Origin of the sequence: Streptococcus sp. 27098_8_113 (genome assembly GCF_041432545.1) — a bacterium.
Taxonomy (GTDB): Bacteria; Bacillota; Bacilli; order Lactobacillales; family Streptococcaceae; genus Streptococcus.
Genome location: NZ_JAPVZU010000003.1, coordinates 115,343 through 167,164, shown reverse-complemented (window position 1 = coordinate 167,164; position 51,822 = coordinate 115,343). Strand labels below are relative to the sequence as shown.

65 protein-coding genes (1 of these 65 running past the window's edge) are annotated in these 51,822 nt (G+C 39.6%); 8 read left to right on the top strand and 57 right to left on the bottom strand.

Going from position 1 to position 51,822, the window contains the following annotated elements; all coding sequences use genetic code 11:
• Positions 1 to 7: 7 nt before the first annotated feature.
• From O3644_RS03480 to O3644_RS03445, 8 genes are all read right to left on the bottom strand, one after another.
• On the bottom strand, positions 8 to 964 hold the full coding sequence (locus O3644_RS03480) for an ABC transporter permease (RefSeq protein WP_061911259.1): 957 nt from the start codon (positions 962 to 964) through the stop codon (positions 8 to 10).
• A 1-nt stretch (position 965) separates the two neighbouring features.
• Positions 966 to 2,060, bottom strand: a complete 1,095-nt coding sequence (locus O3644_RS03475) for an ABC transporter permease (RefSeq protein WP_148886616.1) — start codon at positions 2,058 to 2,060, stop codon at positions 966 to 968.
• Between the two features lie 13 nt (positions 2,061 to 2,073).
• Positions 2,074 to 3,588: an ABC transporter ATP-binding protein gene (locus O3644_RS03470; RefSeq protein WP_045497051.1), complete on the bottom strand. Its 1,515-nt coding sequence runs from the start codon at positions 3,586 to 3,588 to the stop codon at positions 2,074 to 2,076.
• A 136-nt stretch (positions 3,589 to 3,724) separates the two neighbouring features.
• On the bottom strand, positions 3,725 to 4,780 hold the full coding sequence (locus tag O3644_RS03465; RefSeq protein ID WP_371595065.1) for a BMP family protein: 1,056 nt from the start codon (positions 4,778 to 4,780) through the stop codon (positions 3,725 to 3,727).
• A 71-nt stretch (positions 4,781 to 4,851) separates the two neighbouring features.
• Positions 4,852 to 5,241 (bottom strand): cytidine deaminase, encoded by a 390-nt coding sequence (locus O3644_RS03460; protein WP_015604783.1) that lies wholly within the window; start codon positions 5,239 to 5,241, stop codon positions 4,852 to 4,854.
• The gene (deoC, locus tag O3644_RS03455; protein ID WP_371595064.1) at positions 5,228 to 5,890 is read right to left on the bottom strand and encodes a deoxyribose-phosphate aldolase; all 663 of its coding nucleotides are present in this window, start codon (positions 5,888 to 5,890) and stop codon (positions 5,228 to 5,230) included. The genes O3644_RS03460 and deoC overlap by 14 nt, the downstream gene beginning before the upstream one ends.
• Before the next feature lie 17 nt (positions 5,891 to 5,907).
• Complete coding sequence (locus O3644_RS03450; protein ID WP_371595063.1) at positions 5,908 to 7,185, bottom strand: pyrimidine-nucleoside phosphorylase; 1,278 nt, start codon at positions 7,183 to 7,185, stop codon at positions 5,908 to 5,910.
• A 2-nt stretch (positions 7,186 to 7,187) separates the two neighbouring features.
• Positions 7,188 to 7,775, bottom strand: coding sequence for a class I SAM-dependent methyltransferase (locus O3644_RS03445; protein ID WP_371595062.1), 588 nt, complete (start codon positions 7,773 to 7,775; stop codon positions 7,188 to 7,190).
• Positions 7,776 to 7,868: 93 nt separating this feature from the next.
• Between O3644_RS03445 and coaA the strand changes: the two genes are divergently transcribed.
• The 4 genes from coaA (at position 7,869) to O3644_RS03425 (ending at position 10,712) form a co-directional block, all read left to right on the top strand.
• Positions 7,869 to 8,789, top strand: a complete 921-nt coding sequence (gene coaA / locus O3644_RS03440; RefSeq protein ID WP_371595061.1) for a type I pantothenate kinase — start codon at positions 7,869 to 7,871, stop codon at positions 8,787 to 8,789.
• A 70-nt stretch (positions 8,790 to 8,859) separates the two neighbouring features.
• Entirely contained in the window at positions 8,860 to 9,096 is a 237-nt protein-coding gene (gene rpsT, locus O3644_RS03435; RefSeq protein WP_001274000.1) for a 30S ribosomal protein S20, read from the top strand.
• A 67-nt stretch (positions 9,097 to 9,163) separates the two neighbouring features.
• Positions 9,164 to 9,682: a DNA topology modulation protein gene (locus O3644_RS03430; protein WP_371595060.1), complete on the top strand. Its 519-nt coding sequence runs from the start codon at positions 9,164 to 9,166 to the stop codon at positions 9,680 to 9,682.
• A 301-nt stretch (positions 9,683 to 9,983) separates the two neighbouring features.
• The gene (locus tag O3644_RS03425) at positions 9,984 to 10,712 is read left to right on the top strand and encodes a TraX family protein (protein WP_371595059.1); all 729 of its coding nucleotides are present in this window, start codon (positions 9,984 to 9,986) and stop codon (positions 10,710 to 10,712) included.
• A gap of 279 nt (positions 10,713 to 10,991) precedes the next feature.
• Here O3644_RS03425 and yaaA read toward each other — a convergent pair whose 3' ends face one another.
• Complete coding sequence (yaaA, locus tag O3644_RS03420) at positions 10,992 to 11,720, bottom strand: peroxide stress protein YaaA (RefSeq protein ID WP_371595058.1); 729 nt, start codon at positions 11,718 to 11,720, stop codon at positions 10,992 to 10,994.
• Between the two features lie 155 nt (positions 11,721 to 11,875).
• On the opposite strand from yaaA, the gene O3644_RS03415 reads away from it, so the two are divergent.
• The 3 genes from O3644_RS03415 (at position 11,876) to O3644_RS03405 (ending at position 13,928) form a co-directional block, all read left to right on the top strand.
• On the top strand, positions 11,876 to 12,337 hold the full coding sequence (locus tag O3644_RS03415; RefSeq protein ID WP_371595057.1) for a DUF1836 domain-containing protein: 462 nt from the start codon (positions 11,876 to 11,878) through the stop codon (positions 12,335 to 12,337).
• A complete protein-coding gene (locus O3644_RS03410) occupies positions 12,321 to 12,968 on the top strand; it encodes a hemolysin III family protein (protein ID WP_371595056.1) in 648 nt (215 codons plus the stop codon). The genes O3644_RS03415 and O3644_RS03410 overlap by 17 nt, the downstream gene beginning before the upstream one ends.
• A 192-nt stretch (positions 12,969 to 13,160) precedes the next feature.
• Positions 13,161 to 13,928, top strand: a complete 768-nt coding sequence (locus O3644_RS03405; RefSeq protein ID WP_371595055.1) for a CPBP family intramembrane glutamic endopeptidase — start codon at positions 13,161 to 13,163, stop codon at positions 13,926 to 13,928.
• A gap of 119 nt (positions 13,929 to 14,047) precedes the next feature.
• Here O3644_RS03405 and O3644_RS03400 read toward each other — a convergent pair whose 3' ends face one another.
• The 4 genes from O3644_RS03400 to O3644_RS03385 all read right to left on the bottom strand — a co-directional run bounded on the left by O3644_RS03400 (position 14,048) and on the right by O3644_RS03385 (position 21,314).
• Positions 14,048 to 15,688 (bottom strand): hypothetical protein, encoded by a 1,641-nt coding sequence (locus O3644_RS03400; protein ID WP_371595054.1) that lies wholly within the window; start codon positions 15,686 to 15,688, stop codon positions 14,048 to 14,050.
• Positions 15,678 to 16,421, bottom strand: coding sequence for an ABC transporter ATP-binding protein (locus O3644_RS03395; RefSeq protein ID WP_045497015.1), 744 nt, complete (start codon positions 16,419 to 16,421; stop codon positions 15,678 to 15,680). The genes O3644_RS03400 and O3644_RS03395 overlap by 11 nt, the downstream gene beginning before the upstream one ends.
• A gap of 110 nt (positions 16,422 to 16,531) precedes the next feature.
• Positions 16,532 to 18,145 carry a M20/M25/M40 family metallo-hydrolase gene (locus tag O3644_RS03390; RefSeq protein WP_371595053.1) on the bottom strand — a complete coding sequence of 538 codons (1,614 nt, stop codon included), beginning with the start codon at positions 18,143 to 18,145 and terminating at the stop codon, positions 16,532 to 16,534.
• 124 nt (positions 18,146 to 18,269) lie between these two features.
• Positions 18,270 to 21,314, bottom strand: coding sequence for a CocE/NonD family hydrolase (locus O3644_RS03385; protein ID WP_371595052.1), 3,045 nt, complete (start codon positions 21,312 to 21,314; stop codon positions 18,270 to 18,272).
• Positions 21,315 to 21,493: 179 nt separating this feature from the next.
• On the opposite strand from O3644_RS03385, the gene O3644_RS03380 reads away from it, so the two are divergent.
• Positions 21,494 to 22,942, top strand: a complete 1,449-nt coding sequence (locus O3644_RS03380) for an alpha-amylase (RefSeq protein ID WP_371595051.1) — start codon at positions 21,494 to 21,496, stop codon at positions 22,940 to 22,942.
• Between the two features lie 72 nt (positions 22,943 to 23,014).
• Here the strand turns inward: O3644_RS03380 and O3644_RS03375 are convergent, their stop codons facing one another.
• The 44 genes from O3644_RS03375 to O3644_RS03160 form a co-directional block, all read right to left on the bottom strand.
• A complete protein-coding gene (locus O3644_RS03375) occupies positions 23,015 to 23,962 on the bottom strand; it encodes an alpha/beta fold hydrolase (RefSeq protein WP_371595074.1) in 948 nt (315 codons plus the stop codon).
• 122 nt (positions 23,963 to 24,084) lie between these two features.
• Positions 24,085 to 25,122: a M42 family metallopeptidase gene (locus tag O3644_RS03370; protein WP_371595073.1), complete on the bottom strand. Its 1,038-nt coding sequence runs from the start codon at positions 25,120 to 25,122 to the stop codon at positions 24,085 to 24,087.
• A 191-nt stretch (positions 25,123 to 25,313) separates the two neighbouring features.
• Positions 25,314 to 26,018 carry an MIP/aquaporin family protein gene (locus O3644_RS03365; protein WP_048763426.1) on the bottom strand — a complete coding sequence of 235 codons (705 nt, stop codon included), beginning with the start codon at positions 26,016 to 26,018 and terminating at the stop codon, positions 25,314 to 25,316.
• 70 nt (positions 26,019 to 26,088) lie between these two features.
• Positions 26,089 to 27,915, bottom strand: a complete 1,827-nt coding sequence (glpO, locus tag O3644_RS03360) for a type 1 glycerol-3-phosphate oxidase (RefSeq protein WP_048763428.1) — start codon at positions 27,913 to 27,915, stop codon at positions 26,089 to 26,091.
• A gap of 68 nt (positions 27,916 to 27,983) precedes the next feature.
• On the bottom strand, positions 27,984 to 29,492 hold the full coding sequence (glpK, locus tag O3644_RS03355; RefSeq protein WP_371595050.1) for a glycerol kinase GlpK: 1,509 nt from the start codon (positions 29,490 to 29,492) through the stop codon (positions 27,984 to 27,986).
• Positions 29,493 to 29,650: 158 nt separating this feature from the next.
• Positions 29,651 to 31,078: a helix-turn-helix domain-containing protein gene (locus O3644_RS03350; RefSeq protein ID WP_062005214.1), complete on the bottom strand. Its 1,428-nt coding sequence runs from the start codon at positions 31,076 to 31,078 to the stop codon at positions 29,651 to 29,653.
• A gap of 290 nt (positions 31,079 to 31,368) precedes the next feature.
• A complete protein-coding gene (locus O3644_RS03345; RefSeq protein ID WP_048763433.1) occupies positions 31,369 to 31,560 on the bottom strand; it encodes a hypothetical protein in 192 nt (63 codons plus the stop codon).
• 54 nt (positions 31,561 to 31,614) lie between these two features.
• Positions 31,615 to 32,502: a DUF4300 family protein gene (locus O3644_RS03340; RefSeq protein ID WP_371595049.1), complete on the bottom strand. Its 888-nt coding sequence runs from the start codon at positions 32,500 to 32,502 to the stop codon at positions 31,615 to 31,617.
• 313 nt (positions 32,503 to 32,815) lie between these two features.
• On the bottom strand, positions 32,816 to 33,127 hold the full coding sequence (locus O3644_RS03335) for a hypothetical protein (protein ID WP_005590110.1): 312 nt from the start codon (positions 33,125 to 33,127) through the stop codon (positions 32,816 to 32,818).
• Between the two features lie 113 nt (positions 33,128 to 33,240).
• Positions 33,241 to 35,007 (bottom strand): glycoside hydrolase family 13 protein, encoded by a 1,767-nt coding sequence (locus tag O3644_RS03330; protein WP_371595048.1) that lies wholly within the window; start codon positions 35,005 to 35,007, stop codon positions 33,241 to 33,243.
• Between the two features lie 295 nt (positions 35,008 to 35,302).
• A complete protein-coding gene (locus O3644_RS03325; RefSeq protein ID WP_371595047.1) occupies positions 35,303 to 35,974 on the bottom strand; it encodes a lysostaphin resistance A-like protein in 672 nt (223 codons plus the stop codon).
• A 1,210-nt stretch (positions 35,975 to 37,184) separates the two neighbouring features.
• Positions 37,185 to 37,367, bottom strand: coding sequence for a hypothetical protein (locus O3644_RS03320; RefSeq protein WP_371595046.1), 183 nt, complete (start codon positions 37,365 to 37,367; stop codon positions 37,185 to 37,187).
• A gap of 219 nt (positions 37,368 to 37,586) precedes the next feature.
• Entirely contained in the window at positions 37,587 to 37,922 is a 336-nt protein-coding gene (locus O3644_RS03315) for a DUF2185 domain-containing protein (RefSeq protein WP_000868444.1), read from the bottom strand.
• 99 nt (positions 37,923 to 38,021) lie between these two features.
• A complete protein-coding gene (locus O3644_RS03310) occupies positions 38,022 to 38,288 on the bottom strand; it encodes a disulfide bond formation protein (protein ID WP_084946697.1) in 267 nt (88 codons plus the stop codon).
• 32 nt (positions 38,289 to 38,320) lie between these two features.
• A complete protein-coding gene (locus O3644_RS03305; protein WP_371595044.1) occupies positions 38,321 to 38,557 on the bottom strand; it encodes a hypothetical protein in 237 nt (78 codons plus the stop codon).
• 11 nt (positions 38,558 to 38,568) lie between these two features.
• Positions 38,569 to 39,174, bottom strand: a complete 606-nt coding sequence (locus tag O3644_RS03300) for a DUF4176 domain-containing protein (RefSeq protein WP_371595043.1) — start codon at positions 39,172 to 39,174, stop codon at positions 38,569 to 38,571.
• A gap of 68 nt (positions 39,175 to 39,242) precedes the next feature.
• Entirely contained in the window at positions 39,243 to 39,695 is a 453-nt protein-coding gene (locus O3644_RS03295) for an SMI1/KNR4 family protein (RefSeq protein ID WP_371595042.1), read from the bottom strand.
• A gap of 38 nt (positions 39,696 to 39,733) precedes the next feature.
• Positions 39,734 to 40,084: an Imm48 family immunity protein gene (gene imm48, locus O3644_RS03290; RefSeq protein WP_371595072.1), complete on the bottom strand. Its 351-nt coding sequence runs from the start codon at positions 40,082 to 40,084 to the stop codon at positions 39,734 to 39,736.
• 214 nt (positions 40,085 to 40,298) lie between these two features.
• Entirely contained in the window at positions 40,299 to 40,607 is a 309-nt protein-coding gene (locus O3644_RS03285; protein ID WP_371595041.1) for a hypothetical protein, read from the bottom strand.
• Positions 40,608 to 40,628: 21 nt separating this feature from the next.
• On the bottom strand, positions 40,629 to 40,805 hold the full coding sequence (locus O3644_RS03280) for a hypothetical protein (RefSeq protein WP_371595040.1): 177 nt from the start codon (positions 40,803 to 40,805) through the stop codon (positions 40,629 to 40,631).
• Positions 40,789 to 41,055 (bottom strand): MerR family transcriptional regulator, encoded by a 267-nt coding sequence (locus O3644_RS03275; protein ID WP_139689784.1) that lies wholly within the window; start codon positions 41,053 to 41,055, stop codon positions 40,789 to 40,791. Before O3644_RS03275 ends, O3644_RS03280 begins: the two co-directional genes overlap by 17 nt.
• A gap of 155 nt (positions 41,056 to 41,210) precedes the next feature.
• Positions 41,211 to 41,693: a hypothetical protein gene (locus O3644_RS03270; RefSeq protein ID WP_371595039.1), complete on the bottom strand. Its 483-nt coding sequence runs from the start codon at positions 41,691 to 41,693 to the stop codon at positions 41,211 to 41,213.
• A gap of 15 nt (positions 41,694 to 41,708) precedes the next feature.
• Positions 41,709 to 41,981 (bottom strand): HNH endonuclease, encoded by a 273-nt coding sequence (locus tag O3644_RS03265; protein WP_371595038.1) that lies wholly within the window; start codon positions 41,979 to 41,981, stop codon positions 41,709 to 41,711.
• A 163-nt stretch (positions 41,982 to 42,144) separates the two neighbouring features.
• Entirely contained in the window at positions 42,145 to 42,516 is a 372-nt protein-coding gene (locus tag O3644_RS03260) for an immunity 22 family protein (protein ID WP_371595037.1), read from the bottom strand.
• 94 nt (positions 42,517 to 42,610) lie between these two features.
• Entirely contained in the window at positions 42,611 to 43,009 is a 399-nt protein-coding gene (locus O3644_RS03255) for a hypothetical protein (protein WP_371595036.1), read from the bottom strand.
• Positions 43,010 to 43,166: 157 nt separating this feature from the next.
• Positions 43,167 to 43,730: a suppressor of fused domain protein gene (locus O3644_RS03250; RefSeq protein WP_371595035.1), complete on the bottom strand. Its 564-nt coding sequence runs from the start codon at positions 43,728 to 43,730 to the stop codon at positions 43,167 to 43,169.
• Between the two features lie 21 nt (positions 43,731 to 43,751).
• Entirely contained in the window at positions 43,752 to 44,060 is a 309-nt protein-coding gene (locus O3644_RS03245; protein ID WP_371595071.1) for an HNH/ENDO VII family nuclease, read from the bottom strand.
• A gap of 269 nt (positions 44,061 to 44,329) precedes the next feature.
• Positions 44,330 to 44,830, bottom strand: a complete 501-nt coding sequence (locus O3644_RS03240; RefSeq protein WP_371595034.1) for an SMI1/KNR4 family protein — start codon at positions 44,828 to 44,830, stop codon at positions 44,330 to 44,332.
• 76 nt (positions 44,831 to 44,906) lie between these two features.
• Positions 44,907 to 45,401: an SMI1/KNR4 family protein gene (locus O3644_RS03235; protein ID WP_371595033.1), complete on the bottom strand. Its 495-nt coding sequence runs from the start codon at positions 45,399 to 45,401 to the stop codon at positions 44,907 to 44,909.
• Between the two features lie 129 nt (positions 45,402 to 45,530).
• Positions 45,531 to 45,866, bottom strand: a complete 336-nt coding sequence (locus tag O3644_RS03230; protein WP_371595070.1) for a DUF2185 domain-containing protein — start codon at positions 45,864 to 45,866, stop codon at positions 45,531 to 45,533.
• Positions 45,853 to 46,395 (bottom strand): ankyrin repeat domain-containing protein, encoded by a 543-nt coding sequence (locus tag O3644_RS03225; protein ID WP_371595032.1) that lies wholly within the window; start codon positions 46,393 to 46,395, stop codon positions 45,853 to 45,855. The genes O3644_RS03230 and O3644_RS03225 overlap by 14 nt, the downstream gene beginning before the upstream one ends.
• 185 nt (positions 46,396 to 46,580) lie before the next feature.
• Positions 46,581 to 46,958, bottom strand: a complete 378-nt coding sequence (locus O3644_RS03220) for an immunity 22 family protein (RefSeq protein ID WP_000447048.1) — start codon at positions 46,956 to 46,958, stop codon at positions 46,581 to 46,583.
• 150 nt (positions 46,959 to 47,108) lie between these two features.
• Positions 47,109 to 47,375: a disulfide bond formation protein gene (locus O3644_RS03215; RefSeq protein WP_371595031.1), complete on the bottom strand. Its 267-nt coding sequence runs from the start codon at positions 47,373 to 47,375 to the stop codon at positions 47,109 to 47,111.
• A 348-nt stretch (positions 47,376 to 47,723) separates the two neighbouring features.
• Entirely contained in the window at positions 47,724 to 48,167 is a 444-nt protein-coding gene (locus tag O3644_RS03210; protein WP_371595030.1) for a hypothetical protein, read from the bottom strand.
• Positions 48,168 to 48,327: 160 nt separating this feature from the next.
• Positions 48,328 to 48,630 carry an Imm59 family immunity protein gene (locus O3644_RS03205; protein ID WP_277871364.1) on the bottom strand — a complete coding sequence of 101 codons (303 nt, stop codon included), beginning with the start codon at positions 48,628 to 48,630 and terminating at the stop codon, positions 48,328 to 48,330.
• 122 nt (positions 48,631 to 48,752) lie between these two features.
• Positions 48,753 to 49,142: a hypothetical protein gene (locus O3644_RS03200; RefSeq protein ID WP_371595029.1), complete on the bottom strand. Its 390-nt coding sequence runs from the start codon at positions 49,140 to 49,142 to the stop codon at positions 48,753 to 48,755.
• Complete coding sequence (locus O3644_RS03195) at positions 49,139 to 49,312, bottom strand: filamentous hemagglutinin (protein WP_371595028.1); 174 nt, start codon at positions 49,310 to 49,312, stop codon at positions 49,139 to 49,141. Before O3644_RS03195 ends, O3644_RS03200 begins: the two co-directional genes overlap by 4 nt.
• Positions 49,313 to 49,375: 63 nt before the next feature.
• Positions 49,376 to 49,672 (bottom strand): hypothetical protein, encoded by a 297-nt coding sequence (locus tag O3644_RS03190; protein ID WP_371595027.1) that lies wholly within the window; start codon positions 49,670 to 49,672, stop codon positions 49,376 to 49,378.
• A 46-nt stretch (positions 49,673 to 49,718) separates the two neighbouring features.
• Positions 49,719 to 49,877, bottom strand: coding sequence for a diguanylate cyclase (locus O3644_RS03185; RefSeq protein WP_371595026.1), 159 nt, complete (start codon positions 49,875 to 49,877; stop codon positions 49,719 to 49,721).
• Positions 49,878 to 49,928: 51 nt separating this feature from the next.
• On the bottom strand, positions 49,929 to 50,384 hold the full coding sequence (locus tag O3644_RS03180; RefSeq protein ID WP_371595025.1) for an SMI1/KNR4 family protein: 456 nt from the start codon (positions 50,382 to 50,384) through the stop codon (positions 49,929 to 49,931).
• A 182-nt stretch (positions 50,385 to 50,566) separates the two neighbouring features.
• Positions 50,567 to 51,010 carry an SMI1/KNR4 family protein gene (locus O3644_RS03175; RefSeq protein ID WP_371595024.1) on the bottom strand — a complete coding sequence of 148 codons (444 nt, stop codon included), beginning with the start codon at positions 51,008 to 51,010 and terminating at the stop codon, positions 50,567 to 50,569.
• 1 nt (position 51,011) lies between these two features.
• A complete protein-coding gene (locus O3644_RS03170; protein ID WP_371595023.1) occupies positions 51,012 to 51,137 on the bottom strand; it encodes an HNH endonuclease in 126 nt (41 codons plus the stop codon).
• Between the two features lie 144 nt (positions 51,138 to 51,281).
• Positions 51,282 to 51,668, bottom strand: a complete 387-nt coding sequence (locus tag O3644_RS03165) for a hypothetical protein (protein WP_371595022.1) — start codon at positions 51,666 to 51,668, stop codon at positions 51,282 to 51,284.
• A gap of 5 nt (positions 51,669 to 51,673) precedes the next feature.
• On the bottom strand, positions 51,674 to 51,822 hold the 3' portion of the coding sequence (locus O3644_RS03160; RefSeq protein ID WP_371595069.1) for a DNA/RNA non-specific endonuclease. Its footprint extends 145 nt past the window's final position; only the last 149 of its 294 coding nucleotides appear in the window; its start codon lies beyond the right edge, outside the window; the stop codon is at positions 51,674 to 51,676.

Genomic DNA, 51,822 nt, shown 5'->3' with positions numbered 1-51,822 from the left:
TAAAGGGTTATTTAGACTTGATATAGTTGATACCGTCTGCTTTCGGAGCAACAGCTTTACCAAAGAAGGCTGCAAGAACCACAATCGTCAAGACATATGGCGCAATCTGCAGGTAAACTGTTGGTACTTTTGAAAGAAGAGGCAATTGGTTTCCGATAACGGCCAAACTTTGAGAAGCTCCAAAGAAGAGACTTGCCAACATAGCACCGATAGGACTCCATTTACCAAAAATCATAGCTGCCAAGGCGATAAATCCTGGACCTATGATAGTTGTCACAGCAAAGTTAACGGAGATTGACTGAGCATAGATAGCTCCACCAATACCACCAAGCAGACCAGAAATCATAACACCGCAATAGCGCATGAGGTAAACATTGATTCCCAGTGTATCTGCTGCCTGCGGATGTTCTCCAACTGAGCGAAGGCGCAATCCAAATTTTGTCTTAAACATGATAAACCAAGCAAGGAAAGAGAAGGCGATGGCCAAATATCCCATCAGACTTGTATGTTTGAAGAATATATCTCCTATAACTGGGATATCAGACAAAATAGGAAAATTAAATTTACCAAATGAACGCTGAATGTTGTCTGTTTGCCCCTTGTTGTAGATAGCTTTTACAAGAAAGACTGCCAAGGCTGGTGCTAGCAAGTTTAGAACCGTACCACTGACAACGTGGTCTGCGCGGAAGTTAATGGTTGCTACAGCATGGATAAGGGAGAAGAGCACTCCGACCAAACCAGCAGCAATCAAGGAAAGCCACGGAGTCAAGCTGCCAAAACTACTTTCGAAAGTCAGGTTAAAGAGAACGCCTGTAAATGCTCCCATTACCATGATCCCTTCCAAGCCGACATTGACGACTCCGGCATGCTCCGAATAAGCTCCACCGATACTTGTAAAAATCAGGGGAGCCGCATAAATCAGCATAGATGATACTAATAAACCTAATATCGTTACAATACTCATCCTAGTTTCCCCCTTTCACTTTACTGGCTTCTTGCTTACGGTTTTTAAATAATTCAAAGACTGTCTTACCAGTCAGACGCTCAATCAAGTAATGGGCGCTGACAAAGAAGATAATCGAAGCTGTCACGATATTGACTAATTCTGTCGGAATCTGAGCCACGTTCATACCTGGAGCACCAACACTTAGAACTGCAAAGAGGAAAGCCGCAAAAAGGATACCAACTGGAGAGTTTGCTGCTAAAAGACTAACTGCCATACCATTGAAACCAACGCTCAATGAACTTCCTTGTACAAAGACATTCTGATAAGTACCTAGTCCTTCTACTACTCCTCCAAGTCCTGCAAGGGCTCCAGAAATAATCATAGACAAAATAATGGTCCGTTTAGAAGACATCCCTGCGTATTCAGATGCATTCGGATTCAGCCCTACAGCGCGGATTTCAAAACCAAGCGTTGTTTTCTTCAACATATACCAGATCAGCACAACTGCAATCAAGGCAAAGAAAATACCAATATTCATCCGAGAGTTAGCTGTCAAACTTCTCAGCCATTCTGTTTGATAAATCGCATTGGCACCAACACGCTTACTAGAGTCAACACTCTGCATCACAGATTTTGGAAAGCTGCGGATGAAAGCATTTCCAACGAAGAGGACGATATAGTTCATCATAATCGTAACGATGACCTCACTCGTTCCTAAATAGGCACGCAGAACCCCTGGTATAGCACCAATGATCCCACCAGCCACTGCAGCAATGACTACAGTTGCTAGCAACATCAGTGGGCGAGGTAGGTCAGGGAAGGAAAGGGCAAACCAACCAGCTAGAATCCAACCAGCCAAGGCTTGGCCCGGAAGTCCGACATTGAAAAATCCAGCCCGACTAGCAACGGCAAAACCCAGACCAATGAGAACTAGAGGTCCCATCGCCCGAGAAATTTCACCCAAACTTCTCAAAGAACCGAATGCCGTTTTAAAGAGGGACTCATATCCCCAGATGGCGTCATAGCCAAAGATAGCCATGACAATCGCTCCTAATAAAATCCCTAAAAGAACTGAGATTAAGGGAACTGCGATCTGCTGTGTTTTTTTAGACATTTGAATCTCCCTTCTAAATCTTACCACCAGCCATGAGAATACCAAGTTCTTGCTTATTAGTCTTCTCTGGAGTCACAATTCCTTGAATCTTGCCATCATGGATAACGGCGATTCTGTCAGAAAGGTTGAGTATTTCATCTAGCTCAAAGCTGACAACAAGAACTGCCTTACCTTGAGTACGCTCCTCAATCAAGCGTTTATGGATATATTCAATCGCTCCGACATCAAGTCCACGAGTAGGCTGACTGACAATCAGCAAGTCTGGATCACGATCCACTTCCCGAGCAATGATAGCCTTCTGTTGATTTCCTCCTGAGAGGGCTGAAGCAGGTACATACTCGCTAGCTGCCCGCACGTCAAACTCTTTCATCAGATTGCATGCGTAAGAGTAAATATTATTGTAATTCAAGATGCCGTTTTTGCTGAGCGGCTCCTTGTAGTAAGTCTGCAAAGCAATATTTTCAGAAATGGACATCTGCAGCACCAAACCATCGCGATGGCGGTCTTCAGGTACGTGGCTGACCTTCATCTCTGTAATCTGACGTGGTTTCTTACCAATCACGGACTGGTTCTTGATCAAAATTTCACCCGAGCTCGCTTTTCTAAGTCCTGTGATAGCTTGAATCAACTCTGTCTGACCATTTCCGTCAATCCCTGCAATCCCAACAATCTCACCAGCACGAACATCCAGTGAAAGTCCCTTAACAGCTGGAACGCCGCGATTTTCTTCAACGACAAGATTCTTGATGGAAAGAACCGTTTCTTGAGGATTAGAAGGTTTCTTCTCCGTCTTAAAGGAAACGGCACGTCCCACCATCATTTCTGCCAAATCTTGGTTGGTTGCACCAGCAATTTCAACGGTTTCAATCGATTTTCCTCGACGAATAACAGTCACTCGGTCAGAAACTGCACGAATTTCATCCAACTTATGAGTAATAAGAATGATAGACTTACCTTCCTTGACCAGATTTTTCATGATTTTCATCAATTCATCAATCTCAGATGGTGTCAAAACAGCTGTTGGTTCGTCAAAGATGAGGATATCTGCACCACGGTAAAGGGTCTTCAGAATTTCAACACGTTGTTGGGCTCCAACAGAAATATCCTCAATCTTGGCAGATGGATCGACCGACAAACCATATTTCTTAGACAAACGCTTAATTTCTTGCGTAGCGCGTTTCAAGTCTAAGATACCATTTTTTGTAATCTCACTTCCAAGAATAATATTTTCAGCAACAGTGAAGGCTTCCACAAGCATAAAGTGCTGATGCACCATCCCGATACCAAGTGAAGCCGCCTTTGATGGAGAGTCCAGCTTAACTGGCTTTCCGTTTACTACAATCTCACCACTAGTCGGCTCAAGTAGGCCGGCCAACATATTCATCAAGGTTGACTTCCCGGCACCATTTTCTCCTAAAAGAGCGTGAATCTCACCTTTTCGGAGTTCCAAATTGATTTTATCATTGGCCACAAATTCACCAAAAATCTTGGTAATTTCTCGCATTTCAATGACATTTTCATGTGTCATGGCTCTTTCCTTTCCAGAATTTCATTTTATGTCGATATAACCTCCTCGGACTCCTATTCTAGTAGGCTTAACCGATGCAAAGGCGTCAGAATTTAAAAATGAGCGACCCTAGTAGGTCGGATCGCTCAACATTCAATTATTTATCAGGAACTGTGATACTACCGTCAAGGATTTTTGCTTTTGCTTCTTCAACAGCTTTTTTAGCATCTTCAGAAAGGTTGGTTGTTGTCAAATCAACACCACCGTCTTTCAAACCAAAGGTTGTAGTTTTACCACCTGGGAATTTACCTTTAGCTGTTTGGTTAGCGATGTCTTGGACAGTCTTACCAACTTGTTTCAAGCTTGATGCCAAAACAAAGTTAGATTCTTTACCATCTTTAGATTTGTATTTACCTTCTTCAGTTTGGTCACGGTCAACACCAAGTACCCAAACTTTTTCATTTTCATTTCTTGTTTCGTTGATTGACTTAGCTTCGTTAAATACTCCAGCACCAGTACCACCAGCTACTTGGTAAACAACATCCGCACCACCAGCATAGTGAGCAGCAGCAATTGTTTTACCTTTAGCTGCATCGCCGAATGAGCCAGCATAGTCCACTTTAATCTTGATAGATGGATCAACTGATTTCACACCAGCTTCGAAACCTTTTTCAAAACGTGTGATAACTGTTCCTTCTATACCACCAATGAAACCAACTTGTTTTGTCTTAGTAGTTTTTGCAGCTGCAACACCAGCAAGGTAAGCTGCTTCATTATCTGCAAAGACTGCTGAAGCAACATTCTTTTGACCATCAATTACATCGTCAATAATAACGTAGTTAATACTTGAATTATCTTTTGCAGCAGATTCAACGGCATCACGAAGGGCAAAACCGATACCAAATACTAAGTTGTAACCATCCGTAGCAGCTTGGTTTAGGTTGTTCGCGTATTGTGACTCGTCAGTTGACTGGAAGTAAGTATAGCCGTTATCTTTTGAAAGGCCATTTTCTTTACCCCAAGCTTGCAAACCTTCCCATGCAGATTGGTTAAATGATTTATCATCAACACCACCTGTATCGGTTACGATAGCAGCTTTTAAATCAGTTTTAGCGTTAGAGCTATCTGATTTAGACGCACGATTCCCACATGCAGCAAGTCCGATTGCTGCGACAGACACTAGACCAAGACCTAGCCATTGTTTCTTGTTCATTTCTGAACCTCCTATATAAGATGTGCAACTTAGTTGCAAGTTTAATTTTGGTCAGTTGACCAGCAACAGACTCAAGTTAAGTCTGTAAAAGAGTATGGAAGTAACTCCTTGACCGTCATCACGACCGTCGATTTATCTTTAGCGACCAAGGTCACTGGTAAATCCTGATTAAAAAACTCTGCCATTACTTGGCGGCAGGCACCACACGGAGAGATCGGTTTTTCCGTTTCTCCGTAAACAATTAATTCCTCAAAGTCTAAAAAGCCTTCAGAAACAGCTTTAAAAATGGCTGTTCGCTCTGCACAATTGGTCAAGCCGAAACTAGCATTTTCGACATTGACACCTGTGAAAACTTGTCCATTTTTAGCTACTAAAACAGCTCCGACAGGGAAATGAGAGTATGGAACATAGGCATTCTTCGTGGTTTCTACAACTAAATCAATCAAATCAGTAGTCGCCATTAGCCACGTCTCCCTCCATAATCGCTACACCAGAGGAAGCTCCAATGCGAGTCGCACCAGCTTTGATAAAGGCAAGTGCATCTTCGTAAGAACGGGCACCGCCAGAAGCCTTGACTCCCATATCTGGCCCAACTGTCTTACGCATCAAAGCTACATCCGCAACGGTTGCACCACCAGTTGAGAAACCAGTGGATGTCTTGACAAAATCCGCACCAGCTTTCTGAGCAATTTGACAAGCTTTCACTTTCTCATCATCTGTCAAGAGGCAGGTCTCAATAATGACCTTGACCAAGGTTCCTTTAGCAGCTTCCACAACAGCTCGAATGTCTCTTTCAACTAAGTCAAAGTTTCGAGACTTTAGAGCACCGATATTCATAACCATGTCGATTTCATTCGCTCCGTTTTGGATGGCATCACTCGTTTCAAAAGCCTTGAGCTCCGGAGTATTTGCTCCCAGTGGAAAACCAATGACTGTACAGACCTTAACATCCGTAGCTTTTAGTGCTTGCGCAGCAAAACTCACCCAAGTCGGATTGACACAGACGCTCGCAAAGTCGTATTTCTTTGCTTCCTCAATTAAGGTTTCAATCTGCTCCTGACTTGCATCAGGTTTCAAAAGCGTATGGTCAATGTATTTGTTTAATTTCATGTTGGATTCTCCTAAAATTAAGCGATCACTTCGACAATCTCGCTTACTGCAACGCTTTCACTACCTATTCTAACATTTTTTTGGAATTCTGTAACTAGTTCTTGAGAAATTTTTTCATTTGCGTAAATTTTTGCGACAATTTCCCCAATTTCGGCTGTTTCTCCAACCTTCTTTTCGAACACAATTCCAGTTTCATAATCTAGTTTATCAGATTTGACTGCTCGGCCTGCTCCCAACCTCATCGCAAACAAACCAAATTCCATAGCTGGAAGCTCTGTGATAAAGCCAGATTTCTCTGCTCTCACTTCAGCCACATAAGCCGCTTGGGATGGTCGATACAAGTCCTCTAGATCTCCACCTTGAGCCGCAATCATCTCTTCAAATTTTTTTAAAGCCGCTCCATTTGTTAAATGCTCTCTAATTTCAGAAACTGACTTCTCAACATTCGCCAAATCAAGCATGATTTGAGCGAGCTCGCAGATAAACTCCGTAATATCTTCGCGTCCTTTTCCTTGAAGGATTTCCAGTGCTTCCAGGATTTCCAAACGATTACCAATGCTAGTACCTAAAGGCTGACTCATATCCGTAATGACTGCAACTGTTCTACGTCCGACAGCCTTACCCAAGTCTACCATGGTACGGGCTAGGACAAGGGCATCCTCTAGATTTTTCATAAAGGCACCTTCACCGACGGTTACATCCAGTAAGATGCTGTCTGCACCAGCGGCGATTTTCTTGCTCATAACCGAACTGGCAATCAAAGGAATGGTATCAACTGTAGCGGTCACATCACGCAGGGCATAGAGAAGCTTGTCTGCCTTAACTAGCTGGTCTGACTGACCGATAACGGATACACCAATCTCCTGAACCTGCTTGATGAAATCTTCCTGACTGCGCTCTACCTGGTAGCCCTTGACAGACTCGAGCTTGTCTATGGTACCACCCGTATGCCCCAAGCCTCGTCCGCTCATCTTGGCAACGGGCACGCCAAAGCTAGCAACGAGAGGAGCCAAGATTAAGGTAACCTTATCTCCCACTCCACCAGTCGAATGCTTGTCGACCTTAATCCCTGAAATAGCTGACAGATCAAACTGCTGGCCTGTCCCCACCATAGCCATGGTCAAATCAGAAATTTCCCGAGTGGTCATCCCTTTAAAGTAAACAGCCATAGCAAAGGCTGACATCTGGTAATCTGGCACTGTTCCAGCTACATACCCCTCAATCAGCCATTCAATCTCTTGACTGGACAACTCTAGTCCATCTCGTTTCTTTTGAATAATATCAACTGCCCGCATCTTTATTTCACACTCCTTAGGATATAATAGCCTTTGTCCTTCTTGAGAGTCTCGCAGTTGCCAAACACTTCTTCCATCTTGGCTTTAGCACTAGGAGCTCCTTGTTTCTTTTGGATGACAATCGTCAAATCTCCATCCGCTAGCAAGTGATCATAGCTACCTGAAATAACTTCATGCACCACCTGCTTACCGGCCCGAATCGGTGGATTGCTTATAATATGATGAAATTGTCCGGTCACCTTTTCGTAAACATTGGACTGGAAAATATCTGCAGACACTTGGTTCGCATCCGCATTCTTTCTAGCCAAGTCTAGCGCTCGCTGATTGATATCCACGAGAGTGACTTCCAGCTCTTGCGCTTTAGCCAGAGTCAAGCCCAACGTTCCATAGCCGCAACCCACATCCAGCAGCGTTTCTTTTTTGCTAAATTCCAAGGCAGACAACAAAACTCGACTGCCATAGTCGATCATTTTTTTACTAAAGACACCAGCATCCGTTAAAAAGGTCATCTGTTGTCCTAATAATTCCACTTTTAATTCATGAATGTCATGTTTGGCATCCGGATTTTCTGCAAAATACATTTTAGTCATAAAACCATTTTATCATAAATTTTCTAGATTTGTAAATCGTTTTCATTTCTCCAAAAGTATGTTATACTAAAATCCATCATATAGGAGTAACTTATGACTAACGAATTTCTTCACTTTGAAAAAATCAACCGCCAAACTTGGCAAAATCTGCATCGAAAGAAAAATCCACCGCTCACTGAGTCCGAGCTCAATTCTATTAAGAGTTTCAATGACAAAATCAGTCTACAGGATGTAACAGATGTTTATCTTCCTCTGACAAATCTCATTCAGATTTATAAACGTTCCAAAGAAGATCTTGCCTTTTCAAAAGGTATTTTTCTACAAAAGGAAAGCAAAAGGCAACCCTTTATCATCGGAGTATCTGGCAGTGTTGCCGTTGGAAAATCAACGATTAGCCGCCTATTGCAAATTCTCCTATCACGGACTTTTACAAATGCCACCGTTGAATTAGTGACGACAGATGGCTTTCTCTATCCTAATCAAACTCTGATTGAAACAGGGATTTTAAATCGCAAAGGCTTCCCTGAAAGCTATAATATGGAACTCTTGCTGGACTTTTTAGACCGCATTAAAAATGGTCAAAACTATGAAATTCCCGTCTACTCGCACGAAATTTATGATATTGTCCCAAATGATAAGCAGGAGATTAAGGCAGCTGACTTTGTCATCGTGGAAGGTATCAATGTTTTCCAAAATCCGCAAAATGAACGCCTTTATATGACTGACTTTTTCGACTTCTCTATCTACGTAGATGCCGAAATCGAAAATATTGAGTCTTGGTATCTAGATCGTTTTAAAAAATTACTGGCACTAGCCAAGCACGACACGAATAACTACTACCATCGCTTTACGACCCAGCCTGAAGAAGAAGTCATGGCGCTGGCCCATAATATCTGGGAAACAATCAATCTGGTGAACTTATTAGACTATATTGAGCCAACTCGTAATAGGGCCGAAGTGATTTTGCACAAGGCTAAAAATCATGAAATTGACGAAATCTATCTAAAAAAATAATTTAGACTTGTCAAATCACAACTTTTCATATATAATTAGATAGTTAGTATTTTCAATGGAGGTGAATAACTTGGCAAACATTAAGTCAGCTATCAAACGCGCTGAATTGAACGTTAAACAAAACGAAAAAAACTCAGCTCAAAAATCAGCTATGCGTACTGCAATCAAAGCATTTGAAGCAAACCCGTCTGAAGAACTTTTCCGTGCTGCTAGCTCAGCTATCGATAAAGCAGAAACAAAAGGTTTGATCCACAAAAACAAAGCAAGCCGCGATAAAGCACGTCTTTCAGCTAAACTTGCTAAATAATGCATCGCGCATACAAAGGAGCTCCACGGAGCTTTTTTTGTTGCTCACTGTAATTAGGAGAATGTATATGAAGATTGCTATCATCGGCTACTCAGGCTCTGGCAAGTCAACCTTAGCCCAGCAGTTAGGCCACTTTCACCATATTCCTGTGCTTCATCTGGACACGATTCAGTTTGAAGAAAACTGGCAGACTCGTAGTCAAGACCAAGTCAAGGCTGATTTAGCGGATTTCCTCCATCAAGAACAATCCTGGGTCATTGATGGTAATTACTCCTTTGCCTGCTTTGAGGAAAGGATGGCTCAGGCTGATCAGATTATCTTTATGAACTTTTCTCGCTGGAACTGCCTCTATCGCGCCTTCAAACGCTACCTCAAATACCGAAATCAAGTGCGAGATAGTATGGCTTCTGGCTGTACTGAAAGACTGGATTGGGAATTCATCCGCTGGATCCTTTGGGATGGTCGGACAAGAGAGACTAAAAATCTCTATCAAAAAGTTCGTCAGACCTATCCTGAAAAATTTATCGAATTGCAGAATCAAAAGCAATTATCAGACTATGTAAAAGAATCTGGGACAAAAGTCTAACCTTAAATATAAAAAGCGAACAAAACGGAGTTATCTGACACTCAGAATTCTGTCTTGTTCACTTTTTTGTCTAATCTATCAATTTTAAAAATTTATAATAAAGAATCCCTAAAATCAAAATCTTTTTGTCCCAGCCTCGTTCAGTATTATTTGTCAAGAAAAATCAGAAGTATTCATTGATGAGGTAAAAAGGTGAAATTCCAACTTACAAAATTGTAAGAAAAATGAGAGAAATGTAAGCTAAAGAAATGGAAAGAAGGAACTCTTTCTTGTATCATAGGAAAGGAAAAAGGAGTATCCTATGAAAAAAATGATTGACAATAGCAGTTTGAAACTGCTTGCTATGCTTGCAATGCTGATTGACCATATCGCCTGGGTATCTTTTCCACTGGCTACCAATATGAATATTCTCTCTCCTAACTGGCTGGCCAATAGTATGCACATAATAGGCCGCCTGGCTTTTCCAGTCTTTGCCTTTTGTATTGCGGAAGGCTATCGGCACAGTCATGATGTGAGCAAGTATATGAGACGATTGGGGCTGCTGGCTCTTATCAGTATCATCCCTTTCTCTCTGATGGGCTGGGTTACTGGTCTTGGCTTTATCATGCAAAATACGGTTGTTACTCTATTTTTGGGGCTCTGTGCTCTTTATTACAGTGATCAGCAAACAGCAACCTGGAGAAAAGTTCTAATTATTCTACTCTGTTTTACTCTGTCCATTATCGCTGACGGCGGACTGACGGGAGGAGTTTTTGGTATCTATTCCTTTGCAAAGATTAAAGACCCAATCTTCCGAAAAATTGGCGGTGTCTTGGCATTGAACAGTGTGCAAATCCTAATTTTGGCCTTCAATTTCTCCTATGATGGTCTGGCTGATCTGGCTGCCACCTGTCTTCTGTTTCTCCTCGTGACCTCTTTCTACAACGGTCAAAAAGGGCCCAATATTGGAAAAGTATTTTACTGGTTTTATCCCCTTCATTTGCTCGCCCTGTCTCTGTTTCGAATTGCCTTTCTCTTATTTCTAATGTAGTTAATGAATGTATTAAAAGTTGCAGCAGAATACCTGTTAAGTTAATTCTTCTTTTGGTAAATCTAAATAATAGAGTAAAAGAGTCTGGGACAATAGTCTCTTTACTACAAAAAAGAGTTTGGGACAAAAATATTTCAATTTTTAAAATTCTTAATTATTAAGCCCTTCAAATCTATAATTAAATGCGAAAAGCGAACAAAGTAGAATTCTGATTACCAGAAAACTAGTTTTGTTCGCTTTCTATATTTGAGGTCGGACTTTTGTCCCAGCCTCCTTTTCTTATTCTTCTTTTACAAAAACCAATTCTTTATCATCTGAAAGATTTGCTCGATAGGTAAAACCTGCAAAAGAGAGCTGTTTTATTTGCTCAAGATGATCGACCTGGGCTTCCATCAAAGCAGTCAAAAACTGCCCACGCGCCTTTTTAGAAATAGTAGAATGACTTTTGAGTTTGCCAGCCTTTTCCTCTAAGAATTTAAAACGAAGCATCTTCTCTCTGACCGCTTTGTCAAAAACATCCTCAAACTCACTAGACAAGAGCGAAAGCAGCATATCTTCATCCGCTACTGTTTTTGTATACTCTTCCCGCCAAAATTTTTTCAGCGTTTGACCATTGGGCTTTAGTCCCACCAAAAAGTCCAGGCGGTGAGGGGCAATCGGGCTCAAGGCAGGAATGACTCCATATAGACTAGACGTTAACAGCAAATGCTCTTGAATGTAGGATTTCTCCTCTGATGTCCAATCTTTTCGCTTGATATTGCGATACATGAGCCCATCAAATAAGTGCAAGGCCGGATAAGTCTCTGCTTCATTCTTGCTCAGATTTTGAATTCGCTGGTATTCTATTTCAGCCATTTGCGGACTGATTTTGTATAATTTTTCCAGCTCTTTGGCTGAGAATTGCAACAACTCTTCTATTATGATTTTGCTTTTAGGCGTCAACTGGGAGCGCCCCAGCGAGCTCTGATTTTCATTCATTTCTTTGGCGGTCGGAATTAAAATCTTCATATTTTCCCTTTCTCATCTTGGATTCAGAGTCCATTTTCCTGTTTTCCTTACTCATGATTATAGCAAATTTTGGACTAATTGGATTTATTCTTGACTTTAATTTTCAAAAATGATAATATCTAGTTATCAAAACTAGATATTAGAAAGTTTGAAATTTGGAAACGAAAAATCTGTTCCCGAGATGGGATGAATTACCTGTTCTTGACCTGTATCTGGACCAAGTCCTGCTCTACGTCAACAAGGTCTGCAAGCCAGCTTTTACTGCATCCGACAAAGGCTTGACGGCATCCATGATCAATAATTATGTCAAGCATGCCTACCTTGAAAAACCTCTAAAGAAAAAATACAATCGCCAGCAAGTTGCTCGTTTGATTGCTATTACAAGCTTGAAAACTGTTTTTTCTATTCAAGATATTGCTGCTACTTTAGATATGCTCAACGCTGAGACCCAGTCTGAAGAGCTCTACAATGATTTTGTGGATTATATGAACGGACGGAAGCTTGAAGTGACTCCCATCATTGCCAGTGCCTGTCAGACCTTAAAACTCTACCAGCAAACCCTTGCTTTTATCCAAGTACCCGAAAAGGAGTCCGATAACGATGAACTACGCGCTTAAACTCAGTAAACAACTCTCTTTTGGAGAGGAAATTGCCAATGCTGTTACCCATGCCGTCGGAGCTGTTTTGATGCTGATTCTCCTTCCGATTTCTGCTGTTTACAGCTATGAAGAGCATGGCCTCGTTTCTGCTGTTGGCACTTCTATCTTTGTCATAAGCCTTTTCCTCATGTTTCTCTCTTCTACCATTTACCACTCCATGTCCTATGGCTCTACCCACAAATACATTCTAAGGATTATTGACCACTCCATGATTTATATCGCTATCGCGGGCAGCTATACGCCAGTCGTCCTTTCACTCATGAATAACTGGCGGGGTTATCTGATTATCGTGATTCAGTGGGGCACGACCATCTTTGGTATTCTCTACAAAATCTTTGCCAAAAAGGTCAATGAGAAATTTAGCCTGGCTCTCTATCTAATTATGGGTTGGCTGGTTATCTTTATCATCCCGCAAATTATCGGACAAACTGGACCAGTGTTTTGGGGACTCATGCTAGCAGGCGGTCTTTGCTACACAGTCGGTGCTGCTTTTTATGCCAAAAAGAAGCCCTACTTCCACATGATTTGGCACCTCTTCATCCTAGCTGCCTCTGCCCTCCAGTACTTAGCTATTGTTTATTTCATGTAAAACTGCTTGCCAAAGCAGTTTTTTTCTATAGCATAATGCAGCTCTTCAGCCAAACCTACAACTGGTCTGCAAAAATCTCCTCTCAAAATCAGCGACTTTGAAAATAATATAAATTTAAGCTTTCTCTGCTAAGATAAAGATAGAAAAGATGATCTCTGGCAATTAAATCTGCCAATTATGGAAGGGAAATGAATGACTATTTTATCAAAAATCCGCCCATCGCAGCCCCTGAAAGAGCTGAAATGGTTCGATATTCTTGTGATTACTCTGCTCATGTTTGGTCAGTTCATCTACACATCAACCGAGCTTTATCTAGCTAGCTTTGCAACAACAGCAACAACAGCGACGACAGCGGCAACTGAAACTGTCAGCAATACAGCTAGCGAAGGCGCAGCATTCTCAAGCAATTTCAATCTTCAGCTACTGATGCTGGTCTTGACTATTCTTTATCTATTGCTTCGACGCTTTGATTTTAAGCAGCTTCCCATCCGCCTGACTTGGTCGGTTCTGCTCTGGACACCTCTTATTTTTGCCGCAGTAGGGTTCTTTGGCGACATTGTGACGACACTGAGTGGCGAGTATAATTACTTTGATTCAACCCTCTGGTCCTATATAGATTTACTGGAAATCTTCCGGAAATTTGCTGAACTGACACCTATGACCATCCTCTATGGACTGCTCAATGGCTTCTATGAAGAATTCTTCTTCCTTGGCCTCATGACCTCAGTCAAGGGTAAGTATAAGTGGTGGGCACTGGCCTACTCTACTATCATTCGGATTTCTTTCCATACTTACCAAGGAATGCTCTGGGCCTTGGTTATCGGAGTGGTCTATGGTCTCTTCTACTATTTTCTTTACAAGTACAAGGTCAAGAACCTCCTGCCTTTCTTTCTCATGCACGCCTTGGCGGATATGTTTGGCTCCAGCTTGATGTATGTCTTGATTAACTGGCGTTCTTAAAAGGATAAAAATCAGCTGACATACAGTTTATATCGGAAAACTATAAAATAAATCGCAACTAAAAAGCTTAGAAACAAGGTATCAAGTAACCTCGCTGCTAAGCTTTTTATTATGGTCAATTAGCAATTAAAACTAGCAATCTCACTATCAAGTTTTTTCATATAGTAGCGATAGATCAGATAAGAAACAAGTCCACAAATCAAAATCAGCAGAACAGAAAGGAGATAGAGAACCGTGAGAGATAGGGAGTATGAAATCACATAGAGAACACCAATCACGATCATTACTCCAATAGTAAAGGCTAGTGCCAATAGGGTCTTACCCATACTGTTATCTCGAGTCATCAGCTCGTTGACATTAGACCAATTGGTCACCAAATGCTTATAATCCCGATGATAGCCCCAAGCGCTCCAAGCCAGACTGGCCATAAACCAAACCAGCAGCATAACGAGAAACGTCACCAAATGAACATGGAAGATAAAACTAGTCACCAAAAGAAGAATCACTGGTAGAATGGACTGAATAGCAAAGAGATACCAAAATTTGAGACGAACGTATTTTCTTAGCTCAAAAGGTAAGACCTTCAGATAATCAAAATTTTCCCGCTCCAAGGATAAACCTATAGAGGTCAGATTATTCCCACCCGAATTGAGGGTAGCGATAAACATAGATAGGAAGCTAAGCGGAAGTAAAAATCGCGGAATCAAGAACGGGCTAACATCTAGATCTGCTTTGACTGCCCCCATGGCCATACTAAAAATGATAATGTAAGGAATCAGTGCCGACATAAAGAGAGCCTGCAAGATGACCGAACCTTCACTCAGCAGCCGAATGTGATAGCGCCAGACGAACTTCTTGAAATTCTTGGCCTCGTCCATATTGATATCGTGCACCCGCTCACGTTTGCCACTTGCTGCACCCGTCATCAAGGCTGCTTCATAAAATTCTGGTATGACCTTGAACTTAACCACCAAGAAGAGCAGAGCCGCCACGGCAAGCCAAGCTAGAATTCCTAAAATTGCAGACAAGCTAAAAGGATTGATGATAAAGTCGTAAAAGGCTACAACTGGCGGGAAATAAGGTGTGGATATTGTATTGCTGGCGATACTACGACTGTTCATTTGATTGATAAAGATATAGAGTCCTACCGAACCAAGGGAGACTAGCCCCAGAATCACATTGGATAGAATGGTCTTATACTTTCTAAAGAAAGCTGTCTTGGTGATAAAATGCACCAAAATCAAAATGATAAAGGTTATAACAGAGCTTAAAATGACAATCGAAATCAAGGCCATAGGCAAGCCGACTAAGGGATTTCCGCCTTGAAGAGCTAGCACGATGAAATAGCTATACATGGGCAGAATCGCAATCAAGAGAGTCAGGACAACAGAGATGCTCTTTCCGACAATGATTTCTGATTCACTAAAGGCATAGGGCCGATAGGATTGCAAGTCCTTACTTTCATAAAAGACATTATAGAAAACCAGGAAGCCCTGCGACATGGAGAATACAGCAAATATGGAGACCATATTGGCAAAATGTCCCGGATTGCCCACTATGTGATTGAAGGCACTCATGATACCAAAGAAGAACAGGTAGACCAACCCCAAAATCAAGTACATTCGAATAGCCTGCAGGGAGACATTGACTTTTACCTCTGGATTTTTTTCCTGCTTCTTGCGGTATTGCTGCAACTGCGAAGCTTGGATAGCATAGAGAATATTGATATCAACTAATTTTTTAATCGCTTTAAGGCGCATCTGAACTCACCTCTTCTCTGCGGCCAGCCAGACCTAGATAGATGGTTTCGAGGGATTGGTCTGGATGCTGGGCTTTTAGGTCTTCAACCGTTCCGTAGAATATCAGCTCTCCTTTTTTGAGAATGGCAATCTTGTCGCATAGCTGCTCAGCCACTTCTAACACGTGGGTTGAAAACAGAACTGTATTTCCCTTGTTAGCATGCTCGCGCATCATCTGCTTGAGATCAAAAGCTGCCTGAGGATCCAAGCCTGTCAAAGGCTCATCCAAGACCCAGATATCTGGATCGGACAAAAGGGCACCAATGACAAAGACCTTCTGCCGCATACCGTGTGAAAACGACTCAATTACTTCATAACGATGGCTAGCAAAGTCAAAGATAGCCAGCAACTCACCCAAACGAGCCTCTACTTCTGCCGTGGTCATATCGTAGGAAGTCGCTACTAGCTCCCAAAATTCATTGGCTGTCAGACGCAAGAAAAGGTCAGGAGAATCAGCTACATAGCCGATTTTTTTCTTGATTTCTAGACGATTACTGGATAGCTCCTTGCCGTCCACAAAAATTTGTCCCTGTGTCGGATTAATGACGCTGACCAGGGATTTAATGGTCGTTGACTTACCCGCTCCATTGTGACCGATCAGACCAACAATCTCACCGCTTTCCAAGGTCAGATTCAGATGGTTAAGCGCCAGCTTGCCATCATAGTCTTTTGTAACATCTCTAAATTCAATCATGGGAATCTCCTTTGCTATGTTTTAAAGTTATTATACTATCCTAAAAATCATTTGTCTAGAAACTAGCAAAAAAGTTCGGATTTTGCTTTAAAACAAGGCAGAACCATCCTTTAAACTTTGAAAGATTGAGCATTCTCCAGCAGATAGAGCAAGAAATTAGGAATGGTTTCCAGCATATCCTGCTCATAGACACGCTCAGTAAGCTGATGCAAGTCCTTGCCCCATGGACCGAGATTGATACCGGGGATATGATTAGCCACAATTTCTGGGAAATCCAGATGATAGAGATTCTCAGGCACAGGCATACTGGCAATTAAGTCTTGGTATTCAGCGGCAGGCTTCTCTAGGGCACAGTAGCTAAGGTCACAGATTCCCATGAAAAATTCGTCCACTTGGAGTTGACAGCCAGCTTCCTTGTTCAGATAATCTTGATAGAGTTGAATGACCTTGTCAATCCTAATCGGACTGTCTGATAGACGGCGACAATTCATGGATGGATAGTAAGGTGGCGCAATCGCTAGGATCACCAAAGCTTCCTTACGATCGTAGAAATCTAGAACCTTCTGGATATTTTGAATGCTTATCTCCTGATAGGATGCACCGTCTCTCAAGGCTTGCTGCGCCTCTTCATAAATCTGCTGCAAAGTTTCTTCAAAACCGATTTTTTTTTGGCATTCTTGCAGTAATTCCTGATAGGTCAGCACGCGCGGTTTCGCTACAAGCTTGCTTTCTTGATAGACTTTCTGAAGCTGGCAATAGTTTTGATAAAAGCCATCCACTGCTTCCTGACTGAGATTCTTTATGATCGCCAGCAGCTCTGTTGGACTCTTTTCTAGATAAAGGACGCTGAAATAACCTGCAGCACGCAGCACGGTAGACACATCGTAATTTTCCTTCAAATCACGCAGATAGGACCAAGATGGCAGGGGCGAGCGTTCTCCGTAGGCCATGTCAGATAGAGCCGGATTAAGGTCAATTTTTTCAGCAACCTTGGCCAGCAAGGACAGGGCATTGATCCCCTTGAGCGGCTCTTTCATATGCGATAGGATCCCCTGAGTCACGACAACTGGCATCAACTTGCCGACTGTTCCTATATGAAGCACCTTTTCCTCCGCTGACTGACTCTCAAAAGGCTCAGAATCCACAGCCAGAAGGTAATGAAGTTGGAAGCGCTCCTTCAATTCAGCAAGCAGGGCTGTTGCTGCCCGCATGCCTTGGGAATAGGATTCCTCATCTCCGACCGAAAGATAAAGCAAATTAACCTGACCAGACTGTCTCTGACTATATGCTTCCACCACTCCCAGCTGCAAGGCCAGAGCCGCTTTCATGTCGCAAGACCCCCGACCGAACTGCCACTTGTCCGACGCAATATCCGCTAAAAGATCTGAATCTGAAGAAATGGAGGGCAATTTTTCTTTGAGGGACTGATTATCAAAAGCCCAGTCTTTGAGACTGCCAAAGTCCTCAATGTCTACTGTATCATGATGATGAAAAAGAATCACGGTATCAGCCGTATCTCGCTTGACCAGAGCCCAGTTGACACTGCGGTTATAAAAATCATTCGGAATCTGATAGCAGCCAAACTGTTCTGGATGCTCCTGAAAATAAGGAATCTCCCCTATCCGCTCCTGAAGAAAGGCTTCAATCTTCCGCTCAGAACTAGTATGGGTAAAACTTTCAATCGCCATACTTTGGTCAAAAATATCTTGAATATACTGTTTCATTCTTTCTACCTCTATATTGCTGACATTGCTGACTTGTAAGCCAAGGCCAGCTGAAAGACGATAAGGCAAAAGCAGCCAATCTTTACCTAGTCAGGAATGTTTGGCTGCTTTTTTCTTGTAATGACTAACGACGAGAATATTTCTTAACGAGGCCAGACATGCCGAATGTGCTGACAAGAAGCACCAAGCCTAGATAGAACATTCCTTTTTCTGAATGGCTACCAGTTTTTGGCAAGGAAGCTGGGGCTTGTTGAGCTTGTTGAACAGCTGCCTGCTCCACTTGAGACGCTTCTGGTTGACTAGCCAATTGCTGCACCTGAGGCACCATTTTCTGACTGCCTAATTGCTGCACATGGTCAGTCGTTCCTTGCTGCTCTTCTTTACGTCTAACCCTCGAATCAACTGACGGAGCTCCTTGTTGTAGTTCCTGTCTATCAAAGATATATTCTGGAACTTCTCTGATTTCTGGTGCAACTAGCTTTTCACCAAGAATTTCAGGTAAGTTGGCATATTCCGTATCAAGAGCACTCGCTACATAATCAGCTTTTTGAGAACGACTCGCTTCCACAGTCGGTACTAGCGCACTAATAGAATCCGTCTTGAAAGTCACTGCATACTGACGCTTAATCGTCAGATCACTAGGGTCATAAGTATTGAAGACTAGAGCCAGCTTGTGGCCTTTTTTCACCGTGTAAAGATTCGGCTGCAAATACATGGTGTAATCATGGAATTGGCCTACTTTTGGCTTAATACTCTTTTCTGAACTAGACGGTGTATAGCCTGATTCTGGATTGGCTAAGTTTAGCCAGCCCTTAGCAATGACCTTGTATTTAGTTTTGGTTGTTGCAAAGTTTTTAACATCCAGATTGCTGAGATTGCTGCCCATCCAGAAGTCACCAGCCTTGCTATCATCACCAGCAGCACCATTTCCAACAACATCAAACTCTTGATCTGATACATCTACCAAGAGTGCATTGACCTGCAAGTTTTTGCCACTTCCCTTGGTCAAGGCTGCCTTGAAGTGGACTGGAATATGGCCTTTGATAGTCGTATCTTCTTTGACTTCTGTCATAAAGGTCATGTTGGCCTTAGAAGAAGCTTGACTGACTGCCTCATCTCGCTTGCTAGTGTCAATCCCAGCAGCCGCATAGTCACTGGAGATGGTTTCTTCTAGACGTTTGGACTTAGCTGTCAAAATCAAACGATTATTACTTTTCCAGTTATCATAGCTCGTCCATTTATTTGGATCGTAGTTATTTTGTGCCAAAACAGCAGGAAGCTTGCTAACATCGTTCTTGACATCGTAAAGATAATGAGAGAACCAAATATTGAGCAAGTCGTAGAAATCTTGATTGTTGGCCTTGATGCCATACCCTCGAGAGATAGCTGCCGGATGGACATGGTCTCCTTGGTGGAGATAGAGTTTTACATTTTGTCCCGCTTTTTTCAAGACATCATACATAAGATCGAACTGTTTTGTTTTGACGTTGTCATCATTTAAGCCATGTACCAGCAGGGCGCTAGTCTTTATCTTTCCTGAATTTAGGGTATAATCGCGTTCCCGCCAAATTTGGCTATAATTGCGACCGTTAGCTTTTTGGTCCTTGTTTAGCTGATTGATGTAGTCAGCATACTTGTTCCAGATTGAAGCCCAATCGTCTTGGTCGAGCATCCGAGTAGAAACATAGAGTGACAGCCAAGACAGATCACTGTATGGCGGATTGCTGTAAGCTGTTCCTTGACTATTGAAATAATCATACCAGCTAGCAATTCCTGCGGCTGGAACGATGGTTCTCAGGCCTTCTACACCCGTTGTTGCCACACCGAAAGTTGTCGTACCGGCCCAAGATAGGCCAGTCATGCCGACCTTGCCATTAGCCCAGTCAGCCTTGATTTCAATATTGCTAGTTTTGTCCGTGTAGGCCGTTCGTTTACCGTTGACCCATTCGACAATATTTTTAAAGGCTTCTACTTCCAAATCAGATCCAGTTGTATTAAAGCCTTCTGAACCCTTAGTACCCAGACCAGCACTGGAAACAAAGGCATAGCCGCGCACTAGGAAGTAATCATACCAGTTCAAATTCTCGTAATCATAAATCCCTTCATAAGGGCTATAATAGTACCAATCTGACGCTTTGGCCTTCTTTGCCGCATCAATACTGCTCATGCTAGAAACCGGTTGGCGCTTAGCGGGCTTATTGTGCAAACTCTTCATATCATAAGAACCGTTTGTCGGCAGATTGAGGCTTTCTAAGGTCACATAGTTTTCATCCAAAGTCCCTGCGACGTAAGGACGAGCTTCTAAAATTGTCGAAGCCTTAAAATCACCTTGGGCTACTGCTTTCGGAAGTTGTACGATAGCCTTGACGAGGTCCCGCTTTCCGTCTCCATCCGTATCATGATCCGTCTCAACATAGACAGGAAAACGGACGATGTCACTTTTCTCGTATGAATAGTCTTTATCTTCCTTAGCTCCACTGCTGTATGGGAAAATTGGCTGTGCCCGACCATTCAAAAAGAGCGGTGCTTTCTTTTCAGCACGATAGGCATCATGCAGGCGCTTGGCAACTGCATACATAGTCTGCAGATTGCTTCCCTGTACGCGAGCTGTCAAATCAGCCTCTTTGTCAATCATTCCCATGCTCTTAGCTAGATTCACTCTATCTTGAGCACTGGTGCCTAGCTGAGATTCATTGACAGCTGCCCATTTCAGTAGTTCATCGACTGCTTCTTGCAGGGTCAATTCCTTATCAGCCAAGGCTGGATTTGAAAGACTTCCCGTATAAGCAGACAGGTCTTGTCCTTTAGCAGTGGCAGGCACAGCAGAAGGCACCAAGCTAGCATCTTGAGCCAAAGCTAAAGGTGGCGACTCCAATGAAGAAGTAGGCTTTTCAGAGTCCACAACTGGTTTTTCAGCAGTGACCGATTCCTCTTCTTGCTTTTCTGGTCTTGCAGTAGCCGACGATTCCTTACTTTCAACCTCTAAAACCGCTGGTTGCTGGACTGAAGATACCGGTTCAGACGGCTTTGCAATAGCTTCTGTTTGAAGAATTTCCTTGCTTTCGACATTCGCCTGACTCGCCTCATCGGCTTGAACAACCCGGCCTAGGGCCAAAGGTGCAAATAACGAGACTGATAAGAGTAACCTCACTAGTCCTCTCTTTTTCATAAAGAACCCCTTTCTTTTTATAAAGTTTATTACTTGTCCATTATACTATGTAAGCGTTTCAATTTCAATGCTAGTTTTATCTTATGAGCAAAAAATATAAAATTAACTTGTATAAACGTTTGTATCATCATTCTTCTTTTGGTAAAATAGACCCATCCCAAGAATGTGAGGTATCTCGTATGGAAAATCAAACATTAATGCAATATTTTGAATGGTACTTACCAAATGATGGTCAACATTGGAATCGCTTGGCGGAGGATGCTCCGCACCTAGCATCAAAAGGTATCTGCAAGGTCTGGATGCCACCAGCTTTCAAAGCAACAGGCTCAAATGATGTCGGCTATGGAGTTTATGATCTCTTCGACTTAGGTGAGTTTGACCAAAAAGGAACCGTCCGCACCAAATATGGTTTTAAGGAAGACTACCTAAAAGCTATCCAAACTCTCAAAGCCAATGGCATTGAACCCATGGCTGATGTAGTCCTCAATCACAAAGCAGCTGCGGACTACAAGGAGCGTTTTACTGTCGTTGAAGTGGATCCTAACGACCGAACTAAGGTCTTGTCAGAACCTTTCGAAATCAAAGGATGGACTAAGTTTGTCTTCCCAGGCCGCAATAAAACCTACAATGACTTTGAATGGCATTGGTACCACTTTACCGGTACGGACTATGATGCCAAAAACAACAAGTCAGGCATTTTCCTTATCCAAGGAGACAATAAAGGCTGGGCAGACGATGAGCTGGTGGACAATGAGAACGGCAACTATGACTATCTCATGTATGCCGATATTGACTTCAAGCATCCAGAGGTCATTCAAAACCTCTACGACTGGGTTTACTGGTTTATCGAAACAACAGGTGTTCAAGGATTTCGTTTAGATGCTGTCAAGCACATTGACTCCTTCTTTATGAGAAATTTTATCCGCGATATAACTGCAAAATACGGTGAGGATTTCTATGTTTTTGGGGAATTTTGGAACAGCGATGAGACGGCTAATAACGACTATCTAAAAAATATCGAATACCGCTTTGATCTGGTTGACGTCAAGCTCCACCATAATTTCTTTGACGCTAGCATAGCTGGGGCAGACTTTGACCTGCGGACGATTTTTGATCAGACGCTTGCTAAGAATCATCCTGAATCAGCCGTGACCTTCGTGGACAATCACGACACCCAGCGAGGACAAGCTCTGGAGTCTACTGTCGAAGAATGGTTCAAGCCAGCAGCCTATGCTCTTATCCTACTTCGAGAGGAGGGACTGCCTTGCGTATTTTATGGTGACTACTATGGTATTAGTGGGGAATTTGCCCAAGAGAGCTTCCAAGACGTACTGGACAAGCTCTTGGATATTCGTCTCAACCTAGCTTACGGTGAGCAGACTGACTACTTTGACGATGCCAACTGTATCGGATGGATTCGCCAAGGCAAGGACGGTGGTCAGCCAATCGCTGTTGTTATCAGCAATGACCAAGCCAGCAGCAAACGTATGCTGGTCGGTTCAGAATGGGCTGGTAGAGAATTCAGCGATTATCTGGGCAACAGCTCTCAAATCGTAACCATTGACGAAGAAGGCTGGGGAGAATTTCCAGTGGAGGAAAAGTCAGTCAGTGTTTGGTCTGTCAAATAATCTATATATCCAAAAACGAGAGGGAATCTTTCCTTCTCGTTTTTCTAGTATTTCAAGCTTGTATAAAACTTGCTATTTTAAAAACTGCTTTATTTTTTCTGCCAACTCATCACTGGCGTAATTATGCACATAATGAGGGCAGTCCAGTAGAATCAGCTCTGTCTGTGGATGCTGCGCTGCAAAATCCTTCTGGAAGCTCTGCCATTCTCCCTGACTATAGCCAGTCCCTTGCCCATTTGAAGAAAAGAGCAAGATCGGCAGTTCAGGAAGCTTTTCTCTAGAAACTGCCTCAGCATTTTGCTTGACCTGGGTGACCTCTTCATAAACAGCATTTGACAATGGACGTCGATAGAAAAGAGCCTTGTATACCTGCTTTTCTTCTGCTGTCAAATCACCAGACGTAAGAGCGGGAACCTGCTTGTCAGCATCATAAAATACCCGGCTTAAACCTAAATTAGCAGCCATTTGTAAGCCTTTATAAGCCAAAGGATAGAGCTTCAAATCAGTGTAAGAACTCGGTAAAGCCATATCCAGTCCGATAATGCCTTGGACTTCTTCTGGATATTTTGCAACCCAATGAAGCGCTTCTAGCCCAGCCATAGAGTGAGCTACCAAAGTATATGGGCCAGTGATTTCAGCCTTTTTTAAGGCCTGCCTCGTCTGGGCAAGTACCGTGTCAATGTCTCTACTATCTCCTTGGCTGTCATCACTAAAGCCGTAACCTAAGCGCTCCACCACAACTATGCGATAATCTTGTTCCAATCTTGAATAGAGGGTCTTAAAGTCAAGAATAGGGGAAGTGGTGCCACCACCCGCCAAAAAGACCAGCGTCTTATCTCCTTGACCAGTTACATAGACATTCATTTTCTTGCCATCTACTTGAACCAGACGACCTGAGGGATTATCAAGCAACTTTTGCTCTTTAGTCAGGCAGATTTGATGATAAGTAAAGATTAAGACCAGAGCACTGATGATTGTAAAAAGCAAACACAGAAAGAATTTCTTCAAATACCTGAACATCATAACTTTCCAAATATCTTTAGGAATCTACGAAAATTTAACCAATTGAACAAGAACAGCCATTCTGCTTCCCACAGGATACTCATATTTCTGCCTCTTATTCAAAGCTAAATGCTCTACTTTTACTCCACCAAGCCACTTCTCAGATAAGCATCCACCATGCGCTCTGTCGCTACTACTGAATCGATATGCGTGCGCTCGTAAGAGTGACTGGATTCAATACCAGCGCCTAGCAGAGCATGCTTGACTTCTGCTCCTGCACTCATGGCTGCAGAGGCATCTGATCCGTAAAATGGATAGATGTCCAGTTTGTAAGGAATGTCCTGCTCCTTGGCTAAATTTACCAAATGCTGGCGGAAGCCATAGTGATAAGGTCCCGATGCATCCTTAACACAGATGGAAACCGTATACTCATCTGTCTGCTGGTCGTCACCCATAGCGCCCATATCAACAGCCAGATACTCCACTGCTTGCTCCGGCAGGCTGGAGTTAGCCCCATGACCGACTTCCTCAAAAACACTGAAAGCAAAATGAGTCGTCACTGGCAGCTGAATCTTTTCCTCTTTGTAGATGCGCAAAAGATTGAGCAAAATAGCTGCGCTGACCTTGTCATCCAGAAAGCGGGACTTGATAAAGCCTGACTCGGTAACTGTGGTACGCGGGTCAAAGGAAATAAAATCGCCGACTTCGATTCCTAAATCCCGCGTTTCTTTCTCACTCGTCACCTTTTCATCCAAACGGACTTCCATATTATCCTGAGTTCGCTCAACCGTTCCAGCATCCTTATAGACATGGCAAGATGTCTGATGAACTAAGATAGTCCCACTGATAGTCTTGCCACTGCTGGCCACATGGACTAGGCAGTTTTCTCCTTCAATCATATTCCAAGGAAAACCACCAATCCGATCCAGCTTGAGGCGACCGTCTGGCTTGACCGCACGCACGATAGCACCCAGAGTATCCACATGGGCCGTCACGACCCGATGTTGAGCATCATTTGCTCCCTTAACCACGACATGAACACCGCCTTTATTGGTCCGGACCGGCTCATAGCCCAATCCTTCCAGCGTTTGTACCAAATAGTCCGCCACCTCAGCTGTAAAGCCTGTTGGAGAAGGGATAGCCGTTAATTCTTGTAAATATTGAACAGTTTGATTCATCATAACTCCTTTAGATCATTTATACTGTCAATTATAGCATAAATCCGCTGTCAAATATCGTCCTGACTGGCTCTTTTCTCCTGATTTTAGATTGGTTTAGCAAAATCTTCGATGAAATTTGAAAATCTATACAAAAATACTCTTCTCCAAGCATGTATCAATCTTAGAGAAGAGGATTGCTTTATTTTAGTCTAAAATAGGGAGAAGACTGCTACTGCAAGGACGGCACCGATGATTGGACCGACAACTGGAATCCAAGCATAAGACCAATCACCATTTCCTTTGTTTGGAATCGGAAGGAGACTGTGCATGATGCGAGGTCCTAAGTCACGCGCAGGATTGAGGGCATAACCAGTCGTTCCACCAAGTGAAAGACCAATCCCGACAATCAAGGTTCCAACTGCAAAAGTGCCAAGTCCTGCTTGCAGCTTATAAAGTCCAAGAGCAAAGATAGTCAGTACAAGGACAAAAGTTCCAAGGATTTCGCTAATCAGATTTGAGAAGATATCTTTGATAGCTGGGCCAGTGCTGAATGTCCCAAGAATATTAGCTGGATTTTCTTCAGCCAGATAGTGCGGTTTGAACTGTAGGAAGACAAGGAACTGTCCGACCATAGCACCTGCAAACTGTGCAAGGATATACGGAAGAACAGATGCCCAAGGTAGATCACCTTTGAGAGCTACTCCGATGGTTAGGGCAGGATTCAGATGGGCTGGACCAAGGTTGCCAGATACAAAAGCAGCGATGGCAACGGCAATCCCCCATCCCATGGTAATCACAATCCAACCAGAGTTGTGGCTCTTAGTTTTGGGAAGAACCACGCCTGCAACGACGCCATTTCCCAAAAGGAGCAAGAGCAGGGTTCCTAAAAATTCACCAAATATTTCTTTCATCATCTATATTACTCCATCTAAAAGAAGGGAAAGCTAGACAGGAGAACTAGTCCGCCACCTCTTCTTCTATTTTCTATTTTTTCAATTCTGCTAAATCGTTATTTGCAAGGGCAGCTTCTAGGTCATTGCGATAAGCCGCTTTTTCTTCTTCTGTCCACTCGTAGAATCGACCCATTTCATCCAAAACTGGCTCTACAATAGCGTCTAAACTATTCCGCATAAAGAGCATGTGGTTTGTCCGGCGAAGGAGGAAATCTACTGGGCTGAGTGCTAATTCGTTGCGCATCGCATAATGCAGTGACAAGGTATCCGCTAGGCTGAGACCTGGCGCTTGCTCGATGCTGTGAGCGAGGGCAAAGACTTTAGGAACATTGGAGCCGTAAAGGTTTGCAAGATATAAGGCTTCTTTGCTGTCTAAGCCGCGTGATACACCAAGTTGCGCAAAAGCTTCGATTTCGGAATCCACATTTGCTGGGTTGAGCTCTCCACCTGAAACAGGGTAGGTCTTCGAGTTGATGAGCTTGAAGCTGCGGTCGAATTCTGCTTTTAAGATTTCAACCACGCGCTCCATGGCGCCTTCAGCCATCTTACGGTAATCTGTAATCTTACCACCAGCAAGGGTCAAAAGGCCATTGTCATCACGATCCAAGCTGGAACCGCGGGACACAGCAGATGGATCCAAGTGTTTTTCAGATGTGCTGCTTTCAAGTTTAGTAACAGCCGCTTCAACATCTTCACGGGATTTTTCTTTGGCAAGATAGCTTTCAACAGTCGCAATCAGGGCATTGAAGCTTTCGTCGCTAATGGTACCGTTATTTCCGCCGTTGTAGTCAGAAGCGCTATTGCCTGCGATTAATGGACGAAGACCCGCCCAGCTGCTTTCGATGTCGTCAATTGTGATCTTTGCTTCTGGGAAACGATTGTTGACAATGCCCAAGAGATAATCCACATCTTCTTGTGTTACTTTTGGATGCTCTAGGTCGCCAGTGTAGTCAGTGTCAGTCGTACCAAAGTAGGTTTTATTTTCACGTGGAAGTACAAAGACCATCCGGCCGTCTCCCAAACCTGTGTCAAAGTAGACTGGCTGAGAAACCTTGATCTTGCTAGAATCAACTACCAAGTGAACTCCCTTGGTTGGACGCATTTGTGAGTATTGCTCACCATCATTTGACAGATTGCGCACCTTGTCACTCCAAGGCCCAGTTGTGTTGATGACCAAGCGAGCCTTGATTTCAAAGACTTCATCCGTCAAGAGGTCACGCGCAACAACGCCTGTAATCTTTCCAGATTCATCAAAGAGGAAGCCTTCTGCCTTGACATGGTTGGCAATCAGGGCGCCGTCTTGGTTGGCGCGTTTGATATTTTCAATCACGAGACGCGCGTCGTTGTTGCGGAAGTCAAGATAGACACCGCCGCCGACCAGACCTTCCTTCTTAAGTTCGGGTTCCCGTTCGAGCACTTCTTCCTTGCTCAAGACCTTGTTAGCAGCTGGTGTGTTGTTGACACCAGCCAAGAGGTCGTAGAGGTCCATAGCCACTTTGAGACGGAAGAGGCTAAATGTCGCTCCATCCTCATCGTAAACTGGCAAGAGCATTGGATCTGGTTTTGGAATGTGAGGGGCAATTTGCTGAACCACAGCACGCTCTGAAACTGTATCTGAGACCACCTCTACGTCGAATTGCTTAAGGTAACGAAGGCCACCATGGACCAATTTGGTAGAGCGGCTAGAAGTCCCTTCTGCAAAGTCCTGCATTTCAATCAGACCGGTCTCCAAACCACTTGCAGCTGCTTGCAAGGCTACACCAGCACCCGTAATCCCACCACCAATAATCAGGAGGTCCAAGGTGCGTTCCTGCATTTTTTTAATTGATAATTCTCGTGTTTTCTTTGAAAATTCCATAATTGTACACTTTCTAACTTAGTCATTTCCTGCTTCTACTGACTTGATTATCAAAATATGAATCAGTATTAGTCGTCGATTTCTGCAAATACTTGAGTTGCCTTAACGGCTTTTTTCCATCCTTTGTAGAGTTGTTCCTTACGGGATTCATTCATAGACGGCTCAAAGAGTTCTCCTGTTTCATTGAGAGTCCGGAGTTCGTCTAAGTCTTTCCAGTAGCCTACTGACAGTCCTGCCAAGAAGGCTGCACCGAGAGCAGTTGTTTCTAAGTTTTTAGCACAGGCAATATCGATTCCCAAAATGTCAGCCTGGAACTGCATGAGGAAGTTGTTCATAGCAGCACCGCCATCGACTTTGAGGACTTGAATAGCAGTCTTGGCATCCACCTGCATGGTGTCAATGATGTCTCGTACTTGGTAAGCGATGGATTGCAGAGTAGCCTTGATAAAGTCTTCCTTGCTGGTTCCGCGGGTCAAGCCAAAGACAGATCCACGTGCATTTTGATCCCAGTATGGAGCGCCCAGACCTGTAAAGGCAGGTACGACATAGACTTCGTCATTGTTGTGAGAATCGCGGGCATATTTTTCAGATTCTGGTGAGCTCTCCACCATCCGAAGACCGTCGCGTAGCCATTGAATAGCACTTCCTGCGATGAATATAGAACCTTCCAAAGCATAGTAAACTTTTCCATTAATACCGTAGCCGATGGTTGTCAAGAGGTTGTTTTCAGACAGCTGCATCTCTTCACCAGTGTTCATGATGATGAAGGAACCAGTTCCGTAGGTATTTTTGACCATGCCAGGCTCGAAGGCTAACTGTCCAAAGAGAGCTGCCTGCTGGTCACCAGCCATACCAGAGATTGGAACTTCTCCACCGTAGAAATGGAATGGAGCAGTCTTACCATAAATTTCTGAGTTAGAACGAACTTCAGGAAGCATAGCCTTTGGAATGTTAAGGATTTCCAAAATCTCATCATCCCATTTAAGTTCCTTGATGTTATAGAGCATGGTACGAGCTGCATTTGAGTAGTCGGTCACATGAGCCGCGCCGTCAGTCAATTTCCAAACCAGCCAGGTATCAATAGTACCAAAGAGCAATTCGCCCTTTTCAGCTCTTTCTTGTGCTCCCTCAACATGGTCCAAAATCCAGCGAACCTTGGTAGCAGAGAAGTAAGCGTCAATGATTAAACCAGTCTTTTCGTGGAATTTTTCCACGTATCCTTGGCTTTTCAGCTGTTCAGCCAGAGGAGCAGTCTGACGAGATTGCCAAACGATAGCATTATAGATAGGAAGACCTGTATTTTTATCCCAGACGACAGTTGTTTCACGCTGGTTGGTAATTCCGATAGCTTCGATTTGACTTGGTTTCACACCACTTTCGATAAAGGCTCCAGCAATTACTGATTGAACAGAATTCCAAATTTCATTGGCATTGTGCTCAACCCAACCTGCTTGAGGGAAAATCTGAGTGAATTCTTTTTGGCTAGAGCTGACCTTTTCTCCCTTTTTATTAAAGATGATGGCGCGGGAACTAGTAGTTCCTTGGTCAATGGCCATGATGTATTTTTCTTGTGACATGTACTGTCCTCCTGGTTAAAGTCTTGAGGAGATTTCCTCTTTACAGTAACTAGTATATAAAATAAAGCGCTTTCTTGTTCATCAATTTTTTTAAAATTTTAAAAAATTTTGAGGAGATTGTGTAAAAATCACAAAAAACCTAGATTTCTCTAGGTTTCTTAATGAAATATCATGTGACGGATTTGAGTCAAATCTTCCAAATCCAAGTCATTTTTTAAATAATAAACAGGAACCTGCGGAGTCTGATGAATGGGATTATTGGTGATGATAAGATCATAGTTTTTAGCTGGGTCGTAGGCTTCAATGCTAATAAAGCGATTGTACTCTAAATACCGCCTTAAAATAGCAGTCATTCTAGAAACAACGATAAAGCTATCCGTCAAGTCCATACCTATCTTGATGACTTGGCCATCGTTTTCGGCAATGTACTCCATCAGCTGGAGCCATTCCCACAAAACCTTTTTATCCAGAGAAGTTCCCTGCTGAAAAATAGGCAGCTTTCTAAAAATAGTGTCCGCTACTTGTCGGTAATCGTATTCGCTCCATAAGTAAGGATGGCGCAATTCCAAGTCATGCTTGTATTTGTCTTGCAATAGGTAGCCTCGGAAAAGAAAGACGCGGGCGCAAAGCTGGCTGAGTTCGTAGGTCACTTGGTCTTCAATGTAGTCACCTAGCAAGTCCTGAGATTTCATCTCTTGAATCAGTTGCGTAATCAGGCTGGCAATTTCACCGCCAAAGCCCAGAATATACTCCATGGTGTGCAGGGGCAGAATCCGATGGGAAATGAGAAATGAAAAGAGAATCAACATTTCGCCATCTTCCTGACTCAGGGTGATGTGCTGTCCGGCAAAGAAATCATTTGTCCGGCGATGCAAGCGCTGGTAAAAGATATTTTCAAAATAGCCCCGCATCTTCTGCTCAATGTTTTGAAATTGACAGGCATTGACGCGCAGGCGCTGCTGGGTAATATGCGCCCAAAGTGCCAAGTCTAATCGCTGACCTTGAGAGAGCTGGGCTCCGCAGAGTTCTTCTAAGACGGCAACTTCCTGCCTTCTTTCCGATTTTTGAAGTTCTCTTTCCCAATCTTGACTGGACCAAACCTTGCGAAAGAGGCAGAAATAAAAATAGCGGATCTGGTGCTCCGGTCCTCTCAAGCGGCCATTTTGGATAGAGAGCTCAAACTCTGATAAAATCTGATTTAGACCAGCTATATGGCGGCCGAGGGTTGCTTCACTGATCATCAGTTCCTGAGCCAACTGATGGGCTAAAAACTGCTGATGATAGAGCAAGTAGTTTAAAATCTGGTATTTGACAGCATTGCCCAAAAAGAGCCTGCGAATATCGCGACCTTTGGTATCCGGTCCGATAGACAGACTGAGTGTTTCGTCTTGAAGCTGGATGGATAAGGCTGCATGATTGTCCACAGTCTTGTCGTTAATCAGGCTAATATACTTGGTCAAGGTTGCTTTCGAAAAGCCAGTTTCTGACATGACGGCCTTCAAACTGGATGTAGAATGCTGCTGTAAATAAGACAGGACAATAAACTGCCCCGCTTCACTCTTTTCCATTAAGTCTGCTAGATACATCCGAGAACCCTTTCAGTTTGCTAATCTTAGCTTAACACAAAAAGAAAAAAAGACGAAGCAATCTGCTTCATCTGCTACATCCATCTATGACTAAACAAAAAGGAAACCTGACCAGCGGGATGATTTCCCCAGCCGTCTCAGACTTCCTTTGTATCATCAGGCTTGGTTCACCCTTTTAAGTACGATATTTACATATTCTTTGCAAAATTCAAACGGATAATTCCTCTAATTGATGAGCAATAAATTCCCATAAAATAATGTCTAAATCTTTTATTCGTAAGTACTGTTCTTTAATCATGATGCCTCTTAGTCCTTTCTAATAAGATGATGACACCTAGTAAAATCAGAATTCCAATTACAAAAACAGCTATTTCTAATTCTTTTAATCCTTCAATATAAGGTATGATATAGATACTTGATTCCACAAGTAGAAAACCGATAAGAATAAGGGCAATCGAAAAATATGTCTGTTTTTTATCCATTTTTATGGCCTTCCCTTAACTAGAGTTTACATAAAACTTAACTGGCTAAAAATTCTATTTCCCCTCTACCCACTTATCATTATCCATGATAAAGGGCTTGGCCAGTCCTTCCCCTGTGTAGTCTTTATATTTTGTCTGCAAGTATTTGTAGACATCTTCTTTGCTGGCAAATTTTATAGCCTGGTATGGCTCTTCAAAGGTCAGCTTTTCGACAAACAGATAGCCGTCTTTATCTGGAACCAAGACACCGACATGCCCTACAAAGAGAGAATCACCGTCAAGATTGTCGTGGACGATGACGGAGAGCATCCGAGCCTTTTCGTTAAACTTGAACTGTTTGAAGTATTCCTCCATCTTCTTAGCATGTACCTTGACATCTTGGGTCGCTTCAGTCTTGACTCTTGAGAATAGGATATTAAATTCTTCCTTATCCTTGGCATCAAAGAGCTTGCCCTTGTCAATCGAGTCATTATCGATGAACAAGAGTTCGTCATCTTTTGCTATTTGAGGGATTTCAATGCTATTTTTCAGCAAAGTATAGGTATTGATCCGACAATTTGTCCCGATAAAATCGCCCTTCTTTGCCTGCCATAGAGGATTGATTTTTTCTACGTCATATTCTGTTTTGGTAAACTTAGTGAAATCGCCTGTTAAACCAGTCGAGCCAACAAGTCCATTGTAGTCATTGACTAGATTGACAAAGTTATCGACACTGTCTTTATCCAAGTCGGCAGCTAACAGATTCTTAACTTCTTCGACACTTTTTTGACTATTTAGATTTGAATAAGTCGCCTTCCAGGGGTATTTTTCCGAGCTAGTCTGACCAACTGTTGGATTTTCTTGACTGCCGTTTGATTGCTTTTGTGCCTTCCCACATGCAGCTAAGCCAAGAATTGCCAAAGTATAAGCACTCATCAAGATAATCTTTTTTACTTTCTTCATTCTTTCGTCCTTTTTTACATTTTTACCATATCTTCTTCAAATAATTCCTCTTGTTATTATATCAAGAAATACTGTAAAACAGAAAGAAAAAAGCTAATTTGAAGAGAAACTTCCTTGTTCTTGAAATCACATCTGAACTGAAAGACCAATTTTGTAAAACAAACACATACTTCAACGAAGCTATTCCCCTAAGCAAAAAAGTGACTGCACTTTTATCAACGGCAGTCACTTTGATTTATAAATTGATGAGCAAGGTAGAATAGCTAACTCCAAATGCCAACTTAAAGAAAGGAATCGCTATACACTGGTAAGTTTACTTAATCTTGTGCTTGTTCATCTTTTCTTCAAAGATAGCTATCATGATAGCGCGCAATTCCTCACGCTCCTTTTCAGGAAGCTCTCCTGCTTGCTTAGCTACAGCGTAAAGTTCTGGGTATTGCTTGGCAACTCGCTCAACCGTCTTGGTCGTTGCATGCCCTCTCACAAGGAAGGGAATTCGCTTAAGCCATTCTTGTGGCACCAGCGCCAAAATCTTTTTAGCTGCTTCCTTATCGCTAATGACGGCTGTACTAAGCCCCTCTTTGATCTGCTCCTGCTCTTTTTCGGTAAAATCATCTAATTCCATTCTGAACTCCTCTTTTCTAATAAGTTACTTGCTCTTCTTAAATAGACTGCTCTTAGATTGGGTTTTTGAAATTTGAGTAACCCTGACAAGTCTTTCAGTCAAATTTCCAAAAATTAATTTTCTTCAGTTTGCAAATCTTCCACAAAAATCGCAAAGCCCTTTGGTAAGATAAGAAGTTGCCCGTCCGAGATTTGGCAATGACTTGTTAAAGTTGCATAATCACTGTCTACAAGATAATTTTCTGCTGATTGGTTAAAAATTGCTCGGACCTTTTGACCATCATAGTCCCATTCCAGAGCTAGCACATCAGGCTTGATTTCTTCTAGACCATATTTCCCATGCTGGATAATGTCTGAAACACTCTTACGAAGCTGAATCAATTTCTTCATGAAATTCAGCATGTCATTATCACCGGAAACACGTTCCCAAGGCATAACACGACGGCAATCTGGATCTGGCCCTCCGTCTAATTTTAACTCAGTTCCATAATAGAAACACGGAGTTCCCTTTTGTAAAAAGAGGCAGGCTAAGGCAGACTTAACAAGTTGGGCATCTCCTTTTGCAGTAGCTAGAATGCGCTCCGTATCGTGCGAATCCAGAAGATTGAACATCACTTCCGAAATCTGCTGTCTATAATACATGGACTGACCATTAATCTCATTGATGAATTGAGGCGTCTTTTTAACCCCACGCAAGAAATAATCCTTGATACTATCAGAGAGAGGGTAGTTCATGACCGCGTGGAATTCATCGCCATTTAACCAGGGCTGAGAAGTATGCCAGACTTCCCCAAGAATATAAAGATCAGGCTTTTTAGCCAAGACAGCCTTACGGAAATCTCTCCAAAATTGGTGGTCGACTTCATTTGCCACATCCAAGCGCCAAGCATCGATATCAAACTCTTCAATCCAGTAGGTCGCAACGCTCAACAAATAGTCCCTCACTTGAGGATTTGCTGTATTTAGCTTGGGCATATAGCTCTCAAAGGCAAAGGTGTGATAAGGGAGTTTTCTCGGATTACCTAGCTTATCCTTGGTCACTGGGAACTCTTGAACATGGAACCAGTCTTTATAAGCTGAATTTTCACCGTATTTAAGGACATCCTGCCACTGTGGAGATTGGTCTCCGATATGGTTGAAAACAGCGTCCAGCATGATTTTCATTCCTCTCTGATGGGCCTGATCCACCAGTTTACGGAAAATTTTCTTGTCTCCAAAATGACGGTCAATTTCGAAATAATCCGTCGTATTGTACTTGTGATTGCTTGGGGATTCAAAGATAGGACAGAGGTAAAGGCCTGTAATACCCAAGTCCTGCAAGTAATCCAGATGATCAATAATCCCTTGTAAATCGCCACCAAAGAAATCCTCACTTTTAGGCGTGATTGACGAGTCCCAAGCTAGGGCTCCTTCTGGCGAAAGAGCAACGTTTCCATTGGCAAAACGCTCTGGGAAAATCTGATACCAAACCGTCTCTGCTACCCAGTCAGGTACATGACAAGCATCAATCTCATGGATATACGGAAGCTTAAAGCCGTTTCCTTCGTAATGAAGGTTTTCTAACGTATTTTCAACACATCCCTTATCGCCATATAAGATCTTATGACCTTGCTTATCTTTGAGTTCAAAGAGATACTGGAGTCGTGCATAACCGACCGTAACCTCCACTTGCCAGTAATCAAACAAAGCATCGGAGGTAATTTTGGTCATCTCCTTGATTGCTTCATAACGGTCCTCTATAAAGATAAAAGGATCTCCATAATGTAGGTTGATGCGTTCAATATCTCCCTTTTTCGTTCGAATGCGAATGTGCATTGTCTTGTCTTTATAAAGATAAGCGTACTCCGACTCTGGTCTGTGGTAAATGGCTGTTAATTCCATTGTGCTGTCTCCTAGATTTTTCTTTATAAACTCATCGCAACTTTGTGCAAACGATTTCAAAACATAGCCCTAGTATACTATTTTAAGAAAAGGATTGCAAGTTGTGGGCTAGTTTATGAGCAAGACCATATCAGTGTAAGTTAAAAAGCCTTGAGGTCAAGGCTTTTAGTTATTCAAGTTTCTAGAAAGATTCCTCATTTTTCTGAATCAAGTCACCTAGCCCACTTTTGCTGATAGTGACCATTTTCAACCTATAATGAAAATCCTTTATTAGCTAGATGAGATTAAAATCTTTCTAGCTATACATCATTAGCAAAAGAATTCCTGTAGCATTTCCGAGAATATGAGAAAGTGTAGAAATCAAACAATTCCCAGATTTTTTATAAATCATTGCATAAATAATACTATCAACAAAAATCATGAAAATATCGTAGCTTACAAGTTCAACGCTTCCACTAGAAATATGAGCTATCGCAAACAATAAAGAAGACAGAATGGCACAAAACCAAAATGGTAAAATTCTCATTGACTTACCAAGAAAGAAACCTCTCCATGCAATCTCTTCCCCCAAGGCTGCGATTATTATTTGAATCATAAGGAGTGGTATTTTATCAAAGGATAACATACCATCCGTTCTTCCCAAAACATGACTAGCAAAAGTACCCTTAAATACCATATTGCCGATAAGCAAAGTTGCTACAGCGGATCCTACAGGAAGCAAGACCAGAAGAATTACTCCTTGTTTTCTCAGATCATCGAAAAATGATTTAAAGCGCAAACCTGATTCTATATGTGATTTTTTATCAAAATGTTCAAGAACAAAGAAAAAGAGAACACCAATCATTACAGTGAGACCTGATAAAGAAAGTTCAGGTATTATCTTTGTCAAAGACAATACTGCCATTAGAAACAAACCAGCTATTGTCGTATAAAAATGCTTTTTATCTTTTTTTGCAAAATCAGTCATAAAATATTTCTCCCCTAGCTATTCGTATAATGAACTTTTTAAACTATTAATCATGTACTTTATGCAATAAAGCTACACACTCAGCGATTTGATGTTTCGAATCGTATTATCTCTTCGTTCTTAACTATTCAACATAAATCCATGGACAGATCATTCACTTCCACTTCACTAATGATTCAGCTCATAAAAATAGTGCTACTGTCTCAACATGGTATATATGCAAGGCTCAAAAGTTTTGGGAAAACTTTGAGTATTAGTTGCGTTTGGCTAATAAAGTAACTCATTCCACATCGCTGAGAGCTTTCTTCCATAATAGCGTACGAAAGAGCAAAAGTGACTTTAGAATTACACTGTGATACGACAGTTACACACATTTGAAAGATTGCTGTCAAGAAATATTTTTTATGTCATTAATTGTAATTTTCCCAGATTCTATACTATCAATGAAGCCTTTATTCTACTCTACAAATTTACTTGAATTCCTTCAAGAAAAGTCACTATATTTTGTTCATCTTCCGAAATGATAATGTTGTAAAAAACTTGATTCATGATATTTCCTTAGAATACTTTTAATTCAAGTATGTGATACATCTGTTTGTCATAGCGCTTATGAAGCGAATTATCTCCAGTATCTAAACTTCACCACTCACCTACCACGTCAGTGCTATTTTCCAGCAATAACTCAACAGCATTCATAAAGCCGCTCAAATATTTCTTCGTCAATGTAATTATAGCGACACCCAAACTGACTTTAAACTTTGTAACGGTTGTTACACTGGCAAACACTATGTTTTCCACAACCAATCATCCAATTCTTTCGAACAAAGCCTGAGCTACACTCAGCGCAGAAGATATTATTGGTAAGAAAGTTGTCCCCATTTTGTATGATATATGTTTTCATATAATATTTTACCAAAAAGTATTTTAGCCTTGCTGACCCTCGTTCTACATTATCCCACGTATCTTTATCAATGAGGGTATCATGTTACTTCAAACTCATGAACAGCATCCCTATTTCTCTTGAAATCTTGATAGGATTTCCATACCACATCTTCTGTCGGCAACTTTTTTTCTTTAATTAGCTTTCCATATAGCATCTCCTTTCTTTATACTGAACTCCTTCTGGCATATCTCCTGGGTAAGTGCGACCTCCTGGACACTACCACTCATTCGCTCCTGACTCATTACCACTCGGAATAGATATTCTTTTTTAGAGACAACTCAAGTCCCGCTTCATCCACTCTGGAGTTTTACCTCCTGTTAGGTGATTGACGCCATCAATACCGGCAATACCGATAATCTGAGTCAAATCTACAGCTCCTATGGCAGTCTTTGAAACCATACTTCCAGCTGCACCAATAAAACCTTCCGCAAACAGGAGTGTATCTTTCATTCCTTGAGGAATAGGTAGATTCCGTGTGCCCTCAACGACATCTCCCCACCAGGAACCAATCTCATTCGAGCAATCCTTCAGCCAGGCTTGGATGGGGTGATGACGGCGATAAGAAGCTTCTCGCTCAGCTGCCTCTTGTTCTGCCTTGCGTTTAGCAGCCTCAATCGCTTCTGCCTTGGCTTAAGTAGGACTCTTTCATGATAATACTAGTATATATAACTAATCTAAAATTTCAGATATTTTTACCTCTTTTTCCTCATTTAAATCATAGAAACCAACATGAACCCCCTCCTCGTATAGCCACGCTAAATTCGTCCCATACTTCGCTTCAAAAATTTCTTCCATCACGGGTGCAATAGAAAACATGGTTTTTGCTGATACAATTTCAAAATTTTGGGGATTATTTACGTATTCCTCATCATCGGAACTAGAATAAATGGTCCATCCATTTAATTGTAACAGTCGAGATTTTTCTCTGTAAGTATACGCAATAGGTAATCCATTTTTTACATTCCTTGATAGAACAAATCCTCCATAATTATCACTTACTTTCATTTTCATACTTCTCCAAAATATTTAAAAAATCATTTTTCCAAGATAACTCTTTAGCGTAGTCTAACGCAGATTTACCCGCTCGATGAAAAATGTTGTAAACTATCTTTTATGTTCATTCTTTTTCAATTCCTTATCTAAATCTTGAAGTAAGTAAATGATCTCACTTTGATAATGCGTTGTCTCATCTGCAAACATTCTAACTAGACTTTTAAGATTTATGTTTTTTGCTACTTCTCCACTTTCTACAATTTCATTTGCTAATTGATAAATACTTTGAATTGAGCCTGTAACATTTTTTTGTTTGGGGTACTCTTCTTCAATAATAAAAACAATTTTTTCAGCAATCCGCTTTAAACTACTTGTCATATCTCTTTTCTCCCTCAATTATTGATAATCCATCATTTAGGAACTACTCTGAAATCCGAAATCCATTCTAATGGCCAGTCTTGCGGTAATAATATTGGGTCAGCACCACCTTTCAGCACAGTCTCTGATGAAAAAATCTTCTGTGGCGCAACTTTTCCAATACTCAGTGTTTCTCCTTTAGGAATTTGAATCTCTACTTTATACATTCGAGTATTTTTCCATTCGGGAAGTAATTCAGTATCAATCTTCGCTTGAATTCTATTTTGCACAGGGCTGAAAGTTACAAAACCTCCTCTGTGAACTGACTTTTCCAGTCGTCACTATAGCCTTCAAAACGAATTCGCTCAATCATCATGTTACTAACGAAAAAAGCATCCATTCCAGGCATCTCACCCAAAGGCCAGATGCGAGCCAAGTAGTCTACCACATAGTCATCAAATCCTTCTTGAAGAGGCATCTTACGGCCTGAAATCGTAACGAGTGGTCCTGGTCCCTCCGCTAAGCTCTTCTGGAGTTCCTCTGGTAAGAGCTCCAAATCTAGCTCAACAACAGAACCTAAAGGATAAATAGGACTGTAGACACTGTCCACAATCCCCATGAAATCCTGTAAATCCGTGATGGAAAATAGTTGATCTAGTTGATTATAATGGATCTGAGCTTCCTGGTTTTCATAATCAAAATGACAAGTAAAAGTTGCACCGAAACTGGGCACATACTCATAGACATCCTCTAATTTTCTCAGAGCCTTATAGAGTCCCTTCAAAATCTGCGGACGCATTCCTAATTGTTGACCAAGTTGAATCAAAGTATCATCTACTTCGAATGTCTCTCTCGTACGGCTAGTAATAATACTTGTAAAAATCTTATTCTTATCGTATTGAACCATTACTTAAACCTCACATTGGCTGATTCAAGGAATTTATCACTCATAAATAGGATTCCCCTTTTGTATTTCTATGGTTCAGAAATATATAACTTTTCTATAAAATTAGTAAAATTATCTGCTAAAAAGTATACATTTGAATCTACTGACGACTGGTCAAATATAAATGTGTGGTCCCAAAAATAAATTCCTCTATCTTCTCCACTCACAATCATAACAAATAACCCTCCTCCATATTCCGTTCCCAAGACAAATGAATCGTATGGAAGTTCCATTTGATATTCTGAATTCCAATCCGTTAGACTAAAGTTTTTATTCTCTGAAATACCTAACATTGTCCCCAAAATCACTTCTTCATTTAAATCGTCAATAAAAAACGATAAGTACTGTTCTTTAGGAATACCCACATTAACTTTTAATAGAAATTCCTTATAGTCTTCTGGAAGTATTACATTTATTTTTTTTTCTATCTCTGATAGTTCTGAATTTGAGATAGGTCTCTCTAACGATTTAAAATAATACATTCTTTCCTCTCTTATTTTCTTCTTAAAGCAAACCCACCTTATTTTATGGATGCCATTATATTATCAAAATCTTCTTTTAGTTGCTCGTATTTCTCATTACTATAGAGATAAAACGCCTCTATTCCTCTATGTATTATTGCATATACAGTTGGATGAAAATTCTTATCTGTGGCATCGATAACAAATTGCGTCATTTGAGTAACTGCCTCTGGACTATAGCCCAACGCTTCTATTCCAACACGAATCATTGTAACTTGAACATCAATTGGAGAAATGGACTCTTGAATTGCTTTAGCATTTAAAACACCAAATATATAGGAAGCTAAAATTTGCCTATTCATTTCGTCTTTTAGATCAATTTTAACCAATTGGATAATATCATTTGCTATTCTTAATTACTCACTTACATATTGCTTTTCCATTTATTTCTCCTTATTTCTCCCTATAATACTTTATATTTCCCTTTAGCATGGCCACAGGGAATATAACCCAATCGATATAAAGTATATAAATCATCAAAAAACGGTGAATTTACATTCAGACATTCATTCTTTATCGTTAAATATATCGAAATATTAATTATATCAAATCTAATTTGGGGTATCATTGATTCAAATATTTTTTTTCTTCAACTAAAGCAAACAGTTGTTTTGTAACAATAGGAATAATTCTTTCTTTTGCATCCCTACTCAATTCATTCCATTTTTTGAAAGTTTCTCTCTCATTTTTTAATAAATATGCAGTTAGATCACCACGTTGTTCAAGAACAAAATTTTCCCATTTTAAACTTGTGATATTTTTTTCCGCAATGGATAACTTATCTAGCTCTATTATAGGAATATTAGTTTTTCGAGAATTCACTAATAATTTTATACTAGTTAAATTATCAACTACTTCTGAAATTATTTTCATTTTAAATACACACTTTACTACTTACTGCAGATAAAAATTTTCTGTTCCATCCTGAATATGGAGAATGCGGAACGTCTGCTCATCAATCCATCTTACTGGAACAAAAAGTGAACTTTTCTCCAAATTTGAAAGAAGCTGTTCCCTATTTTTTTCTGTTTTATTTGATGAAAAACGTTGTAAACTATCTTTGACGTTCATTCTTTTTTAATTCCTTATCTAAATCTTGAAGTAGGTAGATGATTTCTAAATTATAATTAGCAGTTGCATCTATCAACATACGTGCATGATCCTTAAGATGAACATTTAATGGGATAGTTTCTGTTTCCTTTATTGATCTAATAATGGTATAAAGAGTGTTAATTGCTCCTTTTTCCTGTATTTCTGAAGGATACTGTTTATCCATTATTTCTAAAATTTTATTGGCTATCTCTATTGATTTCATACTCATAATCTACTCCTTAATTAGGGACAGTCCTTACATTCACAACCCAATCCTGCGACCATACCTGTGGTAATAATATTTGGTCCGCACCGCCTTTTAGAACAGTCCCTGATGAAGATATCGTTTGCAGCGCAACTTTTCCAATACTTAATGTTTCTCCCTTATAGCAAAATGTCTTGAAATCCTATTTCTGATATTTGTTCATTAATATATTTTATTCCAACACCGTTTTCAATATCCCATTCACAATCACAAATGAAGCCTGCTTCGCGTGTATTATCATCAAAATTCATCGGAATCATAATTTGTTTTACTGTCAAAAATTTAAAGATTTCACTCGGATTATCTTTAGTATTTAATAACTTCTGACCAAAATTAGAATCTGAATCCAGTCTATCAATTACCTCATCAATTATTGAATTATAATATCCAACAATACCATTCTCGGCTTGGGTAACACGGTTCTGAATATCACTGAAAAAAAATTCAAAAGCTTTGATTTGATTTTCATCGAACACCGCATCTTCATCTGCATCAATATTTATTTCAACAGAAAATTCCTTTTTAAAAATATTTAATTTAATTCTCTTAGTCCAACCATAATTAAATGTCAATTCCCCAAAAACAGGATGTACTATCTTCATTTCACACCTCTTTTTCTACTGCAATAATTCCAACAACTTTTTAACTTCTGAAACACCGCCTAAGTGCCCAAATTTACTATTTATTATACTCGGAACTAGTTGCATACTCGTCATGTCATTAAATTCGTGCCACGTTAGTTTATTTTCTTTTCTAAACTTAACAATTTCTCGACGAGTTTTCTCTAATTCTCTAATAAGGAGCTCATCAGCTTGTCTAAAGTTAGCATTTCTGTCAATATCAATGATTTGAGTCAAATCTACAGCTCCGATGGCAGTCTCTGAAACCATACTTCCTTCCGCAAACAGGAGTGTATCTTTCATCCCTTGAGGAAGCGGTAGATTTCGTGTTTCCTCAACGACATCTCCCCACCAGAAACCAATCTCATTCGAGCGATCCTTCAGCCAGGCTTAGATGGGGTGATGATGTTCCAGAATTCCTTATATGCTACGCTTAGTAATCGTATTCTGCAATACCAATAAACTCTAATGTCCCAGAACCATTGTTACTTACTTTTAATCCTTCTTTAGAATAATCAAAATCATAAATCAAAACAATTGTATTATAGGTTGTTGATATTTTAGGAAACTGCATAATAATCTCTTCATCGTATGAGAAACCTTCAAGCAAAACATCAATATTATTTTCAGAAACATCAACCCAATCTTTTTCAACTAAATCTCTATCATAGTACGACAAATGAAAGTCTGTCTCAAATTCTGAAGAAATGCTATCCCCATCCTCTTTATTTGAAATTTTGAAGTATTCTTGAAATTCTTCTTGACTTGCAAAATTACCAAGCCATAACGATACTTTTTGTTTCATTTTTAATACCTCCTCAATCCTTCTGGTAAATATAAAATTCCATTTTTCATTCTTCGACTTGCCCATTCATTTAAGAGGAATCAATATCTATTCTTCAATCTCCAAATTCATTTTCTTCGTCATCCAAGACAACTTCCCCTGAACTTTCCCATTCTTCTTTTGTTATTTCGCCACTTTGATACATGAAGTTTTTATTCAATTCAACTAAAATATCATCAAAGTCATCAAAACAATCGATTATTCCCCTAATTCCAGTTAATAGATTATAGAAAGCAATAGTGTAATCTGAATTCTCTGAAGAGGAAATTGTAGTAAGGTCTATCTTGTTAAACAATCTTAATCCTTCATAAAAACGATCTTCATATTTTTTTAGAAAGATATTTATCGTATTGTCTATATCTCTGATACTTTCTTCTCTAAGTAGCACACCTTTATTATTCTCATTAAGAATAGTTAATCGTTTCATTACATCTTTTAATTCTGAACTAATCATTTTAATTTCCTCCCAGAAGCTAAATTAAATTTTTTACTATTAGAAGTTCCATCAGGATTAAGAACATCCTTTACTTTACCTCTTTTATTGAATACCTCAAAATGATCTTTATGCCGACCATCTAAGTACAACTTATCTCCTTTTTTTAAAATATCATCTAAACCACAGGACTACGATTTAAATCATAAATATCTATTTGTTTTTTTTCAAATAACATTTCTAATTTTTGATACCCATTCTCAACAAAAAAATGGTACTCCGACTCAGAAATCGGAACTGCAAACAACCAAGTTACATATTCATAATCAAATTCCAAATCGTGCAACTCCCATAAAAATGGGATAGTCAATAACATGTGCTTCATATTAGAATCTAGATAATAATTATCTATTGCATTTAAAAATACAGTCCCTGGCATACAAGGAGATGATCCATCCATCACTTTAAAAGCACAGTCACTTATTATATTTGGAAACAAATCATTCATACTATCTGTTGAACCAATAATTTCTGCTCTTAAAGATTTTTCATCTATCTTTTTGTTCAAAGTGTAGTCTGATAACCCAACAGTGGAATAAGAAGATACGTGTTCAATTGGAGAATCATCACCACAAAATATGTCAATTTCTTTTCCAGATTCATCTTTAAATGCATATACTCTTGGAGTACCGCCAACATCATCTAAAAGCTTTCTAGCTATCTCTTTTTTATCATATTCCATAGTAAGTTCCTTTCTTCAAAATCATGAACCAAAATAAAAATCCGTCTTATCTTCACAAATATGACTTCTATTAGATTTTGGTAGCTCTGGTCTATAGCTATTAGGATTATTATATTCATCTAAAAATTGTTTACGAGTTATTTTTCTATCAGCCGCACTTTGTTGGTGTTTTCTAAATTCATGTCCCGGTTTATGTCCCATATCCCAAGGCTCCTCAATATCCATTACCTTTTTAGTAATAGGATTTTTGACAACACCTTGTTCATCCTTAGCTTTATCCCAGACAGTTTCCTTTGCATTCTTCCTATAACCTGATGGACGCTTGTAAATTTTTTTCTCTAAACAGGAATGTATCTTTCATTCCTTGACGCTAAAATCATCTAGCGCTTTATAGGATATCGAAGATAAAGTGTAGGATCTAACTTTTATTTCATCTCTATGAAGATAGATGTAAGATTTCAATTTATTAAATAGCTCATTATAAAAAGTTTTTTCAATAAATAACTCAAGGAATTTATCACCCATAAATAGGACTCCTGCATTATATTTTGTGCATTACTCTTAACATATACTCAAAAGCATGATTCTGTAACCAAATACTAGCTATTTGCAATATCATCTTCAAAATATAGCATTCCTAAAAAGTCTTCAAATGTATCCGTGATAAAAGTTGTGGATGGATTAAGTTCATAAGAAGATTCATGATGCCATATGCACACACTAGGATTCTCCCTTCTCTGACTATAATCTAAGCAAACAAAGTCTCCGCCAAATAAAGCCGCTACAGGTAGTAATTCTACTCCTAAAATATCTTCAGAATACAGTAAGCGTTCATCTAATTGCGTTAGAATTACATCTATATCATACATACCCAAAGTATGATTTTGAGTATCATGTAAAATACATAAAAAACGTTCTATTATACGTTCCTGATCTTGAGGTAACTTTCCGCTAAAGATATTCTTCTTAGGAATCAACCCACTATATTGTTTAAAAAATTCCTTAGCATATACTGGGAGTGAAACCCTCCATATCTTTTCTTCTTCATTCAGTAACTGTTCGTCAGGTAATGGTGTTATTATCGTATTTTTATATTCCATTATTAAACATTAAATCCTTCCTATTTATCTTATAGCGTCGGCCCAATGACCTAAAGCATGATCCCGTAACCAAATACTAACTATTTGCAATATCATCTTCAGAATATAGCATTCCTAAAAAGTCTTCAAATGTTTCTGAAACAAACTCTACACTAGGATGCCATTCGTATGAATCCTCACGCTTCCAATAACATACCTTGGGTTTCTGGGTCCCTTCTCTATAATCTAAACATATAAAGTCACCACCGAACAGTATTGCTACTGGTAATAGTTCTACACCAACAGAATCTGGTTCCACACTTAAAATTTCTAGTATTGGACTTTCTATAACATCAATATCGTACATTCCTAGGGAATTCTCTTCAAAATCATCTAAAATACAAAGGAATCTTTCTATAACATACTCTTTATCATCACTGATTTTAAAAAGATTCTTTTTAGGAATTATCCCATTATATCTGATTATGAATTCCTTAAAGGAACTCGGTAACTCAATGCACCATTCTTCCTCTTTTTCCTTAACTAATTCAATACTTGGCAAAGGGAGGATTACCGTTCTAATATCTTTCACTTTCTAATTTTTTCCTTTCTTTTTATATTTAGAATGAATGCCACATTCAATATATATTAGCAGCGCTATACAAGAACTACATACACCTCATAAAAAATCAATCATGATAATACATACTACTATATATAACTAATCTAAAATTTCAGATATTTTTACCTCTTTTTCCTCATTTAAATCATAGAAACCAACATGAACCCCCTCCTCGTATAGCCACGCTAAATTCGTCCCATACTTCGCTTCAAAAATTTCTTCCATCACGGGTGCAATAGAAAACATGGTTTTTGCTAATACAATTTCAAAATTTTTGGGATTATTTACGTATTCCTTATCATCGGAACTAGAATAAATAGTCCATCCATTTAATTGTAACAGTCGAGATTTTTCTCTGTAAGTATACGCAATAGGTAATCCATTTTTTACATTCCTTGATAGAACAAATCCTCCATAATTATCATTTACTTTCATTTTCATACTTCTCCAAAATATTTAAAAAATCATTTCTCCAAGATAACTCTTTAGCGTAGTCTAACGCAGATTTACCCGCATCATTTTTTAGAGTATAATCTGCATTATGTTTTAGCAATAATTCATAAATAGGATATGCATCTTGCGTTGTTAATTTTAAAACAGTTAAAGAATAAATTAATGCTACTGATCCATATTTATCAATTGCATTAATATTTATACCCGCTTCAATTAACTTAGCTATTACATTTACTGCGTAATCTACATTCGGTCTCCAATTTGCTTTAAATTGAAAAAAATTATGTAGTGCTGTTCTACCATCTCTATCCTGATAGTTTATATCTATACCTCTATCAAGCAAGAAGTTAATTATCTTAATTCGGCCATCAATTTTATCACTATTAGTGAGGACAACCGATAAAAGATTCAATTGTTCCTTATTTACCTGATTTATACTACCTCTATATAAATCTTTCAGTAATTTAAAATCGCCTACCTGTGCAGCTTCAAATATTGCTTTTGATTCCATATCACCCATCTCCTTACTCATACTTATGACTTCTATTTGCTGAAGGTGTTTCTAATCTAAAATTATTAGGCAGATTCCGTGTGCCTTCAACAACATCTCCCCACCAGGAACCAATCTCATTCGAGCGGTCCTTCAACCAGGCTTAGATGGGGAGATGACGATGATAAGACTCCTAAGTTATTGTTTTATCTATAATCTACACTTGTAATGAAATTTAAATAATCTGAGGATTTTACAGAGCCATCATAAGCATAGTTATAGATTAGTACAACTGCATTGCCTTTATTTATAGTCAGACTCTCTAATACGTTCAATTCACACAACAACTGTTCCTCATAGGAAGCAGTTCGCAAAATAATAGATATATCGTTTGTTTCATTTGACAAAACTGCTTTTTCAATTAAATCTTCATCTATATCATTAATGTCTATCTTAAAATCGTTGAAAAAATCAGAAACAACGATTTCTCCCTCATCATCATAAGTTAGATTAATATAATTTTCTAACTCAGTTAAATTTTTGAAATTACCTATCCAAATAGATACCGTATTGTCTGTTTCCATTTTATTAAATCCTTTCTATCCTGAATATGAAGAATGCGGAACGTCTACTTATCTACCCATCTTATAGCGACGAACAGCGTCCATTTCTCCATATCTGAAAGAAGTTTCGACCTATTCTCTTCTGTTCGATTCGATGAAAAATGTTGTAAACTATCTTTTATATTCATTCTTTTTCAATTCCTTATCTAAATCTTGAAGTAAGTAAATAATCTCACTTTGATAATGTGTTGTCTCATCTGCAAACATTCTAACTAGACTTTTAAGATTTATGTTTTTTGCTACTTCTCCACTTTCTACAATTTCATTTGCTAATTGATAAATACTTTGAATTGAGCCTGTAACACTTTTTTGTTTGGGGTACTCTTCTTCAATAATAAAAACAATTTTTTCAGCAATTCGCTTTAAACTACTTGTCATATCTCTTTTCTCCTTCAATTATTGATAATCCATCAATTAGGAACTATTCTAAAATCCGAAATCCATTCTAATGGCCAGTCTTAACGAGTGGTCCTGACCCCTCCGCTAAGCTTTTCTGGAGTTCCTCTGGTAAGAGCTTCAAACCCAGCTCAACAATAGAACCTAAAGGATAAATAGGACTGTAGACACTGTCCACAATCCCCATGAAACCCTGTAAATCAGTGATGGAAAATAGTTGACCTAGTTGATTATAATGAATCTAAGCTTCCTGATTCTCATAACTATATGATAATGGAGTAGAAACTAAGTTCAAAGCGCTTGACTACTTGTAAATCCATTAGCTTATCTTCAAATATTATTTTCTACTTTCACCGTATCATACCAGTTATTGAATAATTCTAATTCTGAAGTATCATCTGAAATAGGTGAATAACTATATTTAGATTTGAGACTATTGCTGCTCCTATTATAAATAATTTTGATTTCGGTAGGTACTTCTTTTTTATTATTCTCAAACAAAATCTCGATTTTTTCCAAATCATCAATTCCTAATTCTAGAAGTTGTATCTGTCTATCACGTGAATCATCTATCTTTTCACTTTCACTCAAAAAATCATTAATCTGATTGAGTTTAATTATCTCCCCATTTTTCTTAAAAAATAAATTGAAAAAATAACTACCTTCTTCCATATAACCATACAAATAAATTTCATCAATTTGACTATTCGAATATTCTAATCCTAAAGACACCAAATCAAATTGAATTTCCATTAATAAATCTTCAAATATCATTTACTTCACTCCATATTACTTCTTGTCAAATCATGTATCACCTCATATTTATGATAATCTTGACATCCTCACTGCGCATAAAGGCAGTCGAGACTTGTTGATGGGAGAGCTCGATAAAATTCAAATCAAATTTCACTGCGTTGCTTTTCTAATTTTATCATTATGGTTTGTCCCACAAAGGAGAAGGATATTCTGGTTCCTCGTTAGTCATCACTTGCAACCTGTTATATTTTACAGTTAAATCCAATATCTCAAATAAGCATTGCTCTGCTTCTTCAAAATTTCCAAATGTTCTAATCTTTCCTATAATACTTGCCCTATCTCCTAAAGAATAAACTAAGTATACTTTTTCCCCCTCATCATATTCTATTCGAGTTTGCCAATCTTCTCTCCCTTTATTCCTGCCATTAAATACGGAGACTCTTAGCGTAGTATAATTCAACTCTTCAATTTTCTGTTGAATTATTTTTTTTCATACATCAATTTATCCATTTATTTTATCTCCTTTAATAGTCCCATTTTTTCGTACCAGCTAACAGATGTTCCAAGTTTAATCTGCGTTCCACCACAATAAATATCTATTCTTTAATTTCCAGATTCATTGTCCTCATCATCTAAAATTATTTCATCTGAACTGACTAACTCCTCTTTGGTAATTTCTCCCATTTTAAATCTGCGTCTTTTGTTTAGATCAAAAATTATTTCATGCAAATCTGCAAAGTAAGAAGAAAAGTTAGCCATCGAAGACAATAACTCGTAATAGAATTGACTGTATTGCTCATCAGCTATACTTTGATCAATTATTTCTTCCTTGAATGCTGAAATACCTGACATAAGCTCTTGAAAGTCATCAGATAGATTATCATCTATCAATTCTTTAAAATCTTTTAATTTCTTATTTTCTTCTAACGAGTATCCTAGCCTCGAATTGAATCGTTTACACACCTCATAAAGTTTATAGATTTCTTCCTTCAATGTAATTTCCTTCCTTTAGCTTTTAATAACTTATCTGTGTTTAAAGTACCATCAAGATTAAGTACAGATTTAAAATTACCACGTTTATCAAAAACTTCAAAATGGTCCATATGTAAACCATCCAAATACAGGTAATCTCCTTTGCGCAAATTTCTATCAACCTTCTTCATCACTTCATAAACACTCTGCCCGTCTTACTTCTTCTTAGTCTTTCTAAGACTTCCCACAATCTTTTATCCAAATTCTGTTTCAAAAAACTCCGACATATTATTAACAGCTTGTGTGACTCGCTCCGCCCTACCAGAACCAGCTACACCTCTCACAACATCATCCGCATGTTTGCTTGAGAAGTGCATCACCTCACGTAGAGTCTTACTCTCAACGCTAAATGCAGGCATTGAGCCTATACCTCCCGCAAAGGCAAATGCTTCTTGACGGATACTGACTGGGATTCGGGTGTCTAATAATTTCTCGCCAAATTTCCCGATGGCATTATTGCTCTTCACTAAGATATTGTCAACCTTCATCATAGGCATCCATATGGGTAACATTATCCCAGAGGGATTTTCCGGTCTGCTAAGCACGAAAAGCTGCCGCATAGCTAGCATTGGGATCCTGGCCACGCTGAGCCGCTCCTGGATCTGTCAGAGCAGTGTAAGTTCCTACTCCTAACTCCGCAAGGCTAGACAGGTTAGCTACCGTTCCTTGCAAGTCCCGCTCCATCCACTCTGGCATTTTCTAACCTAAAAGTATACTACAAAAAGCTATCACGCAGATAATTATTTACTAATTTTCTACCATATTTAAAAACTCACTAAATGAATTTGACAAAAAATAAGTATTCATATCATCAGTAGACGATGCAAATTCATAGGTATCATCATAATAATAAATTCCAGCATTATCATCATTGCTCAGCCAGAACACTATGAAGCCATGTTGAATAGTGTCCCCAATAATGATTGAATTTGGGAATAAATCATCCCGATACTCACTAGTCCACTGTTCGATATCTGCATTTTTCATATTCGTTTCAACACCGAACATTACATCAATATTAATTTCTTCACTAATTTGAGAAATTCTTATTAAATTTTTATATTTATAAGCTGTATTTCTACCACCATTTTCTTGTAATAAAAATCTTTTATAATCTTCTGGTAAAACTACTTCATATTTATTTTCTAATATTGAAATTGCTTCTTCATTGGCGAATCCAAACCTATCAAGCTTCATTGTCATTTTTATTTATTTCCTTTCATAATTGATATACCACCTCGATGAGTAAATTACCTGTGTATAGCCCTATCAACCGCTTGCAACGTTTTTCCATAAAACAACGGTCACGGGGTTATGGACATTGTTGATTTCATACATATAATTTAATATAACTTAGAATAATATCATTGTAAAAATTACTTCAATTATTCAATCACAGTCAATTGATTTATAAACTCCTCAAAAGAGTTAGCTATAAAATAAGTATTTCCATCATCATCCGAACCCTCTAAGTTATAAGCATGATCATAATAATACACCCCTTTATCTTCTCCTTTACAAACTAAAATAAAGAACCCCATCAGTACATCATCTCCAATAATAAGAGTGTTTTCAGGTAAAGATTCTTTGTAGTCTTGAGTCCATTCAAGAATGTTACAATTCTCGGTTTCTGTATCAATTCCATATAGAATATCTAGGGCTATTACTTCTTGATTCAAAGGAAGTGCTATACCAAGCTCACCCTCTGCGCACATCCCATTATTCGATAGAATAAATTCCTTATAATCTAAAGGAAATGAGATATTTAAAGTATTTTCAACTCGAGTAATTTGCTCCTCATTTATTTTTTTAAAACCTTCTAAAATCATCTTATTTTCCTTTCTTTAGAGAAACTCCTCCGCGATGGGTAAACTCTGCGCGAATGCTCTTATTCACTTCTTGTAATGTCTTTAAGTCTTCATGATGGTGCCATGTGTTACTTCGAAGTTTTTTCAATCTGAAGCTTCGCAATATCTACATAAAATCCCATTAGCCTTCCTCCGTGTTTAAACACGGCTCGTAAACACTAGCTTTTATGTGATTAATTTCGATTTTTCTTCCTGTATCCAAGCTTCAAAAACATCTGATACTGATAAATCTTCATTTTTTTTCATACATTGCATCGTATCTGTAATTGCTTTTAAGACTATTATTTTTCACATCATATACCAATCTTATTTCAGTAGGTACCTCTTTAGAGTTCTCTTCAAAGAGTACTTCTATCTTTTCTGCATCCTCTATTCCATATTCTAATAGCGAGAATTGGATATCATCTGAATCATTAATTTTTTCTGACAAATACTCATTTACATCACTTTTCTCAGAAATGAAACCACCAATTTTATAGAAAACATCAAAAGAAACTAAACAATCCTCTAAAACCACATATATATAAACTGTCTCTGCTTTATTTTCTACATACTCGAGTGATAAAGAAATCATATCAGATTGAATATCCATCAATTGAGCTTCGAATACTTTATTCATACTAACTACCTCTTATAGATATTTCTAATAATCTCTATTCTTGTTTTTCTATCAATTTTATATCGAACTTGAAATTTTGATAGCCTTAATGAGTTGCTATCATACTTAATTTTGACAGTTACGCTAACTTTTTTATTATCCTTAAGTGCATTCA

Excerpts from the sequence above, each read along its gene's own strand:
- O3644_RS03425 (WP_371595059.1), top strand. The coding sequence starts at position 9,984 with ATGAAAAAAATGATTGACAATAGCAGTTTGAAACTGCTTGCTATGCTT.
- O3644_RS03255 (WP_371595036.1), bottom strand. The coding sequence starts at position 43,009 with ATGATTAGTTCAGAATTAAAAGATGTAATGAAACGATTAACTATTCTT.
- O3644_RS03265 (WP_371595038.1), bottom strand. The coding sequence starts at position 41,981 with ATGGTTTCAGAGACTGCCATCGGAGCTGTAGATTTGACTCAAATCATT.
- O3644_RS03465 (WP_371595065.1), bottom strand. The coding sequence starts at position 4,780 with ATGAACAAGAAACAATGGCTAGGTCTTGGTCTAGTGTCTGTCGCAGCA.
- O3644_RS03345 (WP_048763433.1), bottom strand. The coding sequence starts at position 31,560 with ATGGATAAAAAACAGACATATTTTTCGATTGCCCTTATTCTTATCGGT.
- O3644_RS03460 (WP_015604783.1), bottom strand. The coding sequence starts at position 5,241 with ATGGCGACTACTGATTTGATTGATTTAGTTGTAGAAACCACGAAGAAT.
- O3644_RS03405 (WP_371595055.1), top strand. The coding sequence starts at position 13,161 with ATGACTATTTTATCAAAAATCCGCCCATCGCAGCCCCTGAAAGAGCTG.
- O3644_RS03385 (WP_371595052.1), bottom strand. The coding sequence starts at position 21,314 with ATGAAAAAGAGAGGACTAGTGAGGTTACTCTTATCAGTCTCGTTATTT.
- coaA (WP_371595061.1), top strand. The coding sequence starts at position 7,869 with ATGACTAACGAATTTCTTCACTTTGAAAAAATCAACCGCCAAACTTGG.
- O3644_RS03250 (WP_371595035.1), bottom strand. The coding sequence starts at position 43,730 with ATGGAATATGATAAAAAAGAGATAGCTAGAAAGCTTTTAGATGATGTT.
- deoC (WP_371595064.1), bottom strand. The coding sequence starts at position 5,890 with ATGAAATTAAACAAATACATTGACCATACGCTTTTGAAACCTGATGCA.
- O3644_RS03260 (WP_371595037.1), bottom strand. The coding sequence starts at position 42,516 with ATGAAACAAAAAGTATCGTTATGGCTTGGTAATTTTGCAAGTCAAGAA.
- O3644_RS03210 (WP_371595030.1), bottom strand. The coding sequence starts at position 48,167 with ATGATATTTGAAGATTTATTAATGGAAATTCAATTTGATTTGGTGTCT.
- O3644_RS03335 (WP_005590110.1), bottom strand. The coding sequence starts at position 33,127 with ATGGAATTAGATGATTTTACCGAAAAAGAGCAGGAGCAGATCAAAGAG.
- O3644_RS03215 (WP_371595031.1), bottom strand. The coding sequence starts at position 47,375 with ATGACAAGTAGTTTAAAGCGAATTGCTGAAAAAATTGTTTTTATTATT.
- O3644_RS03185 (WP_371595026.1), bottom strand. The coding sequence starts at position 49,877 with ATGCCAGAGTGGATGGAGCGGGACTTGCAAGGAACGGTAGCTAACCTG.
- O3644_RS03325 (WP_371595047.1), bottom strand. The coding sequence starts at position 35,974 with ATGACTGATTTTGCAAAAAAAGATAAAAAGCATTTTTATACGACAATA.
- O3644_RS03165 (WP_371595022.1), bottom strand. The coding sequence starts at position 51,668 with ATGAATAAAGTATTCGAAGCTCAATTGATGGATATTCAATCTGATATG.
- O3644_RS03180 (WP_371595025.1), bottom strand. The coding sequence starts at position 50,384 with ATGACAATGAAGCTTGATAGGTTTGGATTCGCCAATGAAGAAGCAATT.
- O3644_RS03365 (WP_048763426.1), bottom strand. The coding sequence starts at position 26,018 with ATGATGAAAGAAATATTTGGTGAATTTTTAGGAACCCTGCTCTTGCTC.
- O3644_RS03300 (WP_371595043.1), bottom strand. The coding sequence starts at position 39,174 with ATGGTTCAATACGATAAGAATAAGATTTTTACAAGTATTATTACTAGC.
- O3644_RS03230 (WP_371595070.1), bottom strand. The coding sequence starts at position 45,866 with ATGAAAGTAAATGATAATTATGGAGGATTTGTTCTATCAAGGAATGTA.
- O3644_RS03450 (WP_371595063.1), bottom strand. The coding sequence starts at position 7,185 with ATGCGGGCAGTTGATATTATTCAAAAGAAACGAGATGGACTAGAGTTG.
- O3644_RS03380 (WP_371595051.1), top strand. The coding sequence starts at position 21,494 with ATGGAAAATCAAACATTAATGCAATATTTTGAATGGTACTTACCAAAT.
- O3644_RS03330 (WP_371595048.1), bottom strand. The coding sequence starts at position 35,007 with ATGGAATTAACAGCCATTTACCACAGACCAGAGTCGGAGTACGCTTAT.
- O3644_RS03270 (WP_371595039.1), bottom strand. The coding sequence starts at position 41,693 with ATGAAGATAGTACATCCTGTTTTTGGGGAATTGACATTTAATTATGGT.
- O3644_RS03285 (WP_371595041.1), bottom strand. The coding sequence starts at position 40,607 with ATGAAAATAATTTCAGAAGTAGTTGATAATTTAACTAGTATAAAATTA.
- yaaA (WP_371595058.1), bottom strand. The coding sequence starts at position 11,720 with ATGAAGATTTTAATTCCGACCGCCAAAGAAATGAATGAAAATCAGAGC.
- O3644_RS03395 (WP_045497015.1), bottom strand. The coding sequence starts at position 16,421 with ATGATTGAATTTAGAGATGTTACAAAAGACTATGATGGCAAGCTGGCG.
- O3644_RS03320 (WP_371595046.1), bottom strand. The coding sequence starts at position 37,367 with ATGAAAGATACACTCCTGTTTGCGGAAGGTTTTATTGGTGCAGCTGGA.
- O3644_RS03400 (WP_371595054.1), bottom strand. The coding sequence starts at position 15,688 with ATGCGCCTTAAAGCGATTAAAAAATTAGTTGATATCAATATTCTCTAT.
- O3644_RS03220 (WP_000447048.1), bottom strand. The coding sequence starts at position 46,958 with ATGGAAACAGACAATACGGTATCTATTTGGATAGGTAATTTCAAAAAT.
- O3644_RS03195 (WP_371595028.1), bottom strand. The coding sequence starts at position 49,312 with ATGAAGAAGGTTGATAGAAATTTGCGCAAAGGAGATTACCTGTATTTG.
- O3644_RS03370 (WP_371595073.1), bottom strand. The coding sequence starts at position 25,122 with ATGAATCAAACTGTTCAATATTTACAAGAATTAACGGCTATCCCTTCT.
- O3644_RS03375 (WP_371595074.1), bottom strand. The coding sequence starts at position 23,962 with ATGTTCAGGTATTTGAAGAAATTCTTTCTGTGTTTGCTTTTTACAATC.
- O3644_RS03280 (WP_371595040.1), bottom strand. The coding sequence starts at position 40,805 with ATGAACGTCAAAGATAGTTTACAACGTTTTTCATCAAATAAAACAGAA.
- O3644_RS03225 (WP_371595032.1), bottom strand. The coding sequence starts at position 46,395 with ATGGAATCAAAAGCAATATTTGAAGCTGCACAGGTAGGCGATTTTAAA.
- O3644_RS03190 (WP_371595027.1), bottom strand. The coding sequence starts at position 49,672 with ATGATGAAGGTTGACAATATCTTAGTGAAGAGCAATAATGCCATCGGG.
- O3644_RS03390 (WP_371595053.1), bottom strand. The coding sequence starts at position 18,145 with ATGAAACAGTATATTCAAGATATTTTTGACCAAAGTATGGCGATTGAA.
- O3644_RS03340 (WP_371595049.1), bottom strand. The coding sequence starts at position 32,502 with ATGAAGAAAGTAAAAAAGATTATCTTGATGAGTGCTTATACTTTGGCA.
- O3644_RS03430 (WP_371595060.1), top strand. The coding sequence starts at position 9,164 with ATGAAGATTGCTATCATCGGCTACTCAGGCTCTGGCAAGTCAACCTTA.
- O3644_RS03240 (WP_371595034.1), bottom strand. The coding sequence starts at position 44,830 with ATGGAATATAAAAATACGATAATAACACCATTACCTGACGAACAGTTA.
- glpO (WP_048763428.1), bottom strand. The coding sequence starts at position 27,915 with ATGGAATTTTCAAAGAAAACACGAGAATTATCAATTAAAAAAATGCAG.
- O3644_RS03275 (WP_139689784.1), bottom strand. The coding sequence starts at position 41,055 with ATGAGTATGAAATCAATAGAGATAGCCAATAAAATTTTAGAAATAATG.
- glpK (WP_371595050.1), bottom strand. The coding sequence starts at position 29,492 with ATGTCACAAGAAAAATACATCATGGCCATTGACCAAGGAACTACTAGT.
- O3644_RS03175 (WP_371595024.1), bottom strand. The coding sequence starts at position 51,010 with ATGATTTTAGAAGGTTTTAAAAAAATAAATGAGGAGCAAATTACTCGA.
- O3644_RS03410 (WP_371595056.1), top strand. The coding sequence starts at position 12,321 with ATGAACTACGCGCTTAAACTCAGTAAACAACTCTCTTTTGGAGAGGAA.
- O3644_RS03295 (WP_371595042.1), bottom strand. The coding sequence starts at position 39,695 with ATGTATTATTTTAAATCGTTAGAGAGACCTATCTCAAATTCAGAACTA.
- O3644_RS03470 (WP_045497051.1), bottom strand. The coding sequence starts at position 3,588 with ATGACACATGAAAATGTCATTGAAATGCGAGAAATTACCAAGATTTTT.
- O3644_RS03350 (WP_062005214.1), bottom strand. The coding sequence starts at position 31,078 with ATGTATCTAGCAGACTTAATGGAAAAGAGTGAAGCGGGGCAGTTTATT.
- O3644_RS03310 (WP_084946697.1), bottom strand. The coding sequence starts at position 38,288 with ATGACAAGTAGTTTAAAGCGGATTGCTGAAAAAATTGTTTTTATTATT.
- O3644_RS03315 (WP_000868444.1), bottom strand. The coding sequence starts at position 37,922 with ATGAAAGTAAGTGATAATTATGGAGGATTTGTTCTATCAAGGAATGTA.
- O3644_RS03445 (WP_371595062.1), bottom strand. The coding sequence starts at position 7,775 with ATGACTAAAATGTATTTTGCAGAAAATCCGGATGCCAAACATGACATT.
- O3644_RS03480 (WP_061911259.1), bottom strand. The coding sequence starts at position 964 with ATGAGTATTGTAACGATATTAGGTTTATTAGTATCATCTATGCTGATT.
- O3644_RS03475 (WP_148886616.1), bottom strand. The coding sequence starts at position 2,060 with ATGTCTAAAAAAACACAGCAGATCGCAGTTCCCTTAATCTCAGTTCTT.